A 57,671-nucleotide genomic window follows, 5' to 3' on the forward strand; every position below is an offset into this window, starting at 1 on the left:
TAGTAATTGATAAAGTTAGAGACGAAGTAGGAGCCTTATTTCCTATATCTTTAAGGATAAGTGCTGATGAATTTATAGAGGGAGGAAATACTTTAGATGATACTTTAAAGCTTCTTGAATATTTAAATGAAGAAGTAGATATATATAATGTATCAGCAGCATTAAATGATTCTATACAATTTCAAATCGATACAATGACATTAGAAGATGGGTGGCGTTCATATATGTCTAAAGCAGTTAAAAAAAGATTTGGAAAAACAACAATAATAACTGGAAATATAAGGAATCCAGAGATAGCATCAAAAATACTTGAAAATAATGAAGCGGATTTTATAGGTATGGGAAGAGGCCTTATAGCTGACCCTAATTGGGCTGAAAAGGTAGAAAATGGAAAAGAAGATTCAATAAGAAAGTGTATTTCATGTAATATAGGATGTGCAGGTAATAGAATTGGAGCAAATAGACCTATAAGATGTACAGTAAATCCAGACTTAATAAATGGAGAAGAATATAAACAAAGAAAAGTAAATAAGACAACAAATGTGGTTGTTATAGGTGGAGGAACGGCGGGTCTCGAAGCCGCAGCCACAGCAGCAGAGGTGGGATGTAATGTATTTTTATTAGAAGAAAAAGCAGATATAGGAGGGCTTGCTGAGACAATATCAACTTTTCCGGATAAAAGTAGAATAAATGATTTTCCAAAGTATTTAAAACAGAGAGTTAATAAATTAAAAAATTTAATTGTTTTTAAAAATACAAAGGCCGATATTAAATTTATAGAAAATTTAAAACCTGATATAATTATAAATGCTACAGGTTCAAAACCATTACTTCCACCAATAACTGGTTTGATGGATAGGATAGACCAAGAAAATGGAAAGGTGAGTTCAATATTTAAGCTATTTAATGATATAGAATATTTTAAAACAAAAGACTTAGAAAATAAGAAAGTAGTAGTTGTGGGTGGTGGAGCTGTTGGATTAGATGTTGTAGAATTTTTCTCAGAAAATAAGGCTAAAACTTCTATAGTTGAGATGTTACCAGTTGTGGGCAAAGATTTAGACCCTATAACAAAGGTGACAATGATGAAGATGTTAAAAGATTACAATGTTGATGTTTATACAAATACAGCATTATTGGAAGTTGAGGATGATAATTTTAAAGTTAAGAAGAATGAAGAAGAGTTCTTACTAAATTTTGATTATGGATTTATATGTTTAGGAATGAAATCTAATAATCCAATTTTGAATAATTTAAAGAAATATTTTGAAGCTAAAAATGTGGAAGTTCTAAATATAGGAGATAGTAAAATAGCTCGAAGAATAATCGATGGAGTTAGAGAAGGAAGAAATATAATAACAACTTTAGAAAAGTTAAATCTTTTATGATAATAAATAATAGAGATGATTTTAGAAAAGTCGAATCTCTTGTAGAGAATAAATAATAAAAGTAAAGTAATTTTAGAAAAGTTAATTTATCTTTGTTTTATAACCTTAGTACTATTTTTAATTTTAATTATATCAAGTAGGACTATTGGCAATATAGTAGATTTAAGGGAATTCCTAAAAAGATTTCCCCTAAATCTCGTTTTAAGATAAATTAGTCATAAAATATTAAACTAATCTATCAATAGCTCCTGATTGAATGTGTTGAATACTTGATTGGATTTTTTCATATGACCAATCCCACCACTTAATTTTTAATAATTTTGAAATTATATCATCATTAAATCTTTTCTTTATAATTTTTGCAGGTATTCCTCCAACAGTAGAATATGGAGGGACATTATTAGTAACTACAGCTCTTGTTCCAATAATTGCTCCATCACCAATTTTTACACCTGGCATAATTACAGCATCATAGCCTATCCATACATCATTTCCAATTACAATATCACCCTTATTATCCCAAGTATCTGTTATATGATTTATGTCTAAATCCCATTCTTCATAAAAGATTGGAAATGTATAAGTAGAGAGTGATTTCATAGTGTGGTTTCCACTAGTCATTAAAAACTTTACATTACATGCAATTGAACAAAATTTTCCGATTATTAATTTATCATTGTTTATAGGATATTGATATAGTACATTATTTTTTTCAAAATCCCTTGGGTCATTATAAAAGTCGTTATATATTGTATAGTCTCCAACTTTTATATTGTCTCTTGTAATCACATTTTTAAGATATATAGTTTGATAATCATTACTTCTTGGATATATTTTATCTGAATTTGGAATAGTCATGTTTAAATCTCTCCTTTATATTATGTTGTTTTCCTGACTATCCCATTATTACAATGCATCTATTCACAGAATCACTCCTTATATATTACTTATTTATTTATAGTTTATTATTTTATTTTAAATAAAATATTTTTAACTAAACTGTATTTTATTACAATTGTCTATTTATTTGATTATATCAAAGTGATAAAAAATTACAAGTATTTAAGATATACTAAATATAAATCATTTTTTATTAAGTTAAATAATGCTATTATTGAATTAAACTTTAATTTTCAACAGTGATTTGACTAGAATATATTGGGTATGATAAAATTATGTTTATATAAATATTTATGTAGTATTTATGTAAATTTATTATCTATATTATATAAATAGATAGTATTTATATGTATTTATTTTTAGGAGGTTTTATTATGAGTCGACTAGAGAGACTCGAAATGAAGAAAGTAGAAACTAAGCATTTGCAACAATTCAATCAATTGTTACGTTATGTATTTCAAGTGACAAACCATGATTTACAACAAGTAGGTTGGGAGGAAAGAGAAATAACTCTTGCTAAACTACCTGTATTAAGACAAGCAGATGTATTTGGTTGGTTTGATGAGGATAAACTAGTATCTCAAATAGCTGTTTATCCATTTAAAATCAATATATTTGGTCAAAAATACGATATGGGTGGTCTTACTGGTGTTGGAACATATCCTGAATATTCTAATTTAGGTCTTATGGATAAATTGATGCGACAAGCATTAACAGATATGAGAGAAAGAAAGCAATCTATATCTTATTTATTTCCATACTCAATTCCATATTATCGTCGTAAGGGATGGGAAATAATATCAGATAAGATATCTTTTGAAATTAAAGATACTCAGTTGCCGAAACCTAAAGTGGTATCAGGAGAAGTTGAGCGTGTAAGTATAGAACACGAAGATGTCAGAAATGTTTATGAACGATTTTCTAAAAAGAGCCATGCGTCTATGATTAGAAGTGAGTTGGCATGGGAAGAATACTGGCGTTGGGATTTAGATGACTTAACATGTGCAATTTATTATGATAAAAACCATGAAGCACAAGGTTATGTGTTATATTGGATTTCTGATGAAATATTCTATATTAAAGAAATGGTATTTGTAGAAGAAGAGGCACGTGCAGGATTATGGAATTTTATAAGTGCTCACTTTTCAATGATAAATAAAGTGGTTGGAAATACATATACAGATGAACCATTGGCATTTTTACTTGAAGATGGAGACATAGAAGAAAATATAAGACCATACTTTATGGGTAGAATTGTTGATATAGAACAATTTATAAATCAGTATCCATTTAAAGAACAAGAAAATGAAGTAAAGTTAGTATTTCAATTAAAAGACCCTTTATTAGATTGGAATACAGGAGTATTTACACTAAGTGTTTCTAAAGAAGGTAAAGGTATACTAACCTCTGGTGGTGATAAGTATGATTTGAAGCTTGATATACAAACACTTACAACTATGTTGCTTAGTTACAAAAGACCAACTTATCTTCATAGAATAAAAAGAATTACTTGTGATAAAGAAATAGTAGATTTATTAGAAAATCTTATTGAACGTGAAAATCCATATTTCTCAGATTATTTCTAATAAACTTTAATAAATTTTAAAATGTGTCTGGGATTGTACAGAGTATTTACTCTGAAACAATCCCTTTTTAACTTGTTCTTATTCCATTTTATCAATTAGATTATTGTTTTTACTGTAATTAATAACAAAGTTTCTAAAACTATTAACAGCAGGAGTTAAATATTTATTTTTCATTGTAGCTAAATATATGTACCTTTCATGTATAGGATTTGTTATTGATAAAACCTTTACATTAAAATATTTAAGAGCAAAAATATTTGGAACAACTGCTATACCATAGTTAATAGAAACTAAACCTGCGACAGCTGTATCTTCTTCTGTTTCACATACAATTTGTGGTTTTACATCAACTTTTTCAAAGAGCTTATCAATAATTGGTCTAACTCCACTATCTTCACTAAAGAATATAAAAGGATAATCCTTTGTATCCTTTAAGTCTACACTTTCATTTGAGGCTAAAGGATGGTTATATGGCACTATTACAACCAATTCTTCCTGAAGTATAGCTGTAAAATCTATGTTGGGTTCATTTGGAACAAAAGAGCAAAATGCTAAATCGAATTTTTCATCTTTTAAACTTTGGATAATCTTTTTAGTAGTACCTTGACCAAATGAAAATGAAATATTTTTATTTGACTCTTTTTCTAAAAACTTACCAAGTATATCTGGAATGAAGTAAGCTCCCAATGTATAAATAAATCCTAAGTCTATGACACCTTTTGATATACTTGTATATTCTCTAAGCTTTTTTTCTCCTCTTTCTAATTCACTCAATGCTTTATCAACATAAGTTAAAAAAAATTTACCATATTTAGTTAAACGAACATTTCTACCTTGTTTTTCAAATAAAAAAGTTCCCAGTTCTTTTTCAAGAGCAGATATAGCATGACTTAAGCTTGGTTGAGTTATAGACAATTGTGTAGCTGCTTTTGTATAGTGCTCAACTTTGGCTAAAACTCTAAAGTAATGCAAATGATTTAGGTTCATTGATATTCAATCCCTTCATAAGAAATAAAATTCGGGTTATTTCTACAAAATTATACCATATTATACCATAATTCATAGATTAATTCTATCAATATTAAGAATAATATGTATTTTATTAATAATAATTAAGTAATATAATGAAATTACAAGAAAGAGTGTAAAAAAATTAAATGTAAGTATATAAAATGAAGTTGAAGTACTACTGTAGAATTAGTATTGTTATGACTTATAGTATTTTTACGATATAATAATATTGTGATGTAAAGAATATAAAATCTGATAAAACTTCTATATGTGTGGAGGAGAAATATGAATAATATAGTACAAGTAAAAAATATTAGAATAGGAGAAGGTATACCTAAAATCTGTGTACCAATAGTTGGAAAAACTAAAGAAGAAATTATTGAAGAAGTTAATGACTTAAAGGAAATTTGTTTGGATGTTGTAGAATGGCGTGTTGATTTCTTTGAGAATGTAGAAAATATTCAACAAGTTAAAGAAGTTATTAATGAATTAAGAAAATATATACCAGATACACCTCTATTATTTACATTTAGAAGTATAAAAGAAGGTGGACAAAAATTAATATCAAAAGATTATTATACTATTTTAAATAAGGAAATCTCTAATACAGGATTAATAGACTTAATAGATGTAGAGCTATTTATGGGAGATGAAATTGTAAATGAAATAGTCGAGTTTGCTCATGAAAAAGAAGTGAAAGTAGTCATGTCGAATCATGATTTTAATAAAACTCCCAAAAAAGAAGAGATTATATCTCGTTTATGCAAAATGCAAAAACTAGGAGCAGACTTACCTAAAATAGCTGTTATGCCAAAAAATGAAAGAGATGTTCTAGTGTTGCTTACAGCTACAAATGAAATGGTTCAAGTTTATGCAGATAGACCAATAATAACTATGTCTATGGCAGGAATGGGAGTTATAAGTCGTTTGTGTGGGGAAATATTTGGCTCAGCATTGACTTTTGGAGCAGTTAAAAAGGTTTCTGCACCAGGTCAAATGTCAGTTGAAGAACTAAATTCAATACTATGCATATTACATAAAAGTATTAATTAGTTTAAAAGACTTGAGTATATATGATAAAGGTTGATGTTGTTTCAGGTTTTTTAGGAGTAGGAAAAACTACACTCATTAAAAAAATATTAAAGGCATAAGGTTTTGTAAATTCATCTGATGTATATTTAGAATTTAGCTATTCTTCTGGCAAAACTAATGTTTTTAAATATAGCGGAGTTAAGGATGGAAAAGTAACTATAATAGGATTAAATTTAGGTAATAAAGTTTTAAAAGAATTATTTAATTAAATAACAAAAATATATAATTCTAATTTTGATTATTAAAAGATTATTATAAGAGTCTTTACTAATATAACTAATATGTGAAATTATGGAAAAATAATAATTTTATAAAAATAGATGATAAATATAAATTAAATTATATATGTATATATTGTAGTCCAATAGTGATATAATAATATAAAAAATTTTTATAGAGAGTGAGATTACATATGCGAAGACTTGAAGAGATATTAGAGTACAATAAATCATTTGTAAAAAATAAAGAATATGAACAGTATGCAACCTCAAAACATCCAAATAAAAAAATAGTAGTCCTATCATGTATGGATACAAGATTAACTGAACTTTTACCTAAAGCCATGAATCTTAAAAATGGAGATGTTAAACTGATAAAAAATGCAGGTGCTACTATAATGCATCCATTTGGAAGTATTATGAGAAGTATTTTAGTTGCAATTTATGAATTTGATGTGGATGAAGTTATGGTTGTAGGACATCATGGATGTGGTATGTGCAATGTGGATACGGATAAATTACTAAATAAAATCTTAGATAGAGGAATATCAAATGATGTAATACTTACACTTCGTAGTGCAGGAATTGATACAAAACAATGGTTACATGGATTTGATTCAGCAGAGGATTCTGTAAAAGATAGTATTAATTTAATAAAAAATCATCCTTTAATTCCAGAGGGAATTGTTGTGCATGGGTTGATTATATCGCCAGAAACTGGAAAAATAGATGTTGTTGTAAATGGATATGAGGATAAATAATATATTTTTATAGTATATAAGTAATATATTATTAAATAAGAGGTTGTTTCAAAATTTATTTTATTTTGAAACAACCTTTTTTAATTGATAAATTTATGAAAAGGTTTATCTTAAGGTTTTAATGAAAAATATAAGTAGTTAGCTAATTAAAAAACTTATTATTAGCTATTAAAATCATAACTAATCAATAGAAAAATATTTAATAAATGAAATTTATATGAATTTTTTATAAATATATTGAAAAAAGATATCTGTTATAGTAAAATAATCATTAGCCGACTAAGTAATATAAAAATAAGGAGGGTAAGTATGAATAGCAATTCTGAAGAAAAATTAAATGATGTTTTCTTGCAATTGATGCGAATATATTTTATAAGAACTCATTTTTATTTTGATAAATTAGGCTTGTACCAGGGTCAGCCACAAATACTTTTTTCTCTTAGGATGAAAAATGGTCAAAGTCAAAAAGAATTAGCAGATAAAAGAAAAGTAAAAGCATCTACAACGACAGTTATGATAAAAAGAATGGAAAAAACTGGGCTTGTAGAAAGAAAACAAGATGAAAAGGACCAAAGAATTTCTAGAATTTTTTTAACAGATAAAGGCCTAGAAGTATGTAAGAAAGTTGAGGAATTTAACAAAGAATTAGAAAGAGAAATCTTTTTAGGATTTAGTGAAGAAGAAAAAATAGTACTTAGAAGACTTCTAATGCAAGTTAGAGACAATTTAAAAGCAGGATGTCATAAACATGAGCATGAAAAATATTTCTAAAGTTTAAAACAATGTTTTTCAATTTAATGCTATCAGACTAATTAATATTACAGAAGGGAAGAAGTGTATGTTTAAATTAATTAAATATTTAAAGAAGTCAGCCTTATCAATAGTAATAATAGTATGCTTATTGGTAGTTCAAGCAGTATGTGACCTTTCTTTACCAAAATATACATCTAATATAGTAAATATAGGGATACAGCAAGGTGGAGTAGAAAACTCTGTTCCATCTATAATTAGAAAAAGTGAATTAGATAAGATTACTTTGTTTATGGATAAAGATAATAAGGATAAAATATTAGACAATTATACTTTATTGAATAAGGAAGATTACAGCAAGTATAAAGAGAAGTATCCAAATTTAAAAGACGAATCTCTTTATGAGTTAAATACTAAAAACAAGGATACTATAGAGGAGTTAAATACTATTTTTGGTAAATCTATTTTAATTGTATCAGGGCTTGAGGGGGACAGTAAGGAAGTAAAAGCAATGAAATTTCAGATAATGAGTCAACTTCCTACACAAGGGACTCAAGGTGAAGAAGTTGATATATTTAAAGTGTTATCAATGATGCCAACAGAACAATTAGACAAATTAACTAAAGAGATGAGCAAAAGCTTTGAAAGTATGCCAGAAAGTATGATAACACAAAGTTCAGTATCATATGTAAAAGCAGAATATGAAAACATAGGTATTGATACAGAAAATATGCAAAATAATTATATATTACTTACTGGTGCAAAAATGCTTGGTATAGCTATGATTAGTATGATAGCTACAATTACAGTTGGATTTTTAGCAGCAAGAGTAGCAGCAAGCGTAGGAAGAAATTTAAGAAGTGGAGTTTTTAGAAAAGTTATGTCATTTTCAAATAGTGAAATGAATGAGTTTTCTACAGCATCATTAATCACTCGTAGTACAAATGATATTCAACAGATACAAATGTTGATGGTTATGCTACTTAGAATAGTTTTTTATGCTCCAATAATGGCTATAGGTGGAATAATAAAAGTTTTAAATACTAATACTTCAATGGCTTGGATTATAGCAGTTGCAGTAGTAGCCATTTTATCTTTAATAATTGTATTATTCTCAGTTGTTATGCCTAAGTTTAAATTGGTTCAAAAGCTTGTCGATAAGTTAAACTTAGTAAGCCGTGAGATAATTACAGGTATTCCAGTTATAAGAGCTTTTAGTACTGAAAAACATGAAGAAAAAAGATTCGATGAAGCAAATAAAAATTTAACTAAAACAAATCTTTTTGTAAATAGAGTTATGACATGTATGATGCCTGCTATGATGCTTATAATGAACCTTATTACAGTTCTTATAGTTTGGAGAGGTGCATATAGTGTTGATTCTGGAGCAATGCAAGTTGGAGATATGATGGCATTTATACAATATACAATGCAGATAATAATGTCATTCTTGATGATATCAATGATATCTATTATGCTTCCAAGAGCATCTGTTTCAGCTACACGTATAGATGAAGTGTTGGTATCAGATATAAGTATCAAAGACCCAGAAAAATCAAAAGTACAAGAATTTAAAGAAGATAAAAAAGGTCTTGTTGAATTTAAAAATGTTTCATTCATGTATCCAGATGCAGAAGAAGCTATATTGACAGATATATCCTTTACAGCAAAACCAGGAGAAACAACTGCATTTATAGGAAGTACTGGTAGTGGTAAGTCGACTCTTATAAATTTAATTCCTCGTTTCTTTGATGTTACTGAGGGAGAAATATTACTTGGTGGAGTTAATATAAAAGATGTTGCTCAACATGATTTAAGAGAAAAAATTGGATATGTACCTCAAAAAGGAATATTGTTCTCTGGTACCATAGAATCCAACTTGAAATATGGCAGAAAAGACGCAACAGATGAAGAAATGAGAGCTGCAGCTGAAATAGCTCAAGCTACAGAATTCATTGATTCTAAACCAGAAGCTTTTAAAACTGAAATTTCTCAAGGTGGAACAAATGTCTCTGGAGGTCAAAAACAAAGACTTTCTATTGCAAGAGCAATAGCAAAAAATCCAGAAGTTTATATATTTGATGATAGTTTTTCGGCTCTTGACTTAAAAACTGATGCAGCTCTTCGTAAAGCTTTAAAATCAAAAACTGCTGAAAGTACAGTATTAATAGTTGCACAAAGAATTAGTACCATCTTGCATGCAGAACAAATAGTTGTTTTAAATGAAGGAAAAATAGTTGGAATAGGAACACATAAAGAGCTTCTAAAAAATTGCGAAGTTTATGAGCAAATAGCTTTATCACAACTTTCAAAGGAGGAGCTAGCTAATGAGTAGAATGGGAAAAGGTCCTATGGGAAAATCTATAGGAGCAGGACAAAAAGCAAATGACTTTAAAGGAACCATGCGAAAACTAATTGCATACTTATCTAAATTTAAAATATCAATAATTTTGGTAATTGTATTTGCTATTGGTAGTGCATCGTTTTCTATAGTAGGTCCAAAAATTTTAGGTAAGGCGACTACAAAGATATTTGAAGGATTAGTGAGCAAAGTCTCTGGAGGCAATGTAGGTATAGATTTTGACGCAATTGGAAAAATTTTAGCATTATTACTTTGCCTTTACTTGGTAAGTGCACTATTCTCTTTTATACAAGGATTCATAATGAGTGGAATTTCTCAAAAAGTATCTTATAATTTAAGACAAGAGATTTCAGTAAAATTGGATAGATTGCCAATGAAGTATTTTGACACTAAAACACATGGTGAAATACTATCAAGAATTACAAATGATATAGATACTCTAAACCAAAGTTTAAATCAAAGTATGACACAACTTATAACATCAGTAACAACTATGATAGGTGTTTTGATAATGATGTTATCTATAAGTGGTATTATGACATTAGTGGCAATTTTAATATTACCAATATCAATGTTTGTAATTTCAAGAATAGTAAAGAAATCACAAAAATACTTTAGATCCCAACAAGAATATTTAGGGAATGTAAATGGTCAAGTTGAGGAAACTTATAGTGGTCAAACAATAGTAAAAGCATTTAATCGTGAAGAAGAAGCAATTAATGAATTTGATAAATTAAATGATAGTTTGTATAATTCAGCATGGAAATCTCAATTTTTGTCTGGGATAATGCAACCACTTATGATGTTTATTGGAAACTTAGGATATGTAATGGTATCAATCTTAGGAGGTTGGCTTGCAATTAAGAAAACAATTGAGGTTGGAGATATACAGTCATTTATACAATATGTAAGAAACTTTACACAACCAATGACTCAGATTGCACAGGTTGCTAACTTACTACAGTCAACAGCAGCAGCTTCTGAAAGAGTATTTGAGTTTTTAGAAGAGGAAGAAGAAGACCAAGTTGTTGAAAATGCAGTTTCAATAGATGGTTTAGAAGGTAAGATTGATTTTGAAAATGTTAATTTTGGATATAATTCAAATAAGACTATAATAAATGATTTCTCAGTAAATGTTAAACCTGGTCAAAAAGTTGCTATTGTTGGACCTACAGGAGCAGGTAAAACTACTATAGTTAAGCTTTTAATGAGATTTTATGATGTTAATAGTGGTTCAATACTAATTGATGGTCATAATATTAAAGATTTCAATCGTAGTGAGCTTAGAGAAATGTTTGGTATGGTTCTTCAAGATACATGGTTATTTAGTGGCTCAATTATGGAAAATATAAGATATGGTAAACTAAAGGCTACAGATGAAGAAGTTATAGAAGCAGCTAAATCTGCACATGTTCATAGATTTATCAAAACATTGCCAGATGGATACAACATGAAATTAAATGAAGAAGCAAGCAATGTTTCTCAAGGTCAAAAACAATTATTGACTATAGCTCGTGCCATTTTAGCAGACCCTAAAATCTTAATATTGGATGAAGCTACAAGTTCTGTTGATACTAGAACAGAAGTATTAATTCAAAAAGCTATGGATAATCTTATGGAAGGTAGAACAAGCTTTGTTATAGCACATAGATTATCAACTATACGTGATGCTGACATGATTCTTGTTATGAATGAAGGAGATATAGTTGAACAAGGAAACCATGAGGAACTTCTAAAGAAAGGTGGATTCTATGCTAATCTTTACAATTCTCAATTTGAAGAAGATGAAGCAATGTAGTAAGAATTTACTTTAAAATATGAGTATCGTTGTAAGAGAAATATAGAATAAACTATGTAGATAAGATTATATTTTGTAAGATATAATCTTATCTATTTTTTTATGTATTTACAAAGTTGTGTATTTTGTTATAATATATAATAAGGAAAATGTTGGAGGTGATTATCAAAATGTATATTTAATCGTATTCTTTAAATTTTATTAATAATAAAATTTAATTTTAATAGTTAACAATTATGTAAAGTTATCTACTTTAGTTACTTTTATTAGTTGTGTAAAAAACTACTTAAATTTAAGAATTGGGTTAAATATAATATAATAATCACATATGAGTCAATTAAATTGACATATTTTTAATATATATTTAGAATTTTAATCCTTCTTATAATGTAAGTAGATTGTTTTGTATTACTTAGATTTATAAGGAGTTTTTTTATTGAAAAAACTACATAATATAATTGAGGAGAGGTGTTTTAAAGTGATTTTTTATATAAGATTAAGAAAATAACGCACGATTATGGTTATTATAATATTAAATTAGAAGTATCATTTAAGGATAAAATTAAACAAGCAAATTCTTAATGAATTTAATTATAGAGCCATAATCTCGTGCTATATATTAAATAAAAAATAGTATATAAGGAGAATATGGATATGGCAAAAAAAGGAATAATAGTAGGACTAAACATAAATAGTAAATCTGAGGATTTCAACGAACTAATGATTGAACTTGAAAACTTATGCTCTGCATGCAATATTGATGTTGTAGGAAGTATAACTCAAAATGCAAAGCAGGTTAATAGAGCATATTATATTGGTATAGGTAAAGTTGAAGAATTATTAAATATAATAAAACAAGAAAAAGCAGATATAGTTGTGTTTTATAATGAGCTTTCTACATCACAACTTAAAAACCTTGAAGAAAAATTAAACTGTGAAATTATAGATAGAACAGCATTGATACTTGATATATTTGCACAAAGGGCAAAAACTAGAGACGCCAAGCTTCAAGTGGAAGTAGCAAGTTTAAGATATATGTTACCAAGACTTATAGGCTCAAATGAAAATTTAGGGCGTCAAAGTGGAGGAGTAGGTACTAAAAATAGAGGTTCTGGTGAAAAGAAATTAGAGCTCGACCGTAGAAGAATAGAAGAAAAGATAACTTCTCTAAATAGGGAATTAGATGATTTAAAATTCCAACGAGAAACTCAAAGAAATATGAGAAAAAAATCTAATCTTCCAAATGTAGCTTTAGTTGGATATACAAATGCCGGAAAATCTTCAATAATGAATGAATTAGTTGATATATTTAAAAACTCTGAAGAAAAGAAAGTATTTGAAAAAAACATGTTATTTGCGACATTAGAAACTTCTATTAGAAGCATAGTTCTTCAAGATAATAAAGAATTTTTATTGTCTGATACAGTTGGATTTGTAAGTAATCTACCACATGATTTAGTAAAAGCATTTAGGTCGACATTAGAAGAAGTGTGCGAAGCAGATGTGTTATTACATGTTATTGACGTTTCAAATCCAAGCTATAAAAATCATATTAAAGTAACAGTAGATACTTTAAATCAAATTGGCGCAAATGATATCCCTATAATAAATATTTACAATAAAATTGATTTAGTTGATGAAAAATTATTAAATGATATTGTAGATGATATAGGCAAGGAAGGTATATTTGTTTCAGCCAAAAAAAATATAAATATAGACAAAATGATAAAATGCATTTGTGATAGCATATTTAAAGATTATATAAGATGTAAGCTTTTGATTCCATACAGTGAAGGAAATGTAGCTTCTTATTTTAATAATAATACAAGTGTCATAAATACAGAATATATGGAAGAGGGAACTCTTTTAGATGTAGAATGTAGTAATATAGAATATAACAAGTATAAAAAGTATGTTTTAGAATAAACTTTTTAAAAGGTATTGTAATCTAGAATTTATTTAAAGTAGTTAGTTTGGAGTTAAGTTGTAAAATTATTATAAATTATAATTTGTATAAAGCGGTATAGTTATCTAAGCTATACCGCTTCATTATATATGATAAAAAATAAGATTATTGACACAAAAGTAATTAATTACTATAATATAAAGTAACTAGTTACTAATTATAGTTATTATCAAGATTAAGGAGATAATTAACATGAAAAATATAGTGATAATTTATAAAAGTAAGTATGGTTCAACAAAAAAATATGCTAAATGGCTTTCAGAATCATTAGCTTGTGATATTTTTGAAATTAAGGATGTTAATCTAGAAAAGATTATAGATTACGATACAATTATTTTAGGTGGAGGTCTTTATGCTTGTAATATAGCAGGAATTTCTTTTTTTAAAAAGCACTATGAGAAATTAGCAGGTAAAAATCTAGTTGTTTTTGGTGTAGGAGCATCTCCATATGATGATTCAGTAATAAGAAAATTGAGAGAAGTTAATTTTAAGGATAAGTTGAATAATATTCCTTGTTTTTACTGCCGTGGCGAATGGAATGAAACAAAAATGTCATGGCTTGATACCACTCTTTGTAGTTTTCTTAAAAAGTCAATAGCTAAAAAACAACGTCAAGGTTTTAATCCAATAGAAGCTCCTTTATTATTAGGAGAAGATTTTGATTGGTGTGATAAAAAGTATCTAAATCCTATACTTGATTATGTGGATAAACTTCAAAATACAAGCTTATAACTATATTGTAATTTATAGAGTAATTAATTCTTAAAAATACAATTTTTTTATTAGTTCTCCTGTATCTAAAAGGGGGGCTTTTTTTATTTGTAAATTTATGTTATATTGATATGAATTTATTATTGTATAAAAATTATATTAATAGAAATTTAAACAATTTGTTTTAAAAATAGAGTAGTCTAATTCTTAAAGAGGGGGTTTTAAATAGTGGATATAAATAAGATAGTAATGATGCAAAGGGAATACTATAATACAGGTAAAACAAGAGATGTATCATTTCGTTTAGAGCAGTTAAAAAAGCTAAAGTCAGTTATATTAAAAAATGAAGATAAAATACTTTTGGCATTAAAACAGGATTTAAATAAATCAAATTTTGAAGGATTTATGACAGAAGTAGGTATTTTATATAGTGAGTTGAATTTTGCTATAAAAAATATAAAAAAATGGAGCAAAACAAAAAGAGTTCGTTCAAGTATGGTCAATTTTCCATCTATATCTAAGGTTGTTCCTCAACCTTATGGTGTTACACTTATAATGTCACCTTGGAATTATCCATTTCAACTAGCTCTTATACCATTGGTTTGGTCATTAGCAGCAGGCAATTGTGCAATAATAAAACTTTCTGAGTACTCTGTATCAACTTCACATATAATCAAAGACATACTTGAAAGTATATTTTCAAAAGAATATATTGCAGTAGTTCAAGGTGACCAAGAAGAAAGCGAAAAAGTACTTTTAGAAAAATTCGATTATATATTTTTTACAGGAAGCACTGCGGTAGGTAAAGTAATTATGAAAGCAGCATCAAAGTATTTAACTCCTATAACTTTGGAACTAGGAGGAAAAAGTCCTTGTATTATACTAGAAGATGCAGATATAAATCTTGCTGCAAAAAGATTGACATGGGGAAAACTAATAAATGCAGGACAAACTTGTGTAGCACCAGATTATATTTTAGTACATGAGAATAAAAAAGATGAGTTAATAGAGAAAATAAAATATTATATTGAACAGTATTTTGGAGAGAATCCATGTGATAATGAGCAATTTCCTAAAATTATAAATGAAAAGCATTTTAAGCGTATAATATCCCTTATTGATATGGAAAAGGTAGTATATGGTGGTAATTATAATAACCATACATTAAAAATAGAGCCAACTATAATAGATGATGCTAGTTGGGATGATGATATAATGAAGGAGGAAATATTTGGACCAGTATTTCCTGTTTTGACATATAAAAACTTAGACGAAATTTTGCAAGAAATTATACAAAGACCAAATCCACTAGCTCTTTATATATTTACAAAAGATAAGTATTTGGAAAATAAAGTTTTAGAAATGATTCCAGCAGGAGGGTGTTGTGTAAATGATACAATTATCCATATAGCTACCAACTACTTACCATTTGGAGGTATTGGTGAAAGTGGTATGGGTTCATATCATGGTAAAGCAGGATTTGATACATTTACGCATTACAAAAGTGTATTGAAAAAATTAAATTTAGATATTCCTATTAGATATGCACCATATAATGATAAATTAATTAAAATTCTTAAAAAAATGATGTAAACTATATTGTAGAAAAAATACAAATCAAATTAAAAATATATATTTTGATTATATTTTATCAAATTAAAAATTTTAATTTGGCATATTTGTTATAAAAGTAGTAATTTTGTGATAAAATTTAATTATATAGAAATAAGGAGGAAAAAATGAAAATTAATTGGAATACAAAGTACACGACAATAGCAATTTATACGTTTATAATATCTGCTTGTAGTATTATATTCTATCTTATATCATCACAAATTGATGTATTATCTAACAATTTAGATATTATGTTTACAACATTACAGCCATTTATAATAGGGTTTGCTATTGCATATCTTCTGAATTTTATTTTGAAATTTTATGAAGAAAGACTTTTTATCAAAAGTGAAAAATTAAAAAACCTAAAACAAAAATCAAAAAGAGGATTGGGTCTTTTATTAACATATGCAACAGCTGCATTGATACTTTACTTATTTATGCAATTCGTATTACCTCAAGTAATTGAGAGTATTGTTGGATTAGCAAATGATATACCTATGTATGTAAACAACGCAACTAAGCTTCTTGATAAATTAATGACTGATTTAAATCTTGATGAACAATACTTTAATTTAGCAGTAGATAAATGGAATGAATTTGTCACATACATTATAAAATTTGTAACAGATTTAATACCAATATTAGGAAATATGTTGAAGGATATAGCTTCTAGTATATGGAATATTGTACTAGGATTGATTGTTTCAGTATATTTGCTAATTGATAAAGAAAAATTCTATGGATTAAGTAAAAAAATAACTTATGCACTTTTTACAGAAACACAAGCTGCTAAAATTCTAGAATTAACTCACAGAAGTAACTATACATTTGGTAGATTTTTAGGTGGTAAGATACTAGATTCATTTATTATAGGTATTTTAACATTTGTAATACTTACAGTGGTAAAAATGCCATATACATTATTAATATCAGTAATAATTGGTATTACAAATATTATTCCATTCTTTGGACCACTGTTTGGAGCAATACCATCTACAATAATAGTAATGTTTGTTTCTCCAATACAAGCACTATGGTTATTGTTAATTATATTAATAATACAACAAATAGATGGAAATATTATAGGACCTAAAATACTTGGAGACTCAATTGGGATATCTGCATTTTGGATTTTATTCTCATTGTTAGTTGCAGGTAAATTATTAGGCTTTGTTGGAATGGTAATAGGAGTTCCTCTATTTGCAGTAATTTATTCTATAATTAAAGATATTATTGAGGGTAAATTAGATAAAAAAGGATTACCAACAGATACTTCTGATTATATGTAGTTAAAAATATATAAATTAATAAAATATTTAAAGCACTGAGACAATTAAAATCTTGGTGTTTTTTAGATAATAAATTCATTATAAAAGAGGTGTTTTTTGTGGCATTTATAGAATGTAAATTTAAATCAAAATATACAGGAGGAGAGACTGATATAATCGTAGTTTTACCTATAGCAAATGGAAAAGAACTATTTACTGGCAAAGAGATATATGACTTTGAAGGTAAGTTTAAAACATTGTACTTATTTCATGGGCTAGAAGATGACCAAAGTTCATGGATTAGATACACTAATGTAGAACATTATGCCAAAAGCAAAAATATAGCTTTAGTAATACCAAGGGTAGAAACTAGTTTTTACACAGATATGTTATATGGACATAAATATTTCACCTTTGTAAGTGAAGAGTTACCTAGATTTGTTAGAGCTATATTTCCTTTATCAGATAAGAGAGAAGATAATTTTGTAGCTGGAATGTCTATGGGAGGGTATGGCGCTTTAAAATTAGCACTTTCAAAACCAAATGAATTTTCAGCAGTAGCAAGTTTTTCTGGTTCACCTGATATGATTCATGAGTTGGAAAATCAGCAAATAGAAACAAATGCTGATATTCTATTCCATGACTTTGGGAAACCAGAAGATGCTAGAAATAGTGAGAATGATTTACTTTACATACTTAAGAATCTTAAAGAGAGTAATAAAGATATTCCTAAAATTTATCAATTTTGTGGTGATAGGGATTTTTTATATAAGAATAATGAAACCTTTAAAAAATATGCAGAATCTTTAGATGTTGATATTGTATATGAAGAGTGTGTTGGTGGTCATGAATGGCGTCTATGGGATTTATGGATAAAGAAATTTATAGCTGCAATTGGATAAGCATTTTATTGTCATTAGAGCAAAATATTATAAAGTATTTTTAAACGTAATAAAGACTGAAATATTAAAATACAATTATGATTTCAAAATTTCAGTCTCTAAAAGTTCAATAAAATTTTATTAAGTTCTTATGCGAGTTATTATTGGCGTAAAATTATCAACTATATCTATATAGTATTTACTCAATTCTTCTAAAATATCTTCGCATAAATCAGTGCTGTGACCAAGGTTAATTAGAAACTGTTTTGTAAAATATTTTATTACAGATTGATAAGATATATCATATTTATGTGAAGTATAGACCCTAATTATCTCAGGTTTCATAGCGAGTATACCAATACAGGAAAGTATCAATTCGTCATGTTCTATAGATTCTTTTTCATTAACATATCTTTTCATGACCATTTCAGTTACACTTCGTTGATAGCTTAAAATAGCTTCCTCATAAGCTATATCCAAATAAAAGTTTCTATACGCTTCATTTTTTAAAAGAAAACAAAGGTCAGCATTCATAGCAAGAAAGAACATCATCATTGTACCTTCTTCATGATAATTATAGATTAAAGATTGCATTTCATCCCTTATATCTTCATATATTATAGCTCCTATTTCACTTTTACTTGAGAAATAATAACTTATTAAGCCTAAATTTATATTGGCTCTTTCTGCAATTTGCCTAGTGGTTGTCTTGTGATAACCTTGTTCAAAAAATAATTCTCTAGCAGCACTTATAATACTAGCTTTTGTTTCCTTACCTTTTTCTGATTTTGACATATTTACTGTGTATACCTTTCTTTTCAATCTTTTTTTGAAAATTTACTAACTATAAATATCGTAACCGAACCACCTATTATAGGTACTAAAATTCTGTCAAAGACAGTAAGGAGGCCAATCATATTTAAAAATGCTAATATTGCACTTACTATGACAGCACAGATAGCTCCTTTTTTTGTAGCACCTTTCCAGGAAAGACCAATGACAAATGGTGCAAATATCACACCTGTACATAATGGTGCTGGCCAAAATAATAGTTCTAATAAACTGTCAAACTTGAGTGCTATAATTGCTCCTATTATAGCTGTTAAAGCTGAGGCGATTTGAGAGTATTTAAGAGTATTTTTTAAATCATTAAACTCTATATTAGGATGTAATAATTTATTATAAATATCTCTCGATATTATGGCACTCATTGAGGTCATTAATGAGTCAGCAGTGGACATTATGGCAGCTAATATAGCAGCTAAGAATAATACAGAAACTAAAGGAGGTAGAGTTGTTGATATCATTTGAGGTAAAACCTGAACAGATGATATGTTTGGAAATAAACTACCACCAATAGCTCCAATTATGCCTATAGGGAAAGCAAGAAATAATAGTATAAATCCTGCAATAACACTGCTTTTAACTGCATTTTTAGCATTATCAGCACATTGGTATCTCAAAAAACTTTCATAAGAAAATATTGAGCCTAAAACCAATGGTAAAACTGTATACATAAAATCACTAAGCGACTTATTTCCTGGGAAGAATGGTTCTTTTACCATTGATTGTAACATAAGTAAAGGATTGTCGCCAACTAATTTTAAGCTTATATAAGCTACTATTGGCAAAAATACTACACAAATAGCAAGTTGAATAAATGCTGATACTGCAACTCCCCACATTCCTGATGCATAAGTATATATAATGATTACTATGACTCCTACAATTACAGCTATATCATAAGGGATACCAAATGCAGTAGATACAGAACCAAAAGATATTAGTTGACTGCCCATAATAGCTAATATTGATATTGGTGTTACAAGACATTGATAAGCTCTTAAGAATATACTATGACCATATCTAGTTTCAATATAGTCAGCAGGTGTTATATCACATGATAAGCTTCTTAATTTTCCTGCAAAAAACGCATTTACAAAACAAGCTAAAGCCGCACCTATAGTAGAGTACATACCAACCCATAGTCCTCTTTCAGCTCCCCATTGAACTCCACCAACCAAACATCCTCCTCCAAAAGACGTAGCAGCAATAGTTGCGGCAAGTATGGGTAAAGGAAGATTTCTACCAGCAATTAGGAAATCGGATGCTGTTTTAACTTTTTTAGAAAAATAAAAGCCAATCCATATGTACACTGCACATGTAGCAATTAAAAGTAACATAATTTTTTCTCCTTATATAATATTTTTTAAATAAAATTTATAAAATATATTTATAAAATATATTTTATATAAAAGTAAGACAATATTGACTTTAACTGGCTTTGGATTAGTGTAGCTACAATAATTTAACATATTATGTTATGTAAAAGTTAGATAAAATAAGAAAATTGAAAATTCTGAAATTAAAGATTATAATAAACGTTTACTTGATATATTCTTTTTTGTAATTGTAACATGCTTTTATTTTAAAATCAATAGTACATGTATAAAAATAAAAGGAATTTAAAGGGTGAAAAAATATTTTTAATATCTGATTGTAGTATATAAAAAGAAGATAAAAATTATTCTTGAATAAATTTATAATAATTTAAAATAAGTAAAATTTTGATAAAATAATTTGGAATGTATGCTTTGGGGACACTTTATATGGATATATTAATAAAAATAACGATTTAAATTAAGTATAAATGCCTTTTTAGTTCATTTGAGTAATGAAAAAATAAAACCAAAAAGTGTTTGACAATTTTGAATTTTAAGAATATAATTAAATTAAAATTATACACATATAAAAATTTGATTCGAATTATAAAAAGTGTAGAGTTGGATTTGAAATTCAAATTATTATACGTGAATAAAAATAAATAAAGAATAAATTATATTAAGGAGGGGTAGATGTGAGTAGTCAAGAAAGCAAACCAAAAGGAAACCTTATATCAAACTTTAGAGATGATATGAGAGACCCTAAAAAGAGAGCAGTATACACTTACTCAGGTTCTATAAATTTGGCATATAATTTTATAGGCTACTTTGTATCAACAGTAACAAACATATTTTTAACTGATGTAGCAAAGCTTGGGGTAATTATGGCAGGTGGTATGCAAATAATACAATCTTTCATAAAGATGGCTGTGGCTCCAATAACAGGTACTGTATTTGACAAACAACCATTTAAAAAAGGAAAATATTATCCTTGGCTTAGATATACACCAGCAGCATTAGCACTAACATATGGAGTATTTTTCATAGTTCCATTAATGAAAATAAGCCCAACATTACTTTTACCTTTAATGACAGCATTATTGTTAATAGCATCTTGTGCTCAGCAAGTAGTTTTCACTATAATCTATGCTATTTACCCTGTGGTTACTAAAACACCTAGAGACAGAGTTATAGGTTCGACTACTACAAATATATTCAAAGAAGTTGGAAAATTTTTAGTAGGTTTTTCATATCCGTTATTATTAGTTTTATTTGCAGATGTACTAGGTGGAGAAGGAATGGGTTATTTAGGTACTTATCTATTCTTTGCAGTAGGATGTCTTCTAGTATTTTGGTTTTCTTCAACAGAGATAATAAAGTCTGGAGCAGAAGCTGAAGTACTTCAAAAAGAAGAAAAACCAAAAATTAAAGCAAGTGAAATGCTAAAAGCTTTATTTACTAATGTACCACTTATGATGGCATTCTGTTTAGAGTTTCTTATATGCATAAGATCTATAGGGCTAGGACCTTTAGCTCCTTATTACTTTAAGTATGTAATAGAAGATGAACGTGGATTAGCAGTATTTTTAGCAATAATGCCTTTGGTAAGTGTAGGCTTTATGTTTTTCGCACCAGTATTTATAAGAATTTGTAAAGAACAAAAATTAGCTTCAATAATTTCTTTCTCTATATGTGCATTATGTCACTTGTTAGTTGCATGGACTCCTTGGGGGAGAACAACTTTAGGTGTAACTATGTTATTGGCAATTGGTGGAGGTTTCTCAAATGTAGTATCAATAATAAATCTTAACTTCTTTGCTGGTTCTTGTGATTATGGACATTGGAAATCAGGAAAAGATTTACCAGGTTTAAGTATGTCACTATATCCAGTTGCAATACAAGTAGGTGTATTACTTGCGACTACTATAAGAACAATTTTAATGAATTCAATGGGATATCAAGCTGATATGGTAGTTACAGCAGCAGTTAAAACAGGTTTTATAAATATGATTTCTTACTCTATGGCAATACCTTTAATAATAGCTGTTGTTATAGCAATCTTATATCCAGTAAGTGATAAAAAATTAAATCAAATAAGAGAAGAATTAAATCAAAGAAACGCTTAATAAAAAATTTGAGTAAATGACTTAGTTTAGTTGTGAGAGTAAGTAGACGCAATAACGTTTATATAAATGAAAATACATATACAGAGGGGGCTTTTAAAAATGATAGAAAAATTATTGAGAAATACAGTAAAAGAATTACATCAATATGTTCCAGGTGAACCAATAGAAAAAGTAAAAGAAAAATATGGTGTAAAAGAAATAATAAAACTAGCTTCAAATGAAAATCCTCTAGGACCATCACCAAAAGCAATGGAAGCTATGATTGAAATGTTAAAACAAGGTCAACTTTATCCAGAGCCAGAAGCTAATGAACTTAGAAGAAAATTAGCTGAAAAATTGAATCTAAAAGCAGAAAATTTCATTGTTGCTAATGGAGCGGATAACGTTATCACGCTAATAGGTGAAGCTTTTATAAATAGAGGGGATGAAGTTATATACTGTGACCCAACATTCCCATCTTATAGAACAGCAACTGTTAAAAATGAAGGAATACCAGTAGAGGTACCTTTAACAGAGGATTATAAGTATGATTTACAAGGTATATTAGATAAGATTACAGATAAAACAAAATTAATATGTGTATGTAATCCTAATAATCCAACAGGAACAATTGTAGATGATAAAGAATTGGAAGAATTTTTAAAGAAAGTCCCTGAAAATATTATAACTATATTAGATGAAGCATATATAGAATTTTTAACAGTACCTAATTATGTGGATGGGCTTAAATATGTAAGAGAAAATTACAATGTTATAGTGACAAGAACTTTCTCTAAAATATATGGTCTTGCAGGACTTAGAGTAGGGTATGGTATTGCTAAAGATGAGATAATAAGAACTTTATTTACCGTAAAAGAACCTTTCTCTGCTAATCGTGTTGCGATAAGTGGAGCAACAGCAGCACTTGATGATGATGAATTTATAAAGGAGACATATGAGTTAAATAGAGTTGGAATGGATTATTTCAAAGACGAGTTCACAAAAATGGGATTTGATGTTGTAGATTCACAATCAAACTTCCTTTATGTAGATATGAAAACAGATATACCTAAGCTATTTGAAGACTTAAAACAAAGAGGTTTTGTAATAAGACCAAATGCTACACATGCACGTGTAAGTATTGGAACTATGGAAGAAAACAAGAAATTTGTAGCAGTTTTAAAAGAAATATTAAATCTTAAGGAAGAGCCAAATATTGGCTAATAGATAGAAATATTACGAAATGGGGTGTAACTATGAGTTTAAAAATAAACGCAGAGAGATGTAAAAGTTGTGAATACTGCGTTATATCTTGTAAAAAAGGAGCATTAAAAATATCCGATAATATAAACACAGAAGGATATACTCATGTAGAAGTCGATGAAAGCAAATGCATACTTTGTGGAATCTGCTATCAAGTATGTCCAGATAATGTATTTGAAATAATTAAAGAAGAAGCATGTCAAGAGGCTTAAAAGGAGTTGGGAGAATATGAAAAAAATGTGGAAGGGGAATCACGCCATTGCAGAAGCAGCTCTAAGAGGTGGTTGTGAGTTTTATGCAGGATATCCAATTACACCACAAACAGAGGTAATGGAATTTTTATCACATAGAATGTCTGAACTTGGAAGAACTTTTATACAATCTGAAAATGAAATGGCTGCTATATATATGGTATATGGAGCATATGCAAGTGGAATGAGGTCTATGACAAGTTCTTCAGGACCAGGAATATCTTTAAAACAAGAAGGAATCTCATATTTATGTGCAAATCATTATCCTTGTGTAATTGTAAATGTGCAAAGATGGGGACCTGGTCTTGGTTCACTAGATTCAGCACAAACAGACTACCTAAGAGACACTAGAGGGGGAGGAAATGGAGATTATCATCTAATAGTTTATGCACCAAATAGTATTCAAGAAACTGTAGATTTAATGTATAACTCATTTGATGTAGCGGAGAAATATAGAGTGCCTGTTGAAATTTTGACAGAAGCAGCTTTAGGTCAAATGATGGAACCAGTAGAGTTTCCTGAATTTAAGAAAAGAGAAGAAGACTTAGGTTGGACTTATGATGGAAGCAATAGAGACCATGCAAAAGTTCCAGATAACCAAAAACCAGCTTTTTGTATGGAAAAGCGTATGAGAATAACTGAAAATGAACAACAATGGGAAGATTATCAAGTTGAAGATGCAGAATATGTGTTTGTAGCGTTCGGGATACCATCAAGAACAACTATGAATGCGGTTAGAAGACTTAGAGAACAAGGCGAAAAGGTTGGAATAATAAGACCAATAACAGTGTGGCCTTTCCCATATAAAGCATTTGAAAAGGTAAATAAAGATGTAAAAGGATTTATCTCAGTAGAGTCAACTGATACAGGGCAGTTAGTAGAGGATGTTGCATTAGCTTCAAAGAAAATATGCAAAGAAAATGTACCTGTTTATGGATTATTTAGTGGAAATCATATACCAAAAACATTACAAGTAATGGACACTTACAGCAAAATAAAATCTGGCGAAATTAAGGAGGTGTTCTAATATGGCTACAGATAGATTAACACCTAGCATTGTTTCAATACCAAATAAATTTTGCCCAGGTTGTGGTCATGGAATAGTAAACCGTATAATAGCAGAAGTGATAGAAGAAAATGGATATGAAAAAAATCATGTATTAACTTTAGGCGTTGGCTGTGTTTGTAATATGAATTTTAGCTGGAATGGAGATAAGATGCAAACCGCACATGGTAGAGCTTCATCTACAGCTATAGGAGTAAAAGTAGCACGACCAGATATGTTAGTTATGACTTATCAAGGTGATGGAGATGCATATGTTATAGGTCTTTCTGAAACATTAAATACTGCATATAGAAATCATAATATAACTGTGTTTGTAATAAATAACAATAACTTTGCAATGACTGGTGGTCAAATGTCATGGACTACTATGCCAGGTCAAGTTACAACAACAAGTGTAAATGGAAGAGATATAAAAACTACTGGTAGTCCATTAAAAGTTCCTGAAATGGTGGCAAATTACTTTGATGTAGCCTATGTAGCAAGAGGTTCAGTTCATAGTCCAAAAGAAATAATTAATCTAAAAAAATATATAAAAAATGCTATAGAAGCTCAATTGAATGGAGAGGGATATTCATTGGTTGAAATATTAGCACCTTGCCCAACTAACTGGGGTGTATCATTAGAAAAATCTATCCAGTGGATTGAAGAAGAAATAGTGCCATATTATACTCTTGGCGAATTTAAGCAAAGGGATGGTGAATAGTTATGGAAAAAGAGTTAGTATTTGCAGGATTTGGTGGTCAAGGAGTCTTAACTTTAGGTTTAATTGTGGCTGAATCAGCACTTGAATTAGGAAAACAAGTTACTTGGATGCCAGCATATGGTCCAACTATGAGAGGTGGAAAAGCATATAGTGTGGTTAAGTTTTCTGATGAGAGTATAGGTGGACCTGATATGGAAGAAATAGATGTTTTAGTAGCAATGAATAAGCCATCCTTAGATTATATAAATTTAGTAAAAGAAGGAGGAACAGTAGTTATTAATACGTCTGCTATAGATGAAAATATAGTATTAAGAGAAGATGTAAATGTAGTTAAAATAAATTGTCAGGAATTAGCTCAAAAGGCAAACAATCCAAAAGCCGCAAATGTAGTAGTTCTTGGAGCATTGATTGCAAAAACAGGATTATTTGAGAAAGAATTAGCTATAAAAACTATGTGTGATTTCTTTGAGGAAAAAGGAAAAGGCAAATTTAATGTTCAAAATGAAGCAGCATTCATGGAAGGCTATAATAACGCCATTTAATAAATTACCCTTATCTTAAGTGATTCATCTCAAGATTTAGCAGATTTTAAGTGCCAAGAGAAGCTTTATCTTGAGATGGAATTCACTTAAAATCACAACTATAAACATATAGGAGAGTGAATTTATGAGTTTGGAAAAACTTATTAGACCAAAGAGTATTGCTATAGTAGGAGTTACTGATAAACTTGGTTTTGGTAGAAGTGCTGCACTTAGCATAGTAAAAAGTAAAGATACAGATAGAGTATATTATGTAAATCCAAAAAGAGAAGAGTTATTTGGCAGAAAATGTTATAAGACAATACAAGAAGTTCCAGAAGTTGTAGACTGTGTGGTAGTATGCACACCTAGAAATGTAGTTCCATCTGTGTTAAAGGATTCTGGAGAATTAGGAACAAAGGCGGCAGTGGTATATGCTAGTGGATTTGCAGAAGAAGGAACAGAAGATGGAGTAGATTTAGAAAATCAACTTATAGAAATATCTAATACATATGATATGAAAATATTAGGTCCAAACTGTATGGGATTACTAAACTGTATAGATAAAGTTAATCTATGGGCTGGTGGTTCTAAGTGGGATTTGGATACTAAAAAACCAGGGATAGGAATTGTAGGGCAAAGTGGATTTATAACTGCAGAAATTGTTTCAAGTGATTATTTTAATATATCTTATGGTTTTTCAACAGGAAATGGAAATATAGTTACACTAGAAGATGCAGTAGACTTTCTTGTAGATGATAATTATGCATCAGTAATAGCTATTTATCTTGAGGGACTAAAAAATCCTCAAAAATTTATAAATGCACTAAAAAAAGCAGCTCAAAAAAGAAAACCAGTAATAATCTTGAAGTCAGGAAGGTCAGAAAAAGGAGCTATATCAGCTGCTTCCCATACAGGAAACTTAGCTGGTTCAAGTAAAGCTTTTGAAAGTATTTTTGAAAAGTATGGAGTAATTTCTGTAGAGAATTTAGAACAATTTATGAGTTTAGCTCAGGCTTTTAGTGTCTTAGAGGGTAATTTACCTAAAAATTCTAATTTTGCAGCAATAAACTTCTCAGGCGGAGAAAATACTATTTGTGCAGATTTAGCAGAAGAAAATTGCGTAGAACTTGCAGAAATATCTGCTGAAACTAAAGAAGAGATGAAAAAATATCTTCCAGGATTTGCAACACCTAAAAATCCATTGGATGCTACGACTGCATTATTCCATGAAAAAGGTATGATAGTAGGATTATTACACACATTTGATAAAGATGATAGTGTTGGATTTACTATGATAGGTGCAAATATAAGAGATGAAGAAAATGAAATGCATGAGACTCTTTGTCAAGCTGTAAGCGAAGCTAGAGAGCAGGGATTAAAGAAACCTGTATTTGCAGTTCCTACACTTGAAGGAAATAGATATCTGAATTATAGGGCTAGGTTAGAAAACAGCCAAGTACCTATAATGTCATCAGTTGGGACTACATTTACTTGTTTCAATAAAATGGCTAAATTTGTAGATTATGATTATTCAAAGAGAACTTTAGAATTTGAAGCTGTTAAGAAAAGAAACTCAAATAATGTAGTAGCTTTATCGGAATTAGACAGTAAAATTGAAATGAAGAAATATGGAGTACCAGTGCCAGGTCAAGGTATTGCAAAAAGTATTGATGAATTGGATGAAATTTTAAATTATATAAACTATCCTGTTGTCCTAAAAATAAACTCTTCAGAGATATTACACAAGTCTGATGTTGGAGGAGTCAAAGTAGGAATTAATAATAGAGAAGAGGCAGTAAACGCATATAATGAGATTTTAACTAACGTAAAAGAAGCAAAGCCAAATGCCAAGATTGATGGTATATTGGTTCAAGAAATGGTTGAAAGTGGAATAGAAATAATTATTGGTATAACTAATGATGACCAGTTTGGACCAATGTTATTGGTTGGTTTAGGTGGAGTGTTTGTAGAAGTATTTAAAGATACTACTTTATATCCTTTGCCTATAAATCATGATGAAGCTATAATGATGCTTAAGAAGTTGAAATCATTTAAGCTTTTAAATGGATACAGAGGTAGTGAACCTTGTGATGTTGATGCTCTTGCAGATATGATGGTTAAATTAGGTAAATATGCTTATGAAAACAAGGATGAGGTTAAGGAAATAGATTTAAATCCTGTGTTCGTATATCCTAAAGGAAAAGGTGTATGTGTAGTAGACGCCTTAATAGTTAAATATAAATAGTTAACAAGTTTTGGTATTCAACCATAATTAAAGTACTGACTGAAAATCACACTAATTTATAGATTGTGATTTTCAGTCACCCCACATTTAATACACCTTATCTATTATACTAAAAATTTTAATGGTAATATTTTTATATTGTTACAGGTGGATTTGTTGGTGCTGAATATGTACGAGTAGCCAATTCTTGGTCCACAAAGAATAACCCACCTTCTCCAGCAAGTTTAACACGTTTTATATTGTCTTCGCAAGTTGTCTCTTCTTCTGCTTGTTCAGATATAAACCAAAGTAAGAATTGAGAAGTTCTAAAGTCTGCTTCAGAGTTTGCTACAGCAGCTAGATTGTTTATTAAAGCAGTAACTTTTTGTTCATGAGCTAATGTACGCTCAAGAACATCCATTGCAGAAGTGAAGTCTGCATCTGGCATTGGTATAGCATCAAGCTGAACATTTCCTCCTACATTATGTAAGTATTTGTAGAAATACATAGCATGGTCTGTTTCTTCTTTATATTGAACATAAAACCAATTAGAAAATCCTTTAAGTCCTTCTGCTTCAAGGTAAGAAGACATAGAAAGGTAAAGATATGCAGAATATAATTCATGGTTAATCTGTTCATTAAGTAATTTTTCCATTTTAGCTGAAATCATTTTTATACCTCCAAATTTTAAACGCTCTTATAAGATATAATAATATTAAATGGAAAAATATTCAACAAAAGTGATTAAATATTTTAATATTTTACATATTTAATCAAAACTTATACTACCATTAAAAAAATTATAGCTTACTATGGCTACAGAACCAATTAGTGGTGCATTTGCTCCAAAATTTGAATGCCTTACATTTATTTTTTTATATTTAGAAAAACTTGCTGAAGCAGTCAATTTCTTTAATAATGTATTTTCTATAAATGTACCAGGAATATTAAAGTCATAACCTATTATTATAGAACTACAATCAATTAAGGTAAGTGTATTTACTAATGCATATGATATATATGTACAAAATTCATCAAGTAAAAACATACCTAGATTATCCTTGTTATTGGCTTCATCTATTAACTTGACTAGAGAAAAATCTTTACAATTAATTAGTGGAGAATCTGGATAAATATGACTTAACGATTCAATTCTTTTAATTAACTTACTCACACTTGTATAATAGTCTAGACATCCATTATTGCCACAACTGCATACTGGACCACTAAAATTAATAGATGTATGCCCTATTTCACCACTTTGCCCTAAATTACCAGTGTGAAGTTTATTTTCTAATACTAAACCAGCTCCGATTCCATTCATTATATGTAGATATATATAATTTGGAATATCTTTACCTAGACCATACATTTTTTCAGCCAAAGCACCTGCATTAGCATCATTTATCAAAAATATAGGTAAATCAGATATTTCTCCTATAAAATTTACTATGTTTAGGTTTGATACGTTTCCAAAGTCTGGAGGATTTAATATTATACCATTTATATTATCTACAGGACCTATTGAAGAAATCCCAATTCCAATTATATCTCTTTTGTTATTTTTCATTATTTTAGAAAACATTCGTTTTATTATATCTTTTAAAACGTCATTTGACAGATATTTAGGGTAAGTCTCAAAAAGTTGTTTGACAATATTACCTTTTAAATCTGCAATGATTACCTTACAAATATTTCTTCTTATCAAAATGCCACAAACACAAGGAGAGATATTAGAAATATCTAATAAAATAGGTTTACGACCTGATGAATGTGCATTTAAAGTTGATGATTCTATCTCTCTAATCATATTTTCATTAATAAGTTCAGTGACTAGGTTTGATAAAGTCATTTTAGTAAGACCTGTAGATTTAGCTAAATCAACTCTAGACATAGGAGTATTTGTAGAAAGTAGTTTCAGTATTATTAACTTATTTTTAATTTTTACATCTTTTATGTTAGAACCTTGTTTGTTGCTCATCGTAGATCTCCTTAAAAAAGTTAAGTATTTTTATGTATTTTCATATATATACTATGACCTTATAATAGAATAACATTTGATTAAGTTCGAAAATACCATTAATTAGAATATATCACATTATATATTAGAATAGCACTAAAAATATGTTATAATAGTATGAAAAAATATTAGAGTAAGTTAAGGTATACAATAATAAATTAGGATTTGAGGTGAAATACTTATAGATAAATATACAAAAGAAGAATTGATACAAACACTAAGAGTTGTATCTTCAGTTATCGTAAGATGTGAAAAAGCACAACTAAAGTTTATGGAAGGGACTTCTCAACACTCACTCCTTAAGAATAGGATAAAAGCAATGTATATTTCAAAATCATTAATAACAGATGAAAATATAATTGATAAATATACAAAAGAAGAATTAATAGAAGCACTACGACCTGTATCTTCAAGTATAGGCAAATGTGAAAAAGCACAGTCAAAATTTGCAGAGGGTACTACTAATTACAAACGATTTAGAAATATAATAAAAGCAATGTATATTTCTAAATCATTAATAACAGACGAGATTAATAGAAGAAGTTAGATTCCAGATTTTTAAGTTATTAGAAGCTTATTTTTTAGGTTATTTTGAAAAAATAATTATTCCTATTTCTAAAATGGGAAAGTCATTTTATATAATCAATTAGAATAATAGTCATCCACTTAAATGCTATATTTTTGTGCCCTTTCTTAACTTTTTCATATCTAAAATTTTCTATTTTAATATCATGATGAAGGATTAGTCATACCTGCTACACTTGTTACTATAATATTTCTGCTTAAATTTATTACAATTGTTCCTGCACATGTAGTTACAAATACAATAATAAGGGTTTCAAGAGCAAAACCGAACATTAAAGAAAGAAGCAGTGAAATATTGATTGTTATTTTTCTCATTAACTTTAAAATAACAATTAGTACAATAAATAGAAAGAGCAATGTAATAGCAAATAACATGCAAATGATAAATGATAATATGATTTTTGAAAAAAACAAATCCTAAATTGTCTTTGTGCTGTTATTGAAAAGAGCTACAGTACCACCAGTCAGTACAGGTATTAAAGATAGGAGCAGAAGAGAAATCATTTTTTTGACTCCTTGGTTCTTATCTACTACGCAATACATTATATTTCGTTTATTCAAATAAAGCAATAAAAGATATCTTTTATTGCTTTTTATAATATGTTTATTCAATAGTGAAAGTCTTATATAATTTTTATTAAATTTTTATATGCAATAAATTTCATTATTGTATAATATTAAAATGAATACAAAGTGTATTTACTATCTTTTATTACAAATTGTTACCAAATATGTATACATTAGAATTAAAAAATGGAAAATTGTAACTAAAATGTAAATTTTTTCTCTAATCTATCTAATATTATGGAAACTTTTTGTAATTTATGATATAATAAGAAACATATAATTATTAAATTATAATAAATGACTATAGCGTAGATGTATTACTATGTTATAGTCATTTTTGGATTAAACTTGATATATCAAGGGGGAAGAATATGAGAACAATTAAAAGAGTTTTAGCATTAGGTTTAACATTAGCTATATTTCTAATGAACGCACCTAATGTAAGTGCATTAACATCAGATACCATTAAAGGTAAGAACATATACGAGACGGCTGGATTAATAGCAGATAAAACGAGTTATGATACAGCAATTGTGGTAAATATGGATAGTTCTATAGCAGATGGTCTTTCAGCAAGTGGTCTTGCTGGTGCTGTAGATGCTCCGATTTTACTTGCTCAAAAAAGTAACATACCAAATGAGACAAAACAAAGATTAAAAAATGTAAAAAAGATATACATAATAGGTAAAGAGTTATCAATAAGTAAGTCAGTAGAAACTGAACTGAAAAATACAGGAGCGCAAGTAACTAGATTAGGTGGAGATGATAGAATAAAGACTAGTTATAGTGTTGCCAAAGAAGTAAGTAGCATTAAAAAAGTTGATGAAGTTATATTAACTAATGCATATAAAGGAGAGGCTGATACTATAAGTGCTGCACCTGTCTCAGTAAGAGATGTAGCTCCTATAGTACTTACAGATGGAAAAAGTGTTCCTTTTTCAACAAGTAATGTAAAATCATATGCTGTAGGTGGAAGTATTTCTATGAGTACGAGTTTAGTTAACAAGACTAACTCTAAGAGACTTGGTGGTTCAGATAGATATGATACAAATAAAAAAGTTATAAAAGAATTTTATCCAGATTCATCAGAATTTTATTTAAGTGATGGATATGATTTAGTAAATGCTCTTACAGGTTCTACAATTGCTAAAGATAATCCAATTGTATTAGTATCAGAAGATAGTGATAAATCCATACTAGCAGGAGCAGATAAGATTACTAGATTAGGCTCAATAAGCGATAGTGTATATAATAAGTGTGTTTCTGCTGCACAGAATAATGGTGATTCGTCTACAAAAGGGGATTCACCTATGAAAGATGAGACAAGTATATTAGGTGAACCAACAGCTAGCTTAGAAGCTTGTTTAAAATGGGCAAAATCTAAAAAAGCCAATGATTTATTTATAGAATTAATACCAATACTGTATGATACAGCTGTTCAAGAAGGTGTAAATCCTGTTTTAGCTGTAGCTCAATCAGCAAAAGAAACTGGTTTCTGTAATTTTGGTGGAGTATTAGATGCATCTTTTAAGAATCCTTGTGGACTTAAGACTTCTGTTGGTGGTTCTGATACTGACAAAAATGCACACTCAAAATTTGATACTTGGGAAGAGGGAATACTAGCTCAAATTCAACATTTATGTCTATATGCAGGACAACAGGGTTATCCACTTTCAAATCCAGTAGACCCTAGACATGAAAAATCTTTGTTTGGGAAAGCTAAAACAGTTGAAAGTCTTTCTAATAATTGGGCTGGTGGTCAATATGGACAAGACTTAGTTAGAATGATGGGAGAAATTGAGGCGATAAAGTAATTAAATTATTAATTTAATGGTTATATTTAATGAGTTTCATTAAATAACCAATTCAAAATTACAAATAAGGAAAATTTATTATGAAAAAGAGTAATGTTTTTAGTATTATATTTCCTACAATCATAATGTTATTGGTGTTTTTGACTTTTGCTACAGATATATTCAATATACCAGATATTCATTCTAAAGGGATTTTTGTAATAGGGATGATTTTAATTTTTCCAATTGCCTTTTTAATTCAAGGGATAGTTTGTGTATTGAGTAAAACCAACTGGATTTTATCACTTGTAGTATCTTTAATAACTTATATAATATTAATGTATATGTTTTTAAATGATTCAGCATATATCTATATTTTACTTTATGCCGCTTTTTATATGATTGGATATATAACCACTAAAATTTGTCAAAAAATGCAAATTTTTAAAAGATAAATTAACCAAAATATATTACTAAGGAAGTGTCTGCATTGATTTTTTTAAATCAAAAGATAGACACTTCTTTTATTGTAAAAATAAAATATTTATTTAAGAGGAAGTATTGTAAATAAAATTTAACTATTATCATTTTCTTTTAACAATTGTATACAATAAACCTGTAGTATAATTAAGATAGATAAAATAAAGGGAGGGATAATATGAATTTAATTGATAATCATATTCATACTAATTTTTCAAGTGATGGAAAGGATTCAATAGAAGATACAATAAAAAAAGCTATAAGTATAGGTGTTAGATATTTAACTTTTACAGACCATTTAGAACATGATGAAGGGAAGGGATTTTGTATAGATTATAACAACTATGTCCCAGTGTTTAATACACTAAAAGAAAAGTATAAAAAGGATATAGAATTATTGTTAGGTGTTGAAGTAGGATATAGAAAACATTTAAAAAATGAAATAAAAGATGTAATAAGTTCACATCCTTTTGATTTTATATTGTGTTCAACTCATACAATTGATAACGTACCTGTTCCATCAAAAAAATACTTTGAAGGACTTAGCAAAGAAGATGCGTACTATAAATATTTTAATAGCATACTTGAAACTAATCATGAGTTTAAAGATTATAATATATATGGACATTTAGATTATATATCTAGATATGGGATATATTCAGATAACAGAGTAATATATAATGATTTTAAAGATATTATTGATGAAGTTTTAAAGTCAATAATTAATAATGGAAGTGGAATAGAGTTAAATACATCTGGTTATAGATATGGATTAAATGCCATACATCCAAATGAAGATATCTTAAAAAGATATAGAGAACTTGGTGGTTTTATAGTTACTGTAGGTTCTGACTCTCATAGAGTAGAAGATATCTGCAAAGATTTTGATGTGGCTTACGATATGCTTAAATATCTTGATTTTAAATATGTATCATTATTTAAAGAAAGAGAAACTTATTTTTTAAACATAGAAAAAGTTAAATCTAATAATATAGCATAAAGAACTAATATGGCATATAGAGTCTTTTTAAATAATTTGAAAGTTAGTATAAAAATTAATAGCAGAATATTGTATCCTCTAGGAAAATACTAGAGGTTTTTATTTTGTAAAAAATGATAATAGAGAAGAGTTTAAGTTTAAGAAAAATGATTGTCTCAAATTAGAAAACTATTACTATTATATTTAACTATTATATCTTTTTATTATGATATAATAGTTAAATACATTAACCTATCTTTAAATCATGCAAATTATTAGAAAGAAGGGATAAAGTTGTCTAATAAAAATAAAGAAAATATAACCTTAAGCAATCAAATCACAGAATCAACTCAACAAACTTTAACAAAAGAGGCTATACTACATATACCAATGAGCAACTATGCTTATGGCTATGATAGAGAAACATTACATATAAGAATTAGAACCAAAAAAAATGAGGCAAAAAAAGTGACCTTAAGGATAGGAGACCAATATGTATGGGACAAAGGAGGTGCAGGAGGAGGGAATCTAAATGCATCTGGACTTGGTTGGTCTGGTGGAACAAATATAACAATGAACAAAGAAGTAGAAACAGAATTATTTGATTATTGGATAGCTGAGTGTAAGCCTTTAAATAAACGTTCGAGATATGGATTTATAATAGAAGGTCAAGAAGAAAAAATTTTATTTACAGAGAAAAAGATAATAAAATTAGGAAACGAAAATGATGAAAAAGAGTTATGCGAAATAAGTAATTTTTTTGGATATCCATATTTGAATTATATAGATATACCTAAAGTTCCAGATTGGGTAAAGGAAACTATTTGGTATCAGATATTTCCTGATAGATTTGCAAATGGAAATCCATCTATAAATCCAGAAGGAGTAGATATATGGGGCGCTATTCCAACAAGAGATAATTTTACAGGTGGAGATTTACAAGGTGTAATAGACCACCTAGATTATTTGAGCGATTTAGGGATAAATGGAATTTATTTTTGTCCTATTACAGTTGGAAAAACTAATCATAGATATGATACGATGGACTACATGGAAATAGACCCTACCTTAGGTGATAAATCTACTTTGAAAAAACTAATAGAAGAAGCCCATAAAAGAAATATAAAAATAATGTTGGATGCTGTATTTAATCATATAGGATATTATTCTAAGCAGTGGCAAGATGTAGTTAAAAATAAGAATAATTCGAGATATAAAGATTGGTTTTATATAAAAGATATGAGTAAAGTTGATACTCCAATAGAAGAAATAGATGAAAAAAACATACCTTATGAAACTTTTGGGTGTGAAAAATATATGCCAAAACTTAACACAGAAAATTCAGAAGTAATAGAATATTTATTGCGTGTAGGGAGGTATTGGATACAAGAATTTGATATAGATGCATGGAGATTGGATGTATCAAATGAAGTAGATCATGTTTTCTGGCGAAAATTCAGACAAGAGATTAAAAGAATAAAACCTGAGATATATATATTAGGAGAAATTTGGCATGGAAGTTTACCATGGTTGATGGGAGACCAATTTGACTCAGTTATGAATTATTTAATGTCAGAAGCTATGAAACAATTTTTTTGTACAAATGAGATAAATGCTGAAGAATTTAAATACATGATAAATGATGTAATAGTAAGCTATCCAATGCAAGTTAATGAAGTTATTTTTAATTTACTTGGAAGTCATGATACTACTAGAATATTGAGCTATGCTGATGGAAATGTGGATAAATTTAAACTTGCATATTTGTTTATGTTTATACAATCAGGAGGTCCGTGTATATACTATGGTGATGAAATAGGAATGCAAGGAGAACTAAGTCCAGTATCTGAAGGACAAAGAAAATGTATGGAATGGAATGAAGGAAAGTGGAATAAAGATATACTTGATTTTATGAAGAAGATTATTAGACTTCGTAAATCAAATAGAGAACTTAGAACTGTATCAAATGAATGGATACTAGTAGATAAAGAAAATGGAACAATTATATTAAGGAAAGAATCTATTACAATAATAATAAATAATTCATCCAAAGATTTAACCTTAAGATTACCAGATTATTTGGTAAATAGAAAAGTAAAAGATTTATATGAAGAAAAAATAGTTGATTTAAAGGAAGAAATAACATTAAAAAAATACAAGTTTATTATTTTAAAATAATATAACCATGTGTTTGTTAGATTATACTATAACTTTTTATATTATTTAAACAAAGTATCATTAATTATAATAAGTGAATTCAGTATAATTTTATATACAAATTATTTGCAGTAAAACTTGTTAAGTAAAGTTTTTATTTGAATAAAAATTAATATTGAAATTTTTAATTATTTTGTAGTTAAGTAAAGATGTATAATTACTGAATAAGTAGAGGGAAGAGAAAACATGAATGACTATGAAGAATATATAGTTACAGTAAAATCTAGTATCGTGAATCTAATTTTAGGTTTAATATTTTTATCAATTGGGATTGTATTAATTGTATTTTATGTATATATTAAACAGTATTATATATTATTAATTACTCTTGTACTTACAATGTATGGATTAATTTCAATTCTCAAATATACAAGAAAGTATATTATTTTTGATTTATATAATATTAAAGTTCGTAAATGTATAGGGAGTGAAAAAGAGTATTCATATAATGATATTACTAGAATTTCAATAAATAATAAGAAACAGGAATGTCCAGTTAATATATATGTGGATAATAATAAAATTGCAACTTTTTTTGTATCGGATAAAAGTTATATGTCTGCTATAGCAGAAATGAAGCGAAGAGAGTTGCCATTTGATGATAAAAGTATAGACTATATATCAGATATGCCACTTTGGATTCCAATTCCATCTAGTGAGATTAAAAAATTTTGCAATGAAGCTTCAAGAAAACTTGAAAAACAGGTTAAAGAGGATTTGTGTAAAATAGAAAAGGAGTTTGGAAAAGATATATCCTTTTCTTTTGGTATAGATGTTGAAGAAAAAATATTTGTATGTGTATTTTTAGTATGTATTATGAAGAATGGCAACTATACAAAAGTTATAAAAAAATACAGAGGAAAAAAAGCATGGGCTATGTTTCCTGTATATATAGTGGGTCCACAACTATATAAGAAAGAGATTGAAGATGGCAAATTTATTTGTAATATAAATTATTTAAATGCTTTTTCTGGAAAAATGTGGTCAAATTTTTCTAAAATGATAAAAAAATATGGTGTGCAAGAGAGTGAAATAGAAGTTGATTTTGAATTAAAGAGTGAATTGGATTAAATAGTTCTATAGAGAATATCTTAAATATAAGGTATAGACACAAAATAAATTAATTATTAGTCTAAAAAATCCTTATAGAGAAAGGGGTACAAGAATGCTAGAAGCATTTATATTTGATTTAGATGGAGTGATTACAGACACAGCATATTATCATTATTTAGCTTGGAAAAAACTAGCTGATGACATTGGCATAGATATAGATATAGAATTTAATGAGTCTTTAAAGGGTATAAGTAGAATGGAGTCATTAAATAAAATATTAGAATATGGATATAAAAAAGATTTATTTTCAGAAGAAGAAAAAATGAAAATGGCAGAAGACAAAAATAACTATTATGTATCTTTAATAAACAAAATAACTTCAAATGATATTTTGCCAGGTATAAAAAATTTACTTGATGATATAAAATCTAATGATGTAAAGATAGGGTTGTCTTCTGCAAGCAAGAATGCTACAAATGTATTAAAACATCTAGGCATAAGTGATAAGTTTGATTTTATAGCAGATGCGTCAAAATGTAGGAACACCAAACCATATCCAGATATATTTCTTATGTCAGCAAAGGGACTTGGTGTAAATCCTAAAAATTGTATAGGAATAGAAGATGCAAGTGCAGGTATTGATGCTATAAACTCAGCCAATATGTTTTCTGTTGGAGTTGGAGATTATAAAAATCTAAAAAAAGCAAATTTACTTGTAGATTCAACAAGTCAGTTAAATTTTAAGTATATATTAAGTGAGTATAATAAGTATATAGTTAGGAGCATTATATGAAATGTTTGTTTGATAATATAAATGAGTGGAAAGTTATACAAGACAAGATTGAAATTAAAGAAAATAGATTAGCAGAGTCTATAATGAGTATAGGCAATGGTTATATGGGTATGAGAGGAAACTATGAGGAAAGATATAGTGGAGATAGCCATAGAGGTTCTTATATAGCTGGAGTATGGTTTCCTGATAAAACTCGTGTTGGATGGTGGAAAAATGGATACCCAGAATACTTTGGTAAAATTCCTAACTCAGTTAACTATATAGGGATAAGAATTTTCATAGATGGGGTAGAGTTAGACCTTGAAAAATGTAATGTTGAAAATTTTTATAGAGAATTAGATATGAAAAATGGTATTTTAAAGCGTAAATTTACTGTGAATATTAATGGTAAAAAATTTGAAGCTAATATAACAAGATTTTTAAGCGTATCAGTTAAGGAATTAGCTGTAATAAAGTATGATATAAAGGCTTTGAATTCTAGTGCTAAAATAAAATTTATTCCATACTTAGATTCAAATATAAAAAACGAAGATTCAAATTACGAAGAAGAATTTTGGAATGCAGTTTCTTCAAGTTCCTCAGAATATAGAGGAAATATACTTTCACGTACAAAAGAAAATACATTTAAGACACCCATATTTACAGTAGGTGCAACGATGCATATTAAAACAAGAGGTAAAGTAGATGATATATCTTATTTAAGTACTGATAATTACTGTGAAAATTCAATAACAATGGATGTTTTAGAAAACGAAACTATTGGAATAGAAAAATATGTAACAATAACTTCCACTAGAGATTATAGTGAAAATGAGTTATTAAAGAAATGTGATGATATCTTAAATATAGAAATATCTAAAGAGTATGAAGAAATTTTAAATGAACATACAAAATTGTGGAATAAAAGATGGGAAAGTGCAGATATAAAGATAGAAGGAGATAAGAGTAGTCAACAAGGTATAAGATATAATCTATTTCAATTATTCTCGACTTATTATGGAGAAGATTCAAGATTAAATATAGGGCCAAAAGGTTTTACTGGTGAAAAATATGGAGGTGCTACTTATTGGGATACAGAAGCATATTGTCTTCCAGTCTATTTAGGTGTAGCAGATAAGAGTGTAGCAAGAAATCTTTTAGTATATAGATACAATCAGCTAAAGCAAGCAAAAGATAATGCCAAAAAACTTGGACTTAAGGGAGCACTATATCCAATGGTTACTTTCGATGGAGTGGAATGTCATAATGAATGGGAGATAACATTTGAAGAGATTCATCGCAATGGAAGTATAGTATATGCAATATATAATTATACAAATTATACAGGTGATTTTGGATATATAAAAGAAAAGGGCATAGATGTAATAGTAGAAGTAGCTAGATTTTGGGCTAGTAGAGTACATTTATCTACAAGAAAAGATTTATATATGATACATGGAGTTACAGGTCCAAATGAATATGAGAACAATATCAATAATAATTGGTATACTAATTATATAGCTAAGTGGTGCTTAGAATATGCTGTAGAAAATGTCTTAAAGTTAAAAAAAGAGTACAGCGAATGTGTTGAAAGAAATAATGTAAGTTTAGAGGAAATTGAAATTTGGAGAATAATATCAAATAAAATGTATTTGCCATATGATGAAGACTTACAAATAATAGTTCAAAATGATAATTTTTTAGATAAGGAATTTATAGAGGTAAAGGATTTGCCAAAAGAGAATCTTCCTCTTAATCAAAAATGGTCTTGGGATAAGATTCTTAGGTCATGTTTTATAAAACAAGCAGATGTGTTGCAAGGAATTTATTATTTTGGAAACAGGTTTACTAAAGAAGAGAAAAAGAGAAACTTTGATTTTTATGAAAAATATACTGTACATGAGTCTTCTTTATCTTCTAGTGTTTATTCTATTATTGCTTCTGAAGTAGATGACTTAAAAAAAGCTTATGAATTATACTCAAGAACAGCTAGGCTTGATTTAGATAATTATAATAATGATACTAATGATGGTCTTCATATAACTTCAATGTCTGGCTCATGGCTTTCTATTATACATGGATTTGCAGGGATGAGAACATGGAATGAAACACTATCTTTTGAGCCTAAGTTACCTCAAGAATGGAATAATTATTCTTTCAATATAAATTATAGAGATAATAATATCCATGTTGATGTATATAGTAATTTAATTAAGATAGAAAATTTAAAGGGAAAACCAATAAAAATTATTGTATATGGAGAAGAGTATGTATTAGAAAAATCTATAGAAATTAATAGAAGTAAATTGAAATAATGTCTTAGTGTATAAATAGTTAAAATAAATTTATCTAATTTTAAATTTATTTTAACTATTTTTTATTTAATGCAAACCTATATATTATAACAATAATCGTGCTTTAAATTAAATATATTACATAAATCTTCATAAAATCTTCATAATTTCGTAAAGAATATGTAACAAAAGTAGGGTATATTGTATTCTGTAGAGAATATAAGGGAGGAAATAATTTATGAAGAATAAGAAGTTCATTATAGCAATACTGATAATAATAGTTGGAATAGGTGTGTTAGTAAAAGAATATTCAATTAAAGAGATAAATAAGGCTGATATAGATGTTAGTAAGTATATAGAATATGCTGATTTAGCAAGTGAAAATAATGCACAAGTTAATTGGAAGTATGTGGCTTCTATCATTGCTGTATTAAATAAAAATAAGTTAGAAAAAGTTAATGATTCACAAATAAAAGAAGTATCAGATTTATTTGTTAAAGATTTTTCTAAAAATAATAAAGTAGAAAATTTAAGTAGTGTTTTAGATGAGTTGAAATTTAATAATAAACAAAAAAGATTGGTTAATGATTATATAGAGGACCTTAAAGATTATGGAATAAAGCCAGAAAGATTAAAATCTGATACACAATATATGAAATTTATTAATGAGATTGAAACATCTGCTATACAAAACTATAAAAATTATAAAATATTGCCATCTATAACCATTGCACAAGCAATAATTGAGTCTAGTTGGGGTAAATCAAGTTTAGCAAAAGAGTATAATAACTTATTTGGTATAAAGGCTGATGCCTATTGGAAAGGAAAATCAGTTACTTTAGAAACAAAAGAACATTTAGATACAATTATAGATGATAAATTTAGAATATATGATGATAAAAGTGAATCTATAAAAGACCATGCAGAATTTTTAGCTACAAATAAAAGATATAAAGCCAATGGTGTATTTGATGCAAAAACATATATCTATCAAGCTAAAGCATTAGAAAAAGCAGGTTATAGCACTGCAAAAGATGAAAGTGGAAGTAACATATATGCAGAACGTCTAATAGAATTAATTCAACAATATAATCTTCAATTAATAGATAGTGAAATTCAAAGTAAATTGTAACTTTGGTGTAACATAAGGGTGATATATTTATCGAGGAGGTGGATTTTATGAAAAAAATATTCTCGGTATTTACAAGTTGTATGATTATTGCAACTACTATCACTGGATGTAGTAGTAGTGAGGTTATTAATGACACATCATCTATGTATAATGTCAAAAATCTGGACTTTAATTTTGAAGTAAAACCAGAAACTTTTGAGGTATCAGTAGAATCTAATGGTTTAAAGGAAAAGATATCTGAACCATTAAAAGAAAGGAAAGTATCAAATTTTAAAAAGACGAAGACAGAGACATCATGGACATATCCTGATGAAGATATAGACATAAATATAAAAAAAGAGGAAAGCTATTTAGATGTAGATATTAAATCTAATTCAGAAAAAGAAGCTAGTTTTAATTGGCCAAGAATTGAAGGCGAAAGTTATGTGTTACCACTTTATGAAGGTAAATTTATACCAAGTGATGATAAATACTGGAAAGAGCATTTAAATGAATCAGCTTACAATGTCATAGAATCCTTTTCAATGCAATTTTTTGCAGTAAATAAGACAAAGTATTCTGTGCTTTATATTATTGAAAATGAATTTAATAATGAGATTAAATTTAATTCTAAAGATAAAATTAATTTTACATTTACACATGAATATCCAAGTATAAATAAAAATAAAGAGTATGGATTTAAAGTATATTTGACTGATAAAAATATTACAGATGTAGCAAAAACCTATAAAAATTATATAGTTGATAAAGGTGAGTTTAAAACATTAGAAGAAAAATCTAAGGATAATAAAAACATTGAAAAGCTTTATGGAGCTCCTCAGATTTATTTTGCAGACAAATCTATAATAACAGTAGGTGATATTAAATGGGACAAATTAAAGGAAAATTTATCAGATGATTTAATTAATTGGATGAAAGAACTCCTAAGTAAAAAACCTGATAATAGTGAATTTATAACTGTACTTAATCAAATAAAAACCCAAGATTATATAGATAAATATCAAAAAAATCAAATAGTTCAAGCCTTTAATCAAGTTATGCAACTAAATACTTTTTATAATAGTAAGGTTTTTGATAGTAATGATAAAGAAATAAAAAAAGTACTAGATAAAGGAATATCTAAATTAAATAGAGTAGAACTTATAGAGTTTAACAAAAAGTTATTAAAGTCAAAATTAGGGAATAGTGTGAATAAAATTGATACATGGGCAAGATATAATACAATTGATGTAATTAATGATATGAATAAATCTGGTATTGATAATGCTTGGATAGGGTTTGATGATATGGAAGAAGGTTATGTATCACCAGAAATAGTCAAAAGAGCTAATGATTTAGGTTATCTTGTAGGACCATACGATTCATATCATTCTATACACAAGCCAGGGGAAGAAAAATGGAGTACAGCATCATTTAAAGATAAGTCACTATATGAAAATGCTACTATAGAAAATAAAAAAGGTGAAAAAGAATCTGGATTTCAAGGAGAAGGAAGACAACTAAATCCTACATTATCTTTACCAAGTGTAAAAGAGAGAGTAAAAAGTATATTGAATGAGGGGTATGAATTTAATTCTTGGTTTATAGACTGTGATGCTACAGGAGAAATTTTTGATGATTATTCTCCAAATCATATAACAACACAGTCACAAGATTTAAAAGCTAGACTTGAAAGAATGTCATATATAAGAGATAATGCAAATATGGTTATAGGTTCAGAAGGAGGAAATGACTTTGCAAGTAGCACTATAGCATTTGCACATGGGCTTGAAACACCAGCGTTTGCTTGGGTAGATAAAGATATGAGTAAGAACAAAGAAAGTGAATATTATGTTGGTAGATACTATTCTCCAACAGGAGGAGTGCCAGAAGTCTTTTCAAAGCAGATACCTGTAAAAGAAAAATATAAAAAAATATTTATAGACCCAACTTATTCTTTACCTTTATTTAGATTAGTTTATAATGATTCTGTTGTATCTTCTCATCAATGGCTATGGGGAACTTTCAAAATTAAGGATGAAGTTGGAAGTAGAATGATGAAAGAAGTATTATATAATACACCACCTATGTATTATATAGATAGAACTGAATGGGAAAAACATAAAGGTGAAATAATTTCTCATGATAAAGTATGGTCAGAGTTCAATAAAAAGGCTATTAAAAGAGAAATGACAGACTTTAAGTTTATTTCTGATGATAGATTAGTTCAAATGACTAAATATGGAGATGATTTAAAAGTAGTAGCTAATTTCTCTGAAAAAGATGTTAAATATGAAAATGAAATTGTAAAATCAAATTCTTTGGTAATATATGATAATAATAAGAAAATTATGTATAAACCAGAATAATAGATTTAATGAAAATAAATTCTATCAAACTCACATATAAAATAATATTTAATTAAACTATACAAAATGGTGACTATAATTAATTTTAATAATTAAGATAGTCACTATTTTTATATCATTTTTAATATTGAAAGCTTTACTTCAGTAATATTAAATATCCTAATTATTCTAATATATGTCATACTTATTGTGCCTCTTAATAAATATAAGTTTTATTTTTATTTTAGACAATATATTGACTTTTTGTATTTGAAATAGTATCCTTAGATAAGACACTATATTGTCTAATTGAAGTAATATTATTTTATGAATTATGAATGAAGCAAATTTGAAAGATTTAATAAACACTAAAAATAAATACTGGTTCATAGAGAAAGGAAAATATTAAAGAAAATGAATACAATCATTAAAGTTCAAGATTTGGTAAAAGTATTTGATAATCAAGAGCTCATAAAACATTGCAATATAAATGTAGAGAAAGGAAGTATTTATGGATTTTTAGGTGCAAATGGAGCTGGAAAAACTACAGTACTAAAATTGATAGCAGGTTTATTAAAACCAACCACTGGGAATATAATGATTTCTGATATGAATATATCAGAAAATCGTAATAATATTTTAAGAAAAATTGGATGTATTATAGAAACACCAATTTTTTATGAACATTTATCAGCTGAGGAAAATTTAAAGATACATAATGCTTACATGAATTTTTATGATGCAGATATAAATGCTGTTTTGCAAAAAGTAGGACTCGAAAATACTGGAAAGATACAGGTATGTAAGTTTTCTTTGGGTATGAAGCAAAGGTTGGGGATTGCTCGTGCAATGATACATAATCCAGATATTCTTTTACTTGATGAACCTATCAATGGTCTTGACCCTATGGGAATAAAACAAATGCGTGATTTATTCAGAACACTTGCAAAAGAATATGATATGACACTTATTATTTCAAGTCATATATTAAGTGAAATAGAGTATATAGCTGATACAATAGGCATTATTTCGAATGGAAGTATTTTAAAAGAAATTCCTATGTCTACAGTAAAACAAGAATTTCCTAATGGCTTGGAAGAGTATTTTTTTGAAATAATGAATGGAGGAAACAACTGTGTATAAACTTATAAAATTAGAACTAAAAAAAAATAATATTCGCCCTTATCTTCATGCCATGGGTATCATTACCTTATGTGTATTAGGATTTTTGTATACATTTGCTATGATTGCTTATACAGGGGGGGATACAGATTCTGCTGAGTTTTCTAATTACCATAATATTTGGGTAATCACTAACGTTCTACAAATGTCAGCTTATGCCATTTTATCAGCTGTATTGTTTTCCACATTTGTTATAAAAGAATATTCTGGAAAAAATGCAATTTTGATTTTTACTTATCCAATAAATAGAAAGACTTTATTGAACTCAAAGATTGTATTGATAGCTACATTATGTTTGAGTTTTATGTTGCTTGGGACGATTATTTCCCTCCTTATATTTATGGTTACAGAAGCTTTTTTTCCTATGATTTCTGATAATTTTACTCTTGGATTGTTTTTTAAGATTATTATTGAAACAATTTTGTGTGCTGTATTCTCTTTATTTATAGGTGTAATTTCTGCTAGCATTGGATTTCGAAAATATTCCATTCAAACAACGATTATAGTCTCTGTTATTCTTGCCTCCTGCACTGCTAACATTATAACAACTATGATTCACACATATATTCCTTTTATTATTGTATGGATAGTAGCAGCAGTATTAGCTGGACTTTCGTATTTATGGCTTATCTCAAAAGTTGAAGACATAGAAGTATAATTGTATACTTAATAAAGGTAGTTCTAATGAATAAAGCAACAGATAATAATGCGTCATACTTTATTTATCTGTTGCTTTTTAACATTTTGTGGATGATTAAAGTATGTTTTCCAATCGGTTTGTACATTTAAAAAGAATTTTTAATTATTTTATACTTTATGCTTTTGATTCATTCTTATATAGATACTTAGCAAGAATTGAAATTAATAGCATAATTATGAACATACATACTATAGGTATATAGACTGTGGAACTGAAAATTTCAAATAATTTTCCATGCATAATTTGACCAACTGGAGCAACACACTGTGATACAGCGGTAATAGTAGCCATTACTTTACCCAATAATTCATTAGGAGTTTGTTTTTGAACAATAGTTAAAACGAATATAGTAATAATTGTTATAGACATGGCTATAGGTATAACACAAATAAATAACAATATAAAAGATGGATAATATCCTAGTCTAAGCATTAAAGGTGAAATAGAAATAGCCATTGGTATCATCAGAATACTAATTAACATTAACCAGCGATACAGTGTATTCATTTTCATTTTTTTAGCAAACAGACCTATTGAAAGTGCACCTAAAACACTACTAAATTCAATAATTCCTATCCCTATGCCATACATATTATTACTACTATGCATTGTTATACGTAAAATATATTGTATTCCTACAAGTAAGAATGGAGTCAAAAATAAATTTAAAGAAGCAGCTAGAATCATGGCTTTACTAATATAAGATTGTTTTATAACATAAGAAAATCCTTCTTTCATATCACTGACTATTGTTGATACTATGCTTCCATTAACTTTTCTTTTATTAAAAGGTATATGAATAAACATTTCCATTACTGCGGATAGAAAAAATGCAATACAACTTACAATAAGAAGCATCTTAATTCCAATAAGGCCATATAACAAACCTCCAAGTACAGGAGCAAACATACTTGAAAGAGAGCTTATTCCGTTTACAATTCCATTTGCTTGTTCTAAATCTTTTTCATTTGCTATTAAAGGTATGCTTGCTTGCACAGTAGGTTGATACATAGAACTAATAATTGATAATAGTACCATAATAACCCCAATTAATACAATAGAATTATTTAAAGTAGAAAGAAGACAAATAAAAGTAAAAATAATAACTGAACTAATAAAATCAAATATAACCATTAAATTTTTACGATTAAATCTATCAGCTATTGCACCACCAATTGGAGAAAATAAAAGAGGTATGCTTGATATTGCGTATAAAGTTGCAAATATGTCTGCACGTCCTGTCATATCTAAAATATAAGTGGAAAGTCCAAATCTTAACAACGATGAACCAAGTATAGAGACAATTTGACCAAGTACTATTAAATTAAAATTCTTATTAAAACAACTATTCATTTTATTTAAATCTTGCATTTCTAGAACACCTCACTTTTTAAGACTGACCGTCGGTCTAGAAAAATTATAATCAATCACAAATAAAAAGTCAATAGAAATATTTAATTTATAATTTTAAAATTATATTTTTATTTTAAATAAAAGGTATGATATCTATCAAAAATATATCATATCTTATAAATAGCGATATTTCTTTCATACAAAATTAAAAATGGTAATTTGAAATAGTTATAATGAATAGTATTAATATATAGATATAGGGAGATTGATGAAATCATGCATGAAAAAGATAAGGTTATATATAATCTGGAAGAATGTGAGAGTCTAGAAAATACACTTTACTTTTCTCAATTTAATACATATAAAAATTTTAAGCTAGTTTCTAAAAAATCTGGAGTAAATTTATTAGATACATCTGTTTGTGGCATGAATATCCACGATATAAAATTGATTGATACAATAGAATGTATGTCGTTAGAGGATGAGCAGATGACTGGTAAAAAGTTAATTTTAGTTGGCGATATAAATACTAACATAAGGTTAGAAAATATAAATAATGCTAAAAGAAGTAAGAATTTTACAAAGAAAAATATACTTGAATTAAAAATACCTTTTAGTACATTTATACAAATGCCTAGAGGAATAAAAAATAACGATAAAATTAATTTAAAGTATATTATACAAGATATAACATCATCCATTTTAGATGACAATAATTTATTTATAAGTGTAACTACAATTATAAGTTATGACAATAATTTTAAAATAAGATAATATTTAAATTATAGAAAGGTGGGTGCAATGAGAGGTATCAATGAATATGGGGGAGATTTTAGTTATAAGCTATTATCTAGAAGCCCTATAATAACAAAAACTACTTTTAGTAATATTGTTTCAAATGATATGAGTGGAAATATTTTAGAGGTAGAAAAATATGTTGATAAAGAATGTGCATCTGTATTTGATACTTTAACATATACTATTGTTGTTACAAATATGAGTAATCGCAAAACTGGGAATATATTTTTTAAAGATTATATTTCTAAGTACATAAAATTTATAAATAATACTGTAGAAGTTAATGGTATCAGAAAGGGTGGATTAAATCCACAACAAGGTTTTTACATAGGTAAAATAAATGGAAATTGTAAAAAAATAATATCTTTTAAAAGCATAGTATTAGCAAATTCAGCATGTAGGGTTATAGAAAACCACGCTAATATATATTATTATTATAAGTATGATATGGAAAAATTTCCAATGAAAATATCAATAGAAAGTAATCGTGTTTATACAAGTATTAAAAAAGCTGTATTTAAACAATTAAATATAAGCAATACTTTAAAAGCACCTAAAAATCTAAAAGATATATTAAAAGTGAATACAAATAGCAAAATACTTAGTATAAAACTTATAAAAAATCCTATAAATAAAGACAAAAATCTAAAACTATGCAATTTAATAATTGTTGGAAGTATAGAGTTTGAAATTAACTATAGTTGTAGAAATTATAGTAGATTTAAATCAGTAAATAAATTAGATAATAGTTATAACATTCAAGAAGATAAGGACTATAGAAGTAATATAAAAATGGCTAATGAAAATATAGAAAATTACAAAAATCAAATTAATATTACTCCTAGCAAAGTTAAAAAAGTTACTAAAACCTTTGGTTTCTCTTGCTTTATTTGTTCACCTGTTGGAATAGTTTATGAAGATGTAAAAAGTATAAATATAAAAACTGAACATATATCAATAAATGAACTGAATAATGGTGAATTATTCATAAATACATCGCTTTTATTATACTATTAATTGGTTGTACATAAAATTTAAAATTACTAAAACAATTATATGGTTTAATGTATACAAATATTATTATAGATTAGATATAAGGTGATAATTATTGTTAAAATAGCATCAATTATAAAAAATCAGTTAATCAAGTATTTATGACTTATAAATTGATTATAAAGCCTTAACAATAAGCTATTATCAAATAATCTATTCTAATATTATAATTACAAGTATATAGTTTAAGAATAAAAGTGTTAGCAAAGTTAGAGATAAGAAATTTATGATTCTTGAGGAAATTTTAGCTTGCAATATATCTGTAATAAATATAGAAATATAAATTTAATAACCACAGTATTCTTAGGAATACACCAAATAATTCAATGTTTGTAACATATACTGTTAGATAATGTGTTGAACTATAATACTTATACTAGATTTACAGTAGTTATTATGAAGTAGAGTTAAATAATAATTGTAATAAATAAAATTAAGCATCTAGATTTATGCTAAAATAAGACAAATATGTTAAAAAAATGATAAGTTATGAGAACTTTTGCCATCTTCAATTAATATATTATTACTAGTAATAGCTTTAAAATCATATTACTATTATACAAATTTTAGCTTTAAAAGAAGGTGACAAAAAGTAAATGAAAATATGCATAACAGTAGGTCATAGTATACTAAAAGGTGGAAAAAGTACAGGTGTAAATGCAATAGTTGATGAGTATAGTTATAATAAAAAATTAGCTCCTATGTTAGCAGAGATGCTCATAAGTCAAGGTAATACAGTAGATGTAATAATTTGTCCAGAAAGACATTTTGTAGCAGAAAAAGAAGAGTTTTTTTATAGAGTTCCAAAAGTAAATAGTGGCAAATATGATTTACTAGTAGAGCTACATTTAAATAAAAGTGATGGAAAAAGCTTTGGTGCAGAAGTACTTTATTATGGTAATGAAGGATTAGAATATGCTAAAAGAGTATCTAATAAACTTGGAGAATTATTTGAAAATAGAGGAGCTAAAAAAAGAGAAAATTTATATATCTTGAGAAACACGAATCCAGTTGCAATACAAATTGAAAGTTTTTTCTGTGATAATGTGGATGATTGCAATAAAGCCAATGAAGCAGGTTATGACTATATAGCACGATTAATTACAGAAGGTATTTTGAATAAAGATATAGGTATGTGAGATTATGGTAATTTAGGTATTGATTAATACCTTTTAATCTTAGATATAAATTGAAAAATTGTCTAGGAATATAAATTAAACCTAAGAAGTATACTAATTCAGTTTATTTAAATCAATTTAATTATCTAAAAAAAATACCCCTTGAAAATATTGACTTATCAATGTTAATAAGAGGTATTTTTTTAGATTTTATTTTGATTTAAGGACTAGTTCATAATTTTTTCTGCTAAAATCTATATATATATAATGATAAAAAGTATAAAAATATCGGTGTCTTACATTATAATAATATAATGGAGAAAAATATAATTGATAAGATAAAAATAAACATAATAAGGTGGTAATATATGAAATATACATTCGAAAGTTTTAAATTGGATAAAAAGATACTTAAGTCATTAAAAAATTTAGAATATAATGTACCTTCTAAGGTACAAATAGAAGTTATTCCAGAATTGTTAAATAGTAAAAATATAGCAGTAAAATCAAAAACAGGAAGTGGGAAAACAGCAAGTTTTGCAATACCTATATGTGAAAATATTGATATAGAATACAATAATATTCAAGCACTTATAGTAGTACCAACGAGAGAATTAGCGCTACAGGTAAAAGATGAGATATCAAGTATAGGAAGGTTAAAGAAGGTAAGATGTAGTGCTATATTTGGTAGACAATCTATAAAAGAACAAGTAGCTGAGTTAAAGCAAAGGGTTCATGTCGTTGTAGCTACTCCGGGTAGAATAATTGACCATATAAATAGAGGCACTATTAATTTAGAAAAAATAAAGTATTTAATAATAGATGAAGCTGATAAAATGTTTAATAAAGGTTTTCTTGAACAGATGGAAACAATATTAACAAATATACCTAAAGAGAGAACCTTAGGTCTTTTTTCAGCTACAATAGGTGAAGAGATAAAATATATATGTGAAAAATATATGCCAGATTACGGCATTATAAATGTAGAAGGAAATGAAAGTAACACTAATGAAGGATTAAGACAAATAGATGATAAAATAATCAAGTCAAAGGAAAGAAATAAGTATGTAGTTTTAAAAGAATTAATATACAGCGAAAATCCAAGGAGTGTAATAATATTTTGTAATACTAAAGAAAAAGTATCTAAACTATATAATAAAATGAGTAAGGAAGGTTTTTTGGTAAGAGAGTTACATGCAGATTTATCACAAGAAAAAAGAATATTTGTGATTAAGGATTTTAAAAATATAAAGTTTAATGTATTGGTTAGTAGTGATGTAGCATCTAGAGGAATACATATTGATGATATTTCTTTAGTCATAAACTATGATGTGCCACAAGATAAGGAAAACTATATACATAGAATAGGTAGGACTGGTAGAAAAGGAAATAGTGGAAAAGCTATCACTATAGTAGATGAAAAAGATGAGAAATATATAGATAATATAGAAACATATGTAGGATATAAAATAAATGAGTTAACTAATATAGAACAAAGTAGTATTATTAAGGGTAAAGTTTTGTTTGAAGAATATTCAAAAGAAATTTTGAAAGAAGTATCGAAAAGAAAAAAAATTGCTAAAAATTCAAACAAAAGTAGAGATATAAAATCAAATCTAGAAAATGAAGTAGTTAAATTGTATTTAAATGCTGGCAAAAAGAAGAAGATAAGGGTCTTAGATATAGTTGGAGCATTTAGTAATATAAAAGGTATTACTAATGATGATATAGGTGTAATCGAAGTTCAAGATTTATGTTCATATATAGATATATTAAATTACAAGGGAGACTTGATATTGAAAAGATATAAAGAGATTCCTATAAAGAAAAAAATGGTTAAGGTAAAAAGAGATATACAATAATTCAATTATCATTATTAGTTAATTATTATAATAAATTGCATTGGTTTTGTATTTTCTAAGTATAATGAGATTATAAAGGCTAGATAAAATAAAATTAGAAGAAAAAAGAATTTGATTAAGAGGTACTATATGAAATATTTTGGAAATGGGTTAAGTGAAGTACACAAAGAATTAAATAAAATCATACGTAAAGAAGAAAAAATAGAACAGGTAAAAACACTATTTTTAGAAATTCATTCAAAATTACATCTCTCAGAAATATCAAATACAGAAAAAAATGAAGTGGACAAACTTATTAATGACTTAAACAGAAATGAATATGCTATTGTGCCAACAAGTAAAGACGAAACTATTGCATGGGTTTTGTGACATATCTCAAGGATTGAAGATTTAACAGTAAATGTACTAGTTGCCCAAAAAGAACAAATTTTTAATGAACAACGGAAAGAGAGATTGAATATTTTTATTACAGATACAGGAAATGCTCTCTCTGATTATGAAATTATGAATTTAAGTAAAAGTATCAATACTAATGAATTGCTTTGCTATCGAAATGAAGTTGCAAATGGAAAGAACATTTTCGTACAAAAAAGAAACTTTACAGAAGTTAGATTATAATAACTTAAGTAAACAACAAATCAACTAAGGTATTATTGATTTTGGTTATACTCTAAGTTATACTATTTTTAAGTGTTTATGACAATAGTCATTTTAAATGTAAATCATAAACATATATTTATAGAAATATTAAAGGGGGAAACATATGGCATACTTTAAATATAATAACAAACAGTGCTACTATAATGAAATTGGAGATGGTACACCATTACTTTTTTTACATGGAAATACAGCCTCATCTAAGATGTTTGATGATATAATCGATTTTTATAAAGATGAATATAAAATAATATTAATTGATTTTGTTGGTCATGGCAAATCTCAAATGGTTGATAAGTTTTCTGTCGATTTATGGTTTGATGAGGCTATGCAAGTTATATGTTTTTTAGAAAAGATGAACTATAAAAAAGTAAATATAATTGGCAGTAGTGGAGGAGCTCTTGTTGCATTAAATGTTGCACTTGAAAGACCCGATTTAGTGAATAAGGTAATTGCAGATAGTTTTGAAGGAGAAGCTCCTCTAGAGTCCTTTGTGCAAAATGTGAAATTAGAGCGTGAAGCATCAAAGCAAGATGATGATGCAAAAGCTTTTTATATTTACAATCAAGGCGAAAATTGGGAGCAAGTAGTAGATAATGATACAGAAGCTATTTTTGAACATTATAAAACTATAGGTAAATTTTTTCATAAGCCTCTAGAAACTATGCAACCAGATGTACTTTTAACAGGAAGTAAAGAAGATGAATTTGTATCTTTAGTAGCTCATGATTTCTTTGAAAATACTTTTTCATCACTTCTTGAAAAAATTAAAAATGGAAAAATGCATCTGTTTAATAAAGGTGGGCATCCAGCTATTTTATCAAATGGATTAATTTTTTCAAATGTAGCAAAGAAATTTTTAAAAGAATAATTTAATGATATAATTTGAGCATGGAATAGAGTGTGTTATGGAAATAAAGAATACTTTATATTTTATAAAGGCGTTGGAATATATGAGATACGTACATACAAATATAATAGCAAGAGACTGGGAAAAGCTGTCTGAATTTTATAAAGATGTATTTGAATGCAGAAAAGTACCACCACAAAGAAACCTAAAAGGTGAATGGTTGGATAGATTGACAGGGATAAAAGATGCTCATATTGAAGGTGTGCACTTAGCTTTACCTGGATATGATGATTGTTTACCAACATTAGAAATATTTTCATATAATTTATATGGTGAAGTGCTTCAAAAAAATATAAATAATTATGGTTTTTCACACATCGCATTTGAAATTGAAAATGTTGAAGAAACCCTAAATAAAATAAAAAGTGCAGGTGGAGGTCAAGTTGGAGAAATTGTTAAAACAAAATATCCTAATGGACAAGTTGCTACATTTGTATATGCAACAGATATAGAGGGAAATATTATTGAATTACAGAGCTGGGATTAAATAATAACACAAACAAATTTTTATTTATATTACAAAAAATTTAAAAAGGGTGTTATTAAAATATGTAATTAGACATATCTATTATGTATTGATAATACTTTTTTAATAAATTGGTCATCCTGCAATTTTATCAAATGGTCTTGCTTTCTTAAAAATAGCTAAAGGTTTTCTTAAGAAGTAATTTAAAAAGTTTTTGTATATAATAATGAATAACAAACAATGGAAGAGAGACTTATAAAAAATAACAAACATTGTTTAAAAAGGATACTTGAGTATCTCATAGAATTTATCAAGTATCCTTTTAAATGCTAAATTAATTTACATAGTTTTTCTAATGAGGCAGATTTATACTTATTTTTATTTATTACTACAGTAATATCATTAAAAAGTTTAAAATCAGGAATAAATATCTGTATAAGGTTTCCTTTTTCTATTTCTTGCTCAACTAGAATTTTAGGAAGAATTGAAACACCTAAACTATTTTTAGTAGCTTCTATTAGGGATTGTGAATCTACACTTTCCCAGCTTGCATGTACTTTGTAACCTTGCAAGGTTACAGCTGATTCAAAAGTTTCACGTACAGCACTTCCTCTTTCTCGTAATAGTAAATCCATACCCAATAGTTGAGATAAACTTAACTCGGCAGTATTGCAATAGCTTGGTGAAGATACAATGCATAATTCATAAGAAGAAAATTTTCTGATTTCTAATGCGCCTTGTATGATTTTCCCTTCAATAAAAGCTATATCAACCTTTCCTTGTTTCAATAATTTTAATGCTTTTAATGCACTATGAACTTCAACATTAATCTTAGTATTTGGAGATATTTCTTGAAATCTCCTTATTAATTGAGGCAGCCATATTTGAGCAAACGTAATACAAGACGCAATATGTATGGGCGTTTCACACTCTAAGTTTTTAATCCTTGATTCAACATTTTCTAAATTTTCAAGTATTGGCAAAATTTCTTGTAAAAGAAGTTCTCCTGTTTTTGTTAATTTAACACTTTTATGTAATCGCTCAAATAATTTGGTTTCAGCCTCATTCTCAAGCTCTCTTATTGCATGGGAAACTGCTGATTGTGTAATAAATAGATTATTTGCAGCTTTAGTGAAATTTTCTACTCTTGCAACTTCTCTAAAAATAATGCAATGTTTAAAATTCATAATTAGACTCCTTTACTCATGAATTAAATTCATGTCTGCAACAATATTTTATCATTTTACAAATAGCATTACAACATTTATAATATGTCCATGTGCACATAGAAAGGAATATTATGAGAAAAAATATTAAATTGTATTTATGGCTTTGCTATATAAATTTATTTATAAGTGCCTTTACTTTTGGTGGTGGATACGTTGTTGTTCCTATGATAAAAAAGTACTATGTTATGGATAAAAAAATATTTAGTGAATCAGAGCTTATGGAAATGGCTACAATTGCTCAATCTTCACCTGGAGCAATTGCAATCAACTTAAGCATTTTAGCAGGTAAAAGAACAGCTGGATTTATAGGAGTAATTATCAGTTGTATTTGTTCAATTATACCTCCTATAGTAATTTTAGGACTTGTTTCAAGGTGGTATGTTGCGTTTTCTTCAAATATTTATATAATTGCAATCTTAAAAGGTATGCAGGCATGCGTTGCTGCATTGATTGTAGATTTGACTATAGATATGTATAAAATGATTCTTAATGAAAAATCAATGTTATTAAATCTATTAGTACCATTTTCATTTATTGCTTGTACTTTCCTTAAAATTAATGTAATACTCGTATTACTTTTAAGTTGTTTGATTTGTTTATTTGCTATATATATTCAACTTCGAAAAAAGGGGGAGAGTATATGATTATAAATTTATTCTTTACGTTTTTGAAAATAGGAATGTTTAGTATAGGTGGTGGTTATGCTATTATTCCAATTATACAGGAACAGGTAGTTTTTAAGCAAGGATGGATAACACAAAAGGTTTTTACTGATATTATTACAATTTCTCAAATGACTCCAGGTCCATTAGCTGTTAATACTTCTACTTTTGTTGGTATGCAAGTGGCAGGAATTGAGGGTGCTATATCAGCAACAGTTGGTTGTATAATATCAGGAATAATTATTTCTATGTTTTTATATGGATTTTTTAAAAAATATAAGAATTCGAAATTTGTTTTTGAAATTTTAAATGGACTGAAAGCATCCTCTTTAGGATTAATCATCTCAGCAGGATTTACAATTATATTGTTGACATTTTTTGGTTCTTCAAATTATTATACTACCAATATTTTCAAAAATATAGATATTATAGCTGTTATTTTATTTTGTTGTTCATTGTACTGTTTACGAAAATATAAGATTGGACCTATACTTATGATGGTGTTATCTGGATTGTTTGGATTAATTGTATATTTATAAAGAAGGTTAATATATAAGCAAAGAAAGATTTATATATAACTTGCAAAGCTTAAGATATTATGGAGTTTCCTATATTTTAGGAAACTCCTGTTTATCAATTACAAATAACATAGTAGTATTTTATTTTTACTTACTATATATCTTACCTTCAATTAAACAAGTCCATTATCTCACTATCAGATAAACTTCTTAATACACCTTCGTTAGAAAGCTCTCCATTTATAAATTGATTTATAAGCTCTTTTTTATTTTCTTGTAATTTTATTATCTTTTCTTCTATAGTGCCTTTAGCAATTAACTTTATAACTTGTACTACATT

At 27.6% G+C, this 57,671-nt stretch carries 52 protein-coding genes (2 of these 52 running past the window's edge); 42 read left to right on the top strand and 10 right to left on the bottom strand.

The window, feature by feature from the left end; all coding sequences use genetic code 11:
- A protein-coding gene (locus IC213_RS02860) for an FAD-dependent oxidoreductase (RefSeq protein WP_227835423.1) crosses the window boundary here: on the top strand, positions 1-1,388 show its 3' portion. 613 nt of this gene lie to the left of the window's left edge; the window shows 1,388 of its 2,001 coding nt (coding positions 614-2,001); its start codon lies off the left edge, out of view; it ends in the stop codon at positions 1,386-1,388.
- A gap of 225 nt (positions 1,389-1,613) precedes the next feature.
- On the opposite strand, the gene IC213_RS02865 is transcribed toward IC213_RS02860, so the two are convergent.
- Positions 1,614-2,246 (bottom strand): CatB-related O-acetyltransferase, encoded by a 633-nt coding sequence (locus IC213_RS02865; protein ID WP_227862716.1) that lies wholly within the window; start codon positions 2,244-2,246, stop codon positions 1,614-1,616.
- A 416-nt stretch (positions 2,247-2,662) separates the two neighbouring features.
- On the opposite strand from IC213_RS02865, the gene eis reads away from it, so the two are divergent.
- A complete protein-coding gene (gene eis, locus IC213_RS02870; protein ID WP_227862717.1) occupies positions 2,663-3,874 on the top strand; it encodes a GNAT family N-acetyltransferase in 1,212 nt (403 codons plus the stop codon).
- 78 nt (positions 3,875-3,952) lie between these two features.
- Here eis and IC213_RS02875 read toward each other — a convergent pair whose 3' ends face one another.
- Positions 3,953-4,861 carry a LysR family transcriptional regulator gene (locus IC213_RS02875; RefSeq protein ID WP_227434891.1) on the bottom strand — a complete coding sequence of 303 codons (909 nt, stop codon included), beginning with the start codon at positions 4,859-4,861 and terminating at the stop codon, positions 3,953-3,955.
- Between the two features lie 309 nt (positions 4,862-5,170).
- Between IC213_RS02875 and aroD the strand changes: the two genes are divergently transcribed.
- From aroD to IC213_RS02930, 11 genes are all read left to right on the top strand, one after another.
- The gene (aroD, locus tag IC213_RS02880; RefSeq protein WP_227482499.1) at positions 5,171-5,938 is read left to right on the top strand and encodes a type I 3-dehydroquinate dehydratase; all 768 of its coding nucleotides are present in this window, start codon (positions 5,171-5,173) and stop codon (positions 5,936-5,938) included.
- 20 nt (positions 5,939-5,958) lie between these two features.
- A complete protein-coding gene (locus IC213_RS21230) occupies positions 5,959-6,036 on the top strand; it encodes a GTP-binding protein (RefSeq protein ID WP_227434955.1) in 78 nt (25 codons plus the stop codon).
- A 353-nt stretch (positions 6,037-6,389) separates the two neighbouring features.
- Positions 6,390-6,956 (top strand): beta-class carbonic anhydrase, encoded by a 567-nt coding sequence (locus tag IC213_RS02890; protein WP_227434884.1) that lies wholly within the window; start codon positions 6,390-6,392, stop codon positions 6,954-6,956.
- 309 nt (positions 6,957-7,265) lie between these two features.
- The gene (locus tag IC213_RS02895; RefSeq protein WP_227434883.1) at positions 7,266-7,727 is read left to right on the top strand and encodes a MarR family winged helix-turn-helix transcriptional regulator; all 462 of its coding nucleotides are present in this window, start codon (positions 7,266-7,268) and stop codon (positions 7,725-7,727) included.
- 67 nt (positions 7,728-7,794) lie between these two features.
- Entirely contained in the window at positions 7,795-10,041 is a 2,247-nt protein-coding gene (locus IC213_RS02900) for an ABC transporter ATP-binding protein (protein ID WP_227862718.1), read from the top strand.
- Positions 10,034-11,866 carry an ABC transporter ATP-binding protein gene (locus tag IC213_RS02905; protein WP_227862719.1) on the top strand — a complete coding sequence of 611 codons (1,833 nt, stop codon included), beginning with the start codon at positions 10,034-10,036 and terminating at the stop codon, positions 11,864-11,866. The genes IC213_RS02900 and IC213_RS02905 overlap by 8 nt, the downstream gene beginning before the upstream one ends.
- A 654-nt stretch (positions 11,867-12,520) precedes the next feature.
- Positions 12,521-13,792, top strand: coding sequence for a GTPase HflX (hflX, locus tag IC213_RS02910; RefSeq protein WP_413926680.1), 1,272 nt, complete (start codon positions 12,521-12,523; stop codon positions 13,790-13,792).
- A 232-nt stretch (positions 13,793-14,024) separates the two neighbouring features.
- The gene (locus IC213_RS02915; RefSeq protein ID WP_227434879.1) at positions 14,025-14,564 is read left to right on the top strand and encodes a flavodoxin domain-containing protein; all 540 of its coding nucleotides are present in this window, start codon (positions 14,025-14,027) and stop codon (positions 14,562-14,564) included.
- Between the two features lie 207 nt (positions 14,565-14,771).
- Positions 14,772-16,136: an aldehyde dehydrogenase gene (locus tag IC213_RS02920; protein WP_227830635.1), complete on the top strand. Its 1,365-nt coding sequence runs from the start codon at positions 14,772-14,774 to the stop codon at positions 16,134-16,136.
- Between the two features lie 146 nt (positions 16,137-16,282).
- On the top strand, positions 16,283-17,449 hold the full coding sequence (locus IC213_RS02925) for an AI-2E family transporter (protein WP_227862721.1): 1,167 nt from the start codon (positions 16,283-16,285) through the stop codon (positions 17,447-17,449).
- A 98-nt stretch (positions 17,450-17,547) separates the two neighbouring features.
- Positions 17,548-18,330, top strand: coding sequence for an alpha/beta hydrolase (locus tag IC213_RS02930; protein ID WP_227830634.1), 783 nt, complete (start codon positions 17,548-17,550; stop codon positions 18,328-18,330).
- A gap of 120 nt (positions 18,331-18,450) precedes the next feature.
- Here the strand turns inward: IC213_RS02930 and IC213_RS02935 are convergent, their stop codons facing one another.
- Together IC213_RS02935 and IC213_RS02940 are read right to left on the bottom strand one after the other, a co-directional pair.
- Positions 18,451-19,104, bottom strand: coding sequence for a TetR/AcrR family transcriptional regulator (locus IC213_RS02935; protein WP_227434875.1), 654 nt, complete (start codon positions 19,102-19,104; stop codon positions 18,451-18,453).
- A 23-nt stretch (positions 19,105-19,127) separates the two neighbouring features.
- Entirely contained in the window at positions 19,128-20,492 is a 1,365-nt protein-coding gene (locus tag IC213_RS02940) for a sodium:solute symporter family protein (RefSeq protein ID WP_227482502.1), read from the bottom strand.
- 674 nt (positions 20,493-21,166) lie between these two features.
- On the opposite strand from IC213_RS02940, the gene IC213_RS02945 reads away from it, so the two are divergent.
- From IC213_RS02945 to IC213_RS02975, 7 genes are all read left to right on the top strand, one after another.
- Positions 21,167-22,597: an MFS transporter gene (locus IC213_RS02945; RefSeq protein ID WP_227434873.1), complete on the top strand. Its 1,431-nt coding sequence runs from the start codon at positions 21,167-21,169 to the stop codon at positions 22,595-22,597.
- Between the two features lie 99 nt (positions 22,598-22,696).
- Entirely contained in the window at positions 22,697-23,800 is a 1,104-nt protein-coding gene (gene hisC, locus IC213_RS02950; protein WP_227862722.1) for a histidinol-phosphate transaminase, read from the top strand.
- 32 nt (positions 23,801-23,832) lie between these two features.
- Entirely contained in the window at positions 23,833-24,051 is a 219-nt protein-coding gene (locus tag IC213_RS02955) for an indolepyruvate ferredoxin oxidoreductase subunit alpha (protein ID WP_227434869.1), read from the top strand.
- 16 nt (positions 24,052-24,067) lie between these two features.
- Positions 24,068-25,117 carry a 3-methyl-2-oxobutanoate dehydrogenase subunit VorB gene (vorB, locus tag IC213_RS02960; protein WP_227434866.1) on the top strand — a complete coding sequence of 350 codons (1,050 nt, stop codon included), beginning with the start codon at positions 24,068-24,070 and terminating at the stop codon, positions 25,115-25,117.
- Between the two features lies 1 nt (position 25,118).
- Entirely contained in the window at positions 25,119-25,859 is a 741-nt protein-coding gene (locus IC213_RS02965; protein WP_227434863.1) for a thiamine pyrophosphate-dependent enzyme, read from the top strand.
- A gap of 2 nt (positions 25,860-25,861) precedes the next feature.
- Positions 25,862-26,401: a 2-oxoacid:acceptor oxidoreductase family protein gene (locus IC213_RS02970; RefSeq protein ID WP_227840925.1), complete on the top strand. Its 540-nt coding sequence runs from the start codon at positions 25,862-25,864 to the stop codon at positions 26,399-26,401.
- Positions 26,402-26,525: 124 nt separating this feature from the next.
- A complete protein-coding gene (locus IC213_RS02975) occupies positions 26,526-28,625 on the top strand; it encodes an acetate--CoA ligase family protein (RefSeq protein ID WP_227862723.1) in 2,100 nt (699 codons plus the stop codon).
- A 133-nt stretch (positions 28,626-28,758) separates the two neighbouring features.
- On the opposite strand, the gene IC213_RS02980 is transcribed toward IC213_RS02975, so the two are convergent.
- Together IC213_RS02980 and IC213_RS02985 are read right to left on the bottom strand one after the other, a co-directional pair.
- Positions 28,759-29,274 carry a ferritin gene (locus IC213_RS02980; RefSeq protein ID WP_227482506.1) on the bottom strand — a complete coding sequence of 172 codons (516 nt, stop codon included), beginning with the start codon at positions 29,272-29,274 and terminating at the stop codon, positions 28,759-28,761.
- Between the two features lie 99 nt (positions 29,275-29,373).
- On the bottom strand, positions 29,374-30,585 hold the full coding sequence (locus tag IC213_RS02985) for an ROK family transcriptional regulator (protein WP_227434857.1): 1,212 nt from the start codon (positions 30,583-30,585) through the stop codon (positions 29,374-29,376).
- A 244-nt stretch (positions 30,586-30,829) separates the two neighbouring features.
- Between IC213_RS02985 and IC213_RS02990 the strand changes: the two genes are divergently transcribed.
- Positions 30,830-31,171, top strand: a complete 342-nt coding sequence (locus IC213_RS02990; RefSeq protein WP_255612860.1) for a hypothetical protein — start codon at positions 30,830-30,832, stop codon at positions 31,169-31,171.
- A gap of 182 nt (positions 31,172-31,353) precedes the next feature.
- Here the strand turns inward: IC213_RS02990 and IC213_RS02995 are convergent, their stop codons facing one another.
- Positions 31,354-31,524 (bottom strand): hypothetical protein, encoded by a 171-nt coding sequence (locus IC213_RS02995; protein ID WP_227862724.1) that lies wholly within the window; start codon positions 31,522-31,524, stop codon positions 31,354-31,356.
- 623 nt (positions 31,525-32,147) lie between these two features.
- Between IC213_RS02995 and IC213_RS03000 the strand changes: the two genes are divergently transcribed.
- The 11 genes from IC213_RS03000 (at position 32,148) to IC213_RS03050 (ending at position 46,663) form a co-directional block, all read left to right on the top strand.
- On the top strand, positions 32,148-33,590 hold the full coding sequence (locus IC213_RS03000; RefSeq protein ID WP_227434856.1) for a cell wall-binding repeat-containing protein: 1,443 nt from the start codon (positions 32,148-32,150) through the stop codon (positions 33,588-33,590).
- A gap of 80 nt (positions 33,591-33,670) precedes the next feature.
- Positions 33,671-34,024: a hypothetical protein gene (locus tag IC213_RS03005; RefSeq protein WP_227434853.1), complete on the top strand. Its 354-nt coding sequence runs from the start codon at positions 33,671-33,673 to the stop codon at positions 34,022-34,024.
- Positions 34,025-34,227: 203 nt separating this feature from the next.
- A complete protein-coding gene (locus IC213_RS03010; RefSeq protein WP_227862725.1) occupies positions 34,228-35,049 on the top strand; it encodes a histidinol-phosphatase HisJ family protein in 822 nt (273 codons plus the stop codon).
- Between the two features lie 273 nt (positions 35,050-35,322).
- Positions 35,323-37,206, top strand: a complete 1,884-nt coding sequence (locus tag IC213_RS03015; RefSeq protein ID WP_227862726.1) for a glycoside hydrolase family 13 protein — start codon at positions 35,323-35,325, stop codon at positions 37,204-37,206.
- 225 nt (positions 37,207-37,431) lie between these two features.
- Positions 37,432-38,316 (top strand): hypothetical protein, encoded by an 885-nt coding sequence (locus IC213_RS03020; RefSeq protein WP_227434849.1) that lies wholly within the window; start codon positions 37,432-37,434, stop codon positions 38,314-38,316.
- Between the two features lie 94 nt (positions 38,317-38,410).
- Positions 38,411-39,091, top strand: coding sequence for a beta-phosphoglucomutase (pgmB, locus tag IC213_RS03025; protein ID WP_227862727.1), 681 nt, complete (start codon positions 38,411-38,413; stop codon positions 39,089-39,091).
- Positions 39,088-41,385 (top strand): glycoside hydrolase family 65 protein, encoded by a 2,298-nt coding sequence (locus IC213_RS03030; RefSeq protein WP_227830629.1) that lies wholly within the window; start codon positions 39,088-39,090, stop codon positions 41,383-41,385. Before pgmB ends, IC213_RS03030 begins: the two co-directional genes overlap by 4 nt.
- 217 nt (positions 41,386-41,602) lie before the next feature.
- The gene (locus IC213_RS03035) at positions 41,603-42,496 is read left to right on the top strand and encodes a glycoside hydrolase family 73 protein (RefSeq protein WP_227434846.1); all 894 of its coding nucleotides are present in this window, start codon (positions 41,603-41,605) and stop codon (positions 42,494-42,496) included.
- A 47-nt stretch (positions 42,497-42,543) separates the two neighbouring features.
- Positions 42,544-44,844 (top strand): glycoside hydrolase, encoded by a 2,301-nt coding sequence (locus tag IC213_RS03040; RefSeq protein ID WP_227862728.1) that lies wholly within the window; start codon positions 42,544-42,546, stop codon positions 44,842-44,844.
- Positions 44,845-45,237: 393 nt separating this feature from the next.
- Positions 45,238-45,966 carry an ATP-binding cassette domain-containing protein gene (locus IC213_RS03045; RefSeq protein WP_227862729.1) on the top strand — a complete coding sequence of 243 codons (729 nt, stop codon included), beginning with the start codon at positions 45,238-45,240 and terminating at the stop codon, positions 45,964-45,966.
- Positions 45,959-46,663 carry an ABC transporter permease gene (locus IC213_RS03050; protein ID WP_227482511.1) on the top strand — a complete coding sequence of 235 codons (705 nt, stop codon included), beginning with the start codon at positions 45,959-45,961 and terminating at the stop codon, positions 46,661-46,663. Before IC213_RS03045 ends, IC213_RS03050 begins: the two co-directional genes overlap by 8 nt.
- A gap of 156 nt (positions 46,664-46,819) precedes the next feature.
- Here IC213_RS03050 and IC213_RS03055 read toward each other — a convergent pair whose 3' ends face one another.
- Positions 46,820-48,076: an MFS transporter gene (locus IC213_RS03055; RefSeq protein WP_227862730.1), complete on the bottom strand. Its 1,257-nt coding sequence runs from the start codon at positions 48,074-48,076 to the stop codon at positions 46,820-46,822.
- A 258-nt stretch (positions 48,077-48,334) separates the two neighbouring features.
- Here IC213_RS03055 and IC213_RS03060 point away from each other — a divergent pair, with 258 nt between their 5' ends.
- From IC213_RS03060 to IC213_RS03095, 8 genes are all read left to right on the top strand, one after another.
- Complete coding sequence (locus tag IC213_RS03060; RefSeq protein WP_227862731.1) at positions 48,335-48,832, top strand: SPOCS domain-containing protein; 498 nt, start codon at positions 48,335-48,337, stop codon at positions 48,830-48,832.
- A gap of 27 nt (positions 48,833-48,859) precedes the next feature.
- Positions 48,860-49,873 (top strand): DUF11 domain-containing protein, encoded by a 1,014-nt coding sequence (locus IC213_RS03065; RefSeq protein WP_227862732.1) that lies wholly within the window; start codon positions 48,860-48,862, stop codon positions 49,871-49,873.
- A gap of 632 nt (positions 49,874-50,505) precedes the next feature.
- Entirely contained in the window at positions 50,506-51,048 is a 543-nt protein-coding gene (locus tag IC213_RS03070; RefSeq protein WP_227434839.1) for an N-acetylmuramoyl-L-alanine amidase, read from the top strand.
- Positions 51,049-51,395: 347 nt separating this feature from the next.
- On the top strand, positions 51,396-52,889 hold the full coding sequence (locus tag IC213_RS03075; RefSeq protein WP_227862733.1) for a DEAD/DEAH box helicase: 1,494 nt from the start codon (positions 51,396-51,398) through the stop codon (positions 52,887-52,889).
- Positions 52,890-53,018: 129 nt separating this feature from the next.
- Positions 53,019-53,258, top strand: a complete 240-nt coding sequence (locus IC213_RS03080; RefSeq protein WP_227482516.1) for a hypothetical protein — start codon at positions 53,019-53,021, stop codon at positions 53,256-53,258.
- 84 nt (positions 53,259-53,342) lie between these two features.
- On the top strand, positions 53,343-53,507 hold the full coding sequence (locus tag IC213_RS03085) for a hypothetical protein (protein ID WP_227862734.1): 165 nt from the start codon (positions 53,343-53,345) through the stop codon (positions 53,505-53,507).
- Positions 53,508-53,652: 145 nt separating this feature from the next.
- Positions 53,653-54,417 (top strand): alpha/beta fold hydrolase, encoded by a 765-nt coding sequence (locus IC213_RS03090; RefSeq protein ID WP_227434835.1) that lies wholly within the window; start codon positions 53,653-53,655, stop codon positions 54,415-54,417.
- A gap of 82 nt (positions 54,418-54,499) precedes the next feature.
- Positions 54,500-54,943: a VOC family protein gene (locus IC213_RS03095; protein ID WP_227824032.1), complete on the top strand. Its 444-nt coding sequence runs from the start codon at positions 54,500-54,502 to the stop codon at positions 54,941-54,943.
- 308 nt (positions 54,944-55,251) lie between these two features.
- Here the strand turns inward: IC213_RS03095 and IC213_RS03100 are convergent, their stop codons facing one another.
- Positions 55,252-56,109, bottom strand: coding sequence for a LysR family transcriptional regulator (locus tag IC213_RS03100; protein ID WP_227830621.1), 858 nt, complete (start codon positions 56,107-56,109; stop codon positions 55,252-55,254).
- A gap of 113 nt (positions 56,110-56,222) precedes the next feature.
- On the opposite strand from IC213_RS03100, the gene IC213_RS03105 reads away from it, so the two are divergent.
- The gene (locus IC213_RS03105) at positions 56,223-56,795 is read left to right on the top strand and encodes a chromate transporter (RefSeq protein WP_227824030.1); all 573 of its coding nucleotides are present in this window, start codon (positions 56,223-56,225) and stop codon (positions 56,793-56,795) included.
- Positions 56,792-57,352 (top strand): chromate transporter, encoded by a 561-nt coding sequence (locus tag IC213_RS03110; RefSeq protein ID WP_227830620.1) that lies wholly within the window; start codon positions 56,792-56,794, stop codon positions 57,350-57,352. The genes IC213_RS03105 and IC213_RS03110 overlap by 4 nt, the downstream gene beginning before the upstream one ends.
- 148 nt (positions 57,353-57,500) lie before the next feature.
- On the opposite strand, the gene IC213_RS03115 is transcribed toward IC213_RS03110, so the two are convergent.
- Positions 57,501-57,671, bottom strand: partial view of a DEAD/DEAH box helicase gene (locus IC213_RS03115; RefSeq protein WP_227482521.1) — the end only. 3,018 nt of this gene lie beyond the right edge of the window; 171 of the gene's 3,189 nt are visible here — the last part of the coding sequence; its start codon lies off the right edge, out of view — the gene reads right to left on this strand; its stop codon occupies positions 57,501-57,503.

The organism is Clostridioides sp. ES-S-0049-02 (genome assembly GCF_020658465.1).
GTDB lineage: Bacteria > Bacillota > Clostridia > Peptostreptococcales > Peptostreptococcaceae > Clostridioides.

What these genes read in the sequence shown, in the direction of transcription:
- IC213_RS02865 (WP_227862716.1), bottom strand. Translation starts at nt 2,246, where the DNA reads ATGACTATTCCAAATTCAGATAAAATATATCCAAGAAGTAATGATTAT.
- eis (WP_227862717.1), top strand. Translation starts at nt 2,663, where the DNA reads ATGAGTCGACTAGAGAGACTCGAAATGAAGAAAGTAGAAACTAAGCAT.
- IC213_RS02875 (WP_227434891.1), bottom strand. Translation starts at nt 4,861, where the DNA reads ATGAACCTAAATCATTTGCATTACTTTAGAGTTTTAGCCAAAGTTGAG.
- aroD (WP_227482499.1), top strand. Translation starts at nt 5,171, where the DNA reads ATGAATAATATAGTACAAGTAAAAAATATTAGAATAGGAGAAGGTATA.
- IC213_RS21230 (WP_227434955.1), top strand. Translation starts at nt 5,959, where the DNA reads ATGATAAAGGTTGATGTTGTTTCAGGTTTTTTAGGAGTAGGAAAAACT.
- IC213_RS02890 (WP_227434884.1), top strand. Translation starts at nt 6,390, where the DNA reads ATGCGAAGACTTGAAGAGATATTAGAGTACAATAAATCATTTGTAAAA.
- IC213_RS02895 (WP_227434883.1), top strand. Translation starts at nt 7,266, where the DNA reads ATGAATAGCAATTCTGAAGAAAAATTAAATGATGTTTTCTTGCAATTG.
- IC213_RS02900 (WP_227862718.1), top strand. Translation starts at nt 7,795, where the DNA reads ATGTTTAAATTAATTAAATATTTAAAGAAGTCAGCCTTATCAATAGTA.
- IC213_RS02905 (WP_227862719.1), top strand. Translation starts at nt 10,034, where the DNA reads ATGAGTAGAATGGGAAAAGGTCCTATGGGAAAATCTATAGGAGCAGGA.
- hflX (WP_413926680.1), top strand. Translation starts at nt 12,521, where the DNA reads ATGGCAAAAAAAGGAATAATAGTAGGACTAAACATAAATAGTAAATCT.
- IC213_RS02915 (WP_227434879.1), top strand. Translation starts at nt 14,025, where the DNA reads ATGAAAAATATAGTGATAATTTATAAAAGTAAGTATGGTTCAACAAAA.
- IC213_RS02925 (WP_227862721.1), top strand. Translation starts at nt 16,283, where the DNA reads ATGAAAATTAATTGGAATACAAAGTACACGACAATAGCAATTTATACG.
- IC213_RS02935 (WP_227434875.1), bottom strand. Translation starts at nt 19,104, where the DNA reads ATGTCAAAATCAGAAAAAGGTAAGGAAACAAAAGCTAGTATTATAAGT.
- IC213_RS02940 (WP_227482502.1), bottom strand. Translation starts at nt 20,492, where the DNA reads ATGTTACTTTTAATTGCTACATGTGCAGTGTACATATGGATTGGCTTT.
- hisC (WP_227862722.1), top strand. Translation starts at nt 22,697, where the DNA reads ATGATAGAAAAATTATTGAGAAATACAGTAAAAGAATTACATCAATAT.
- IC213_RS02955 (WP_227434869.1), top strand. Translation starts at nt 23,833, where the DNA reads ATGAGTTTAAAAATAAACGCAGAGAGATGTAAAAGTTGTGAATACTGC.
- vorB (WP_227434866.1), top strand. Translation starts at nt 24,068, where the DNA reads ATGAAAAAAATGTGGAAGGGGAATCACGCCATTGCAGAAGCAGCTCTA.
- IC213_RS02965 (WP_227434863.1), top strand. Translation starts at nt 25,119, where the DNA reads ATGGCTACAGATAGATTAACACCTAGCATTGTTTCAATACCAAATAAA.
- IC213_RS02970 (WP_227840925.1), top strand. Translation starts at nt 25,862, where the DNA reads ATGGAAAAAGAGTTAGTATTTGCAGGATTTGGTGGTCAAGGAGTCTTA.
- IC213_RS02975 (WP_227862723.1), top strand. Translation starts at nt 26,526, where the DNA reads ATGAGTTTGGAAAAACTTATTAGACCAAAGAGTATTGCTATAGTAGGA.
- IC213_RS02980 (WP_227482506.1), bottom strand. Translation starts at nt 29,274, where the DNA reads ATGATTTCAGCTAAAATGGAAAAATTACTTAATGAACAGATTAACCAT.
- IC213_RS02985 (WP_227434857.1), bottom strand. Translation starts at nt 30,585, where the DNA reads ATGAGCAACAAACAAGGTTCTAACATAAAAGATGTAAAAATTAAAAAT.
- IC213_RS02995 (WP_227862724.1), bottom strand. Translation starts at nt 31,524, where the DNA reads ATGAGAAAAATAACAATCAATATTTCACTGCTTCTTTCTTTAATGTTC.
- IC213_RS03000 (WP_227434856.1), top strand. Translation starts at nt 32,148, where the DNA reads ATGAGAACAATTAAAAGAGTTTTAGCATTAGGTTTAACATTAGCTATA.
- IC213_RS03005 (WP_227434853.1), top strand. Translation starts at nt 33,671, where the DNA reads ATGAAAAAGAGTAATGTTTTTAGTATTATATTTCCTACAATCATAATG.
- IC213_RS03010 (WP_227862725.1), top strand. Translation starts at nt 34,228, where the DNA reads ATGAATTTAATTGATAATCATATTCATACTAATTTTTCAAGTGATGGA.
- IC213_RS03020 (WP_227434849.1), top strand. Translation starts at nt 37,432, where the DNA reads ATGAATGACTATGAAGAATATATAGTTACAGTAAAATCTAGTATCGTG.
- pgmB (WP_227862727.1), top strand. Translation starts at nt 38,411, where the DNA reads ATGCTAGAAGCATTTATATTTGATTTAGATGGAGTGATTACAGACACA.
- IC213_RS03030 (WP_227830629.1), top strand. Translation starts at nt 39,088, where the DNA reads ATGAAATGTTTGTTTGATAATATAAATGAGTGGAAAGTTATACAAGAC.
- IC213_RS03035 (WP_227434846.1), top strand. Translation starts at nt 41,603, where the DNA reads ATGAAGAATAAGAAGTTCATTATAGCAATACTGATAATAATAGTTGGA.
- IC213_RS03040 (WP_227862728.1), top strand. Translation starts at nt 42,544, where the DNA reads ATGAAAAAAATATTCTCGGTATTTACAAGTTGTATGATTATTGCAACT.
- IC213_RS03045 (WP_227862729.1), top strand. Translation starts at nt 45,238, where the DNA reads ATGAATACAATCATTAAAGTTCAAGATTTGGTAAAAGTATTTGATAAT.
- IC213_RS03055 (WP_227862730.1), bottom strand. Translation starts at nt 48,076, where the DNA reads ATGCAAGATTTAAATAAAATGAATAGTTGTTTTAATAAGAATTTTAAT.
- IC213_RS03060 (WP_227862731.1), top strand. Translation starts at nt 48,335, where the DNA reads ATGCATGAAAAAGATAAGGTTATATATAATCTGGAAGAATGTGAGAGT.
- IC213_RS03065 (WP_227862732.1), top strand. Translation starts at nt 48,860, where the DNA reads ATGAGAGGTATCAATGAATATGGGGGAGATTTTAGTTATAAGCTATTA.
- IC213_RS03070 (WP_227434839.1), top strand. Translation starts at nt 50,506, where the DNA reads ATGAAAATATGCATAACAGTAGGTCATAGTATACTAAAAGGTGGAAAA.
- IC213_RS03075 (WP_227862733.1), top strand. Translation starts at nt 51,396, where the DNA reads ATGAAATATACATTCGAAAGTTTTAAATTGGATAAAAAGATACTTAAG.
- IC213_RS03080 (WP_227482516.1), top strand. Translation starts at nt 53,019, where the DNA reads ATGAAATATTTTGGAAATGGGTTAAGTGAAGTACACAAAGAATTAAAT.
- IC213_RS03090 (WP_227434835.1), top strand. Translation starts at nt 53,653, where the DNA reads ATGGCATACTTTAAATATAATAACAAACAGTGCTACTATAATGAAATT.
- IC213_RS03095 (WP_227824032.1), top strand. Translation starts at nt 54,500, where the DNA reads ATGAGATACGTACATACAAATATAATAGCAAGAGACTGGGAAAAGCTG.
- IC213_RS03100 (WP_227830621.1), bottom strand. Translation starts at nt 56,109, where the DNA reads ATGAATTTTAAACATTGCATTATTTTTAGAGAAGTTGCAAGAGTAGAA.
- IC213_RS03105 (WP_227824030.1), top strand. Translation starts at nt 56,223, where the DNA reads ATGAGAAAAAATATTAAATTGTATTTATGGCTTTGCTATATAAATTTA.
- IC213_RS03110 (WP_227830620.1), top strand. Translation starts at nt 56,792, where the DNA reads ATGATTATAAATTTATTCTTTACGTTTTTGAAAATAGGAATGTTTAGT.